This is a genomic window from Natronogracilivirga saccharolytica, from assembly GCF_017921895.1.
In the GTDB taxonomy this organism is placed as follows: Bacteria; Bacteroidota; Rhodothermia; order Balneolales; family Natronogracilivirgulaceae; genus Natronogracilivirga; species Natronogracilivirga saccharolytica.
Genome location: NZ_JAFIDN010000004.1, coordinates 57,672 through 115,342, shown reverse-complemented (window position 1 = coordinate 115,342; position 57,671 = coordinate 57,672). Strand labels below are relative to the sequence as shown.

General features: G+C 49.6%; 46 protein-coding genes (1 of these 46 only partly in view). 22 read left to right on the top strand and 24 right to left on the bottom strand.

The genetic code is table 11. The annotated features are described in order from the left end of the window. The 10 genes from atpA to guaB form a co-directional block, all read right to left on the bottom strand. On the bottom strand, nt 1-842 hold the 5' portion of the coding sequence (gene atpA / locus NATSA_RS06865; protein WP_210511274.1) for a F0F1 ATP synthase subunit alpha. It extends 784 nt beyond the left edge of the window; only the first 842 of its 1,626 coding nucleotides appear in the window; the start codon lies at nt 840-842; its stop codon lies off the left edge, out of view. Nucleotides 843-872: 30 nt separating this feature from the next. Then, the gene (gene atpH, locus NATSA_RS06860; protein ID WP_210511273.1) at nt 873-1,418 is read right to left on the bottom strand and encodes an ATP synthase F1 subunit delta; all 546 of its coding nucleotides are present in this window, start codon (nt 1,416-1,418) and stop codon (nt 873-875) included. 12 nt (nt 1,419-1,430) lie between these two features. Continuing rightward, a complete protein-coding gene (gene atpF, locus NATSA_RS06855) occupies nt 1,431-1,934 on the bottom strand; it encodes a F0F1 ATP synthase subunit B (RefSeq protein ID WP_210511272.1) in 504 nt (167 codons plus the stop codon). A 43-nt stretch (nt 1,935-1,977) separates the two neighbouring features. Continuing rightward, on the bottom strand, nt 1,978-2,196 hold the full coding sequence (gene atpE, locus NATSA_RS06850) for an ATP synthase F0 subunit C (RefSeq protein ID WP_210511271.1): 219 nt from the start codon (nt 2,194-2,196) through the stop codon (nt 1,978-1,980). 46 nt (nt 2,197-2,242) lie between these two features. Then, nucleotides 2,243-3,355, bottom strand: coding sequence for a F0F1 ATP synthase subunit A (gene atpB, locus NATSA_RS06845; RefSeq protein ID WP_210511270.1), 1,113 nt, complete (start codon nt 3,353-3,355; stop codon nt 2,243-2,245). After that, complete coding sequence (locus tag NATSA_RS06840) at nt 3,355-3,738, bottom strand: hypothetical protein (RefSeq protein ID WP_210511269.1); 384 nt, start codon at nt 3,736-3,738, stop codon at nt 3,355-3,357. The genes atpB and NATSA_RS06840 overlap by 1 nt, the downstream gene beginning before the upstream one ends. Then, on the bottom strand, nt 3,731-3,976 hold the full coding sequence (locus tag NATSA_RS06835; protein ID WP_210511268.1) for an AtpZ/AtpI family protein: 246 nt from the start codon (nt 3,974-3,976) through the stop codon (nt 3,731-3,733). The genes NATSA_RS06840 and NATSA_RS06835 overlap by 8 nt, the downstream gene beginning before the upstream one ends. A 49-nt stretch (nt 3,977-4,025) precedes the next feature. After that, nucleotides 4,026-4,439 (bottom strand): bactofilin family protein, encoded by a 414-nt coding sequence (locus tag NATSA_RS06830; RefSeq protein WP_246481729.1) that lies wholly within the window; start codon nt 4,437-4,439, stop codon nt 4,026-4,028. Between the two features lie 69 nt (nt 4,440-4,508). Next, nucleotides 4,509-5,375 (bottom strand): M23 family metallopeptidase, encoded by an 867-nt coding sequence (locus NATSA_RS15675; RefSeq protein ID WP_210511266.1) that lies wholly within the window; start codon nt 5,373-5,375, stop codon nt 4,509-4,511. Nucleotides 5,376-5,404: 29 nt separating this feature from the next. Further along, a complete protein-coding gene (guaB, locus tag NATSA_RS06820) occupies nt 5,405-6,883 on the bottom strand; it encodes an IMP dehydrogenase (protein WP_210511265.1) in 1,479 nt (492 codons plus the stop codon). 159 nt (nt 6,884-7,042) lie between these two features. Here guaB and rffA point away from each other — a divergent pair, with 159 nt between their 5' ends. The 5 genes from rffA to NATSA_RS06795 are packed head-to-tail and all read left to right on the top strand — an operon-like array spanning nt 7,043 to nt 14,593. Further along, complete coding sequence (rffA, locus tag NATSA_RS06815; RefSeq protein ID WP_210511264.1) at nt 7,043-8,224, top strand: dTDP-4-amino-4,6-dideoxygalactose transaminase; 1,182 nt, start codon at nt 7,043-7,045, stop codon at nt 8,222-8,224. Next, on the top strand, nt 8,221-9,462 hold the full coding sequence (locus NATSA_RS06810) for a GNAT family N-acetyltransferase (RefSeq protein ID WP_210511263.1): 1,242 nt from the start codon (nt 8,221-8,223) through the stop codon (nt 9,460-9,462). Before rffA ends, NATSA_RS06810 begins: the two co-directional genes overlap by 4 nt. Beyond that, nucleotides 9,462-11,024, top strand: coding sequence for an MOP flippase family protein (locus tag NATSA_RS06805; RefSeq protein WP_210511262.1), 1,563 nt, complete (start codon nt 9,462-9,464; stop codon nt 11,022-11,024). Before NATSA_RS06810 ends, NATSA_RS06805 begins: the two co-directional genes overlap by 1 nt. Before the next feature lie 14 nt (nt 11,025-11,038). After that, nucleotides 11,039-13,537 carry a glycosyltransferase gene (locus NATSA_RS06800; RefSeq protein WP_210511261.1) on the top strand — a complete coding sequence of 833 codons (2,499 nt, stop codon included), beginning with the start codon at nt 11,039-11,041 and terminating at the stop codon, nt 13,535-13,537. Between the two features lie 3 nt (nt 13,538-13,540). Beyond that, nucleotides 13,541-14,593 (top strand): glycosyltransferase family 2 protein, encoded by a 1,053-nt coding sequence (locus NATSA_RS06795; protein ID WP_210511260.1) that lies wholly within the window; start codon nt 13,541-13,543, stop codon nt 14,591-14,593. A 114-nt stretch (nt 14,594-14,707) separates the two neighbouring features. Here NATSA_RS06795 and NATSA_RS06790 read toward each other — a convergent pair whose 3' ends face one another. Next, entirely contained in the window at nt 14,708-15,070 is a 363-nt protein-coding gene (locus NATSA_RS06790; RefSeq protein ID WP_210511259.1) for a hypothetical protein, read from the bottom strand. 233 nt (nt 15,071-15,303) lie between these two features. On the opposite strand from NATSA_RS06790, the gene NATSA_RS06785 reads away from it, so the two are divergent. Continuing rightward, a complete protein-coding gene (locus tag NATSA_RS06785; protein ID WP_210511258.1) occupies nt 15,304-17,865 on the top strand; it encodes a cation:proton antiporter domain-containing protein in 2,562 nt (853 codons plus the stop codon). A gap of 94 nt (nt 17,866-17,959) precedes the next feature. Here the strand turns inward: NATSA_RS06785 and folD are convergent, their stop codons facing one another. Both folD and NATSA_RS06775 read right to left on the bottom strand, forming a co-directional pair. Beyond that, the gene (folD, locus tag NATSA_RS06780; RefSeq protein ID WP_210511257.1) at nt 17,960-18,856 is read right to left on the bottom strand and encodes a bifunctional methylenetetrahydrofolate dehydrogenase/methenyltetrahydrofolate cyclohydrolase FolD; all 897 of its coding nucleotides are present in this window, start codon (nt 18,854-18,856) and stop codon (nt 17,960-17,962) included. A 43-nt stretch (nt 18,857-18,899) separates the two neighbouring features. Next, entirely contained in the window at nt 18,900-19,370 is a 471-nt protein-coding gene (locus NATSA_RS06775) for a PTS sugar transporter subunit IIA (RefSeq protein WP_210511256.1), read from the bottom strand. A gap of 246 nt (nt 19,371-19,616) precedes the next feature. On the opposite strand from NATSA_RS06775, the gene NATSA_RS06770 reads away from it, so the two are divergent. From NATSA_RS06770 to NATSA_RS06755, 4 genes are all read left to right on the top strand, one after another. After that, complete coding sequence (locus NATSA_RS06770) at nt 19,617-20,285, top strand: heme exporter protein CcmB (RefSeq protein WP_210511255.1); 669 nt, start codon at nt 19,617-19,619, stop codon at nt 20,283-20,285. Nucleotides 20,286-20,337: 52 nt separating this feature from the next. After that, a complete protein-coding gene (locus NATSA_RS06765) occupies nt 20,338-21,549 on the top strand; it encodes a DNA polymerase III subunit (protein WP_210511254.1) in 1,212 nt (403 codons plus the stop codon). Nucleotides 21,550-21,631: 82 nt separating this feature from the next. Then, a complete protein-coding gene (dapF, locus tag NATSA_RS06760) occupies nt 21,632-22,495 on the top strand; it encodes a diaminopimelate epimerase (RefSeq protein WP_210511253.1) in 864 nt (287 codons plus the stop codon). Between the two features lie 28 nt (nt 22,496-22,523). After that, a complete protein-coding gene (locus NATSA_RS06755) occupies nt 22,524-23,792 on the top strand; it encodes a type IX secretion system plug protein (protein ID WP_210511252.1) in 1,269 nt (422 codons plus the stop codon). A gap of 85 nt (nt 23,793-23,877) precedes the next feature. Here the strand turns inward: NATSA_RS06755 and NATSA_RS06750 are convergent, their stop codons facing one another. The 6 genes from NATSA_RS06750 to NATSA_RS06725 form a co-directional block, all read right to left on the bottom strand. Beyond that, complete coding sequence (locus tag NATSA_RS06750; protein WP_210511251.1) at nt 23,878-27,219, bottom strand: peptidase MA family metallohydrolase; 3,342 nt, start codon at nt 27,217-27,219, stop codon at nt 23,878-23,880. Between the two features lie 120 nt (nt 27,220-27,339). Further along, nucleotides 27,340-29,538, bottom strand: a complete 2,199-nt coding sequence (rnr, locus tag NATSA_RS06745) for a ribonuclease R (protein WP_210511250.1) — start codon at nt 29,536-29,538, stop codon at nt 27,340-27,342. A gap of 60 nt (nt 29,539-29,598) precedes the next feature. Beyond that, nucleotides 29,599-34,242 carry a translocation/assembly module TamB domain-containing protein gene (locus tag NATSA_RS06740; protein ID WP_210511249.1) on the bottom strand — a complete coding sequence of 1,548 codons (4,644 nt, stop codon included), beginning with the start codon at nt 34,240-34,242 and terminating at the stop codon, nt 29,599-29,601. A 19-nt stretch (nt 34,243-34,261) separates the two neighbouring features. Then, nucleotides 34,262-35,365, bottom strand: a complete 1,104-nt coding sequence (gene aroB, locus NATSA_RS06735; RefSeq protein ID WP_210511248.1) for a 3-dehydroquinate synthase — start codon at nt 35,363-35,365, stop codon at nt 34,262-34,264. Further along, nucleotides 35,334-35,906 carry a shikimate kinase gene (locus NATSA_RS06730; RefSeq protein WP_210511247.1) on the bottom strand — a complete coding sequence of 191 codons (573 nt, stop codon included), beginning with the start codon at nt 35,904-35,906 and terminating at the stop codon, nt 35,334-35,336. The genes aroB and NATSA_RS06730 overlap by 32 nt, the downstream gene beginning before the upstream one ends. 121 nt (nt 35,907-36,027) lie before the next feature. After that, nucleotides 36,028-37,635, bottom strand: coding sequence for an NFACT RNA binding domain-containing protein (locus tag NATSA_RS06725; protein WP_210511246.1), 1,608 nt, complete (start codon nt 37,633-37,635; stop codon nt 36,028-36,030). Between the two features lie 51 nt (nt 37,636-37,686). Here NATSA_RS06725 and NATSA_RS06720 point away from each other — a divergent pair, with 51 nt between their 5' ends. Beyond that, nucleotides 37,687-38,334 (top strand): hypothetical protein, encoded by a 648-nt coding sequence (locus NATSA_RS06720; protein ID WP_210511245.1) that lies wholly within the window; start codon nt 37,687-37,689, stop codon nt 38,332-38,334. Between the two features lie 238 nt (nt 38,335-38,572). On the opposite strand, the gene NATSA_RS06715 is transcribed toward NATSA_RS06720, so the two are convergent. Together NATSA_RS06715 and NATSA_RS06710 are read right to left on the bottom strand one after the other, a co-directional pair. Continuing rightward, nucleotides 38,573-39,313, bottom strand: a complete 741-nt coding sequence (locus tag NATSA_RS06715; protein ID WP_210511244.1) for a tetratricopeptide repeat protein — start codon at nt 39,311-39,313, stop codon at nt 38,573-38,575. 120 nt (nt 39,314-39,433) lie between these two features. Then, nucleotides 39,434-39,772: an HU family DNA-binding protein gene (locus tag NATSA_RS06710; protein ID WP_272491753.1), complete on the bottom strand. Its 339-nt coding sequence runs from the start codon at nt 39,770-39,772 to the stop codon at nt 39,434-39,436. A 218-nt stretch (nt 39,773-39,990) separates the two neighbouring features. On the opposite strand from NATSA_RS06710, the gene NATSA_RS06705 reads away from it, so the two are divergent. The 4 genes from NATSA_RS06705 to NATSA_RS06690 all read left to right on the top strand — a co-directional run bounded on the left by NATSA_RS06705 (nt 39,991) and on the right by NATSA_RS06690 (nt 44,529). Then, nucleotides 39,991-41,631: an alanine/glycine:cation symporter family protein gene (locus NATSA_RS06705; protein ID WP_246481728.1), complete on the top strand. Its 1,641-nt coding sequence runs from the start codon at nt 39,991-39,993 to the stop codon at nt 41,629-41,631. Between the two features lie 67 nt (nt 41,632-41,698). After that, nucleotides 41,699-42,331: a uracil phosphoribosyltransferase gene (gene upp, locus NATSA_RS06700; RefSeq protein ID WP_210511242.1), complete on the top strand. Its 633-nt coding sequence runs from the start codon at nt 41,699-41,701 to the stop codon at nt 42,329-42,331. 50 nt (nt 42,332-42,381) lie between these two features. Next, nucleotides 42,382-43,014, top strand: a complete 633-nt coding sequence (gene lptC, locus NATSA_RS06695) for an LPS export ABC transporter periplasmic protein LptC (protein WP_210511241.1) — start codon at nt 42,382-42,384, stop codon at nt 43,012-43,014. Nucleotides 43,015-43,056: 42 nt separating this feature from the next. After that, nucleotides 43,057-44,529 (top strand): OstA-like protein, encoded by a 1,473-nt coding sequence (locus NATSA_RS06690; RefSeq protein ID WP_210511240.1) that lies wholly within the window; start codon nt 43,057-43,059, stop codon nt 44,527-44,529. Here NATSA_RS06690 and NATSA_RS06685 read toward each other — a convergent pair whose 3' ends face one another. Continuing rightward, the gene (locus NATSA_RS06685; RefSeq protein ID WP_210511239.1) at nt 44,530-46,659 is read right to left on the bottom strand and encodes an elongation factor G; all 2,130 of its coding nucleotides are present in this window, start codon (nt 46,657-46,659) and stop codon (nt 44,530-44,532) included. 173 nt (nt 46,660-46,832) lie between these two features. Here NATSA_RS06685 and NATSA_RS06680 point away from each other — a divergent pair, with 173 nt between their 5' ends. From NATSA_RS06680 to NATSA_RS06665, 4 genes are read left to right on the top strand one after another with little or no spacing between them, the layout of a single operon-like run. Further along, the gene (locus tag NATSA_RS06680) at nt 46,833-47,837 is read left to right on the top strand and encodes an asparaginase (RefSeq protein WP_210511238.1); all 1,005 of its coding nucleotides are present in this window, start codon (nt 46,833-46,835) and stop codon (nt 47,835-47,837) included. A gap of 44 nt (nt 47,838-47,881) precedes the next feature. Then, nucleotides 47,882-48,595 carry a ribonuclease H-like domain-containing protein gene (locus NATSA_RS06675; protein WP_210511237.1) on the top strand — a complete coding sequence of 238 codons (714 nt, stop codon included), beginning with the start codon at nt 47,882-47,884 and terminating at the stop codon, nt 48,593-48,595. A gap of 38 nt (nt 48,596-48,633) precedes the next feature. Further along, nucleotides 48,634-51,324: a S9 family peptidase gene (locus NATSA_RS06670; protein WP_210511236.1), complete on the top strand. Its 2,691-nt coding sequence runs from the start codon at nt 48,634-48,636 to the stop codon at nt 51,322-51,324. Between the two features lie 12 nt (nt 51,325-51,336). Beyond that, entirely contained in the window at nt 51,337-52,557 is a 1,221-nt protein-coding gene (locus tag NATSA_RS06665) for an SPOR domain-containing protein (protein WP_210511235.1), read from the top strand. A gap of 18 nt (nt 52,558-52,575) precedes the next feature. Here the strand turns inward: NATSA_RS06665 and NATSA_RS06660 are convergent, their stop codons facing one another. Beyond that, complete coding sequence (locus tag NATSA_RS06660) at nt 52,576-53,703, bottom strand: lipoate--protein ligase (protein ID WP_210511234.1); 1,128 nt, start codon at nt 53,701-53,703, stop codon at nt 52,576-52,578. Between the two features lie 159 nt (nt 53,704-53,862). On the opposite strand from NATSA_RS06660, the gene NATSA_RS06655 reads away from it, so the two are divergent. The 3 genes from NATSA_RS06655 (at nt 53,863) to NATSA_RS15575 (ending at nt 56,023) form a co-directional block, all read left to right on the top strand. Continuing rightward, complete coding sequence (locus NATSA_RS06655; RefSeq protein ID WP_210511233.1) at nt 53,863-54,726, top strand: UDP-2,3-diacylglucosamine diphosphatase; 864 nt, start codon at nt 53,863-53,865, stop codon at nt 54,724-54,726. Continuing rightward, nucleotides 54,723-55,763, top strand: coding sequence for a glycosyltransferase family protein (locus tag NATSA_RS06650; protein WP_210511232.1), 1,041 nt, complete (start codon nt 54,723-54,725; stop codon nt 55,761-55,763). Before NATSA_RS06655 ends, NATSA_RS06650 begins: the two co-directional genes overlap by 4 nt. A 128-nt stretch (nt 55,764-55,891) precedes the next feature. Beyond that, nucleotides 55,892-56,023: a hypothetical protein gene (locus NATSA_RS15575; RefSeq protein ID WP_272491752.1), complete on the top strand. Its 132-nt coding sequence runs from the start codon at nt 55,892-55,894 to the stop codon at nt 56,021-56,023. Between the two features lie 45 nt (nt 56,024-56,068). On the opposite strand, the gene NATSA_RS06645 is transcribed toward NATSA_RS15575, so the two are convergent. Further along, entirely contained in the window at nt 56,069-57,577 is a 1,509-nt protein-coding gene (locus NATSA_RS06645; RefSeq protein WP_210511231.1) for a M20 family peptidase, read from the bottom strand. Nucleotides 57,578-57,671: the final 94 nt, after the last annotated feature.

The following is a 57,671-nucleotide window of genomic DNA, read 5'->3' as shown; positions in this document are numbered from 1 at the left end:
GCCTGTTTGGAAAGGTCATCATAGATGACCAGCACATGACGGCCGGTATCACGGAAGTATTCTCCTATCGCAGCCCCGGCAAAAGGTGCAATGTACTGGAGCGGTGCGGCTACGGAAGACGGTGCTGAAACAATTACAGTATAATCCGAAGCGCCGTTTTCCTGGAGTGCCTGATTTACCTGGGCAACAGTCGATCCTTTCTGACCGATGGCTACGTAAACACAGTAGACCGGCTTATCTGTTTCCTGGGTACGTTTCTGATTGATTATCGTATCGATAGCAATAGCAGTTTTCCCGGTTTGGCGGTCGCCGATGATCAGCTCACGCTGCCCGCGGCCAATCGGAATAAGGGTGTCAATTGCCTTGAGTCCGGTCTGCACCGGTTCAGATACCGGTTCTCTGTAAATCACACCGGGCGCCTTGCGTTCCAGCGGAAGATTAAATGTCTCTCCGCTCAAGGGACCTTTTCCGTCAACGGGTCTGCCAAGCGGGTCAATGACGCGGCCAAGAACACCCTCGCCAACCGGAAGTGATGCAATTTCCTGGGTCCGCTGTACCTTGTCTCCTTCCTTGACAAACTTGGCGCCGCCAAAAAGTACGATACCTACATTGTCCTCTTCAAGGTTCTGGACCATCCCCCGGATGGGTTTGCCGTCTTCATCCCTGGAGTCGGGCAATTCAACCAATTCACCGGCCTGAACTTTGGAAAGGCCGTATACCCTTGCAATACCATCTCCTACTTCCAGTACGGTACCGACATCATAGACCTCTGTCTCGGTATCAAATCCGGCCAATTGCTTTCTGAGTATGGCAGAGACTTCTTCTGGTTTAACGTGACTCATAATAATGGTATGTCCATCCTTTAAAAAAACTTACATTCCGGCCTGCTGTAATGTAAGTTCAAGTTGTTGAAGTTTGTGTTTAATGGTTCCGTCAATTACGGTATCATTGATACGAACGGCCATTCCGCCCTTGAGTGAATGATCCTCGATGTAGGACAGGTTTACTTTGCTTCCGGTACGGCTTTCAAGTGCCTTTTTGAGCTGTTTTTCCAGGCCGGCATCCGGCTTTTTCACGACAAATACTTCTATTTCAAGCAATCCCTGTTCCTTGTTGAACAGAACTCCGAAATAGCCGCAAATACCGGACAGCTGATCCTCTCTTCTTTTCTCGAGAATCAGGCTTATGAACTGCCGGCTTAGCTCAGAAATATCTTTGGAAAAGAGCTCATCAAGTGTACTCTTTTTGTTCTGACGTGAAATGATATGGCTTTTCAGGAAGATCTGCAGCTCCCTGGAACCCAGTATGGTTTCGTTGATCCGCTGCATGTCTGCGGCCACATTTTCCAGCTCTTTCCTGTTTTTGGCTTCCAGGAAAAGCGCTGTGGCGTAGCGTTTTGCAACTTTTGAGATAATCATGAAACAGCGGAGTTAGTTGAGTTCCCTTATGTACTTTTCAACGATCTTTTTGTTTTTCTTCTCGTCAAGCTCTTCATCCAGAATGCGCGAAGCTGATTCAATGGCAATTCTGGAAACCTCTTCACGGAGCTCGAGAAGAGCTTTCTTTTTCTCCTGTTCTATGGTGGACCTGGCTTGTTCGAGAAGCTTTGATGCTTCGGCCTTTGCCTTTTCCACACGGTCTGCCCTGAGTGCTTCGGCTTCTTCGAGAGCTTCTTTTCTCATTTTCTGCGAGATGGCTTCGGCCTCTTTCAGGGCTTTTTCATTTTCCCTGGATATTTCCTCAGCATCGGCCTTGGCCTTTTCCGCTGCTTCCAGAGACTCTTTAATGGCATTCTCACGTTCTGAGAGTGCATTCAGAATCGGTTTCCATGCAAATTTTGTAAGCAGGAACAGAAACAGCAAAAATGTGATCAGGACCCAGAAAAACAGTCCGAAGTCTACATCAAGCAGACCTTGAGCAAAAACAGGATACATGGTTTTTTACCAATCGGTTAGGATCGTTGATAGCGCAATCTGGTTACTGCAGGGCCAGAATAATACAGACAACCTGACCAAAGAGTGCGACACCTTCGATGAAGGCAGCAGAGATAAGCATAGAAGTTCTGATATCGCCTGATGCTTCGGGCTGACGTGCAGATCCTTCCATCGCTCCTTTTCCAATCATACCAATACCTATAGCGGCACCAATAGTTGTGATTCCTGCTCCGAAACCGGCAGCCAAATATGCAAATTCCATTTTATTCCTCTGTTTAAATTATTGGGTTTTTATTGGTTAAAGCAGTTCAGTGCGCATGCTCTTCACTGTGGTCGTCAACAGCAAGACCTATGAAGAGTGCGGATAATATAGTGAAAACGTAAGCCTGTATGAAACTGACCAGGGCCTTGATCAGGTAAACAAAAAGCGTCAGAAATACCCAGACCCAGGATGTGCCGTATGCAATTCCGGGCCCGAAGAGGTCAGAAAATAAAAAGATGGTTCCCAACAAGGCAAAAATTAAAATTTTGCCTGACGCCATGTTGGCAAAAAGACGAATGCACAGGGCGAACGGCTTGGTAAAGAGTCCGATCAGCTCCACTGGCAGCAGAATGAACTTGATCGGAACAGGCACGCCGGGAAACCAGAATATGTGCTTCCAGTGCTCTTTTGACGCAAACAGCTGGGTTGCAAAAAAGGTGCAGATGGCCAGTACCGCTGTAACCGTTATATCAGCTGTTGAGGAAACGCCCCACGGCATCAGCCCGAAAAAATTCATGAAAAGAATAAAAAAGAAGACGGTCAGCAGGTATGGAGTAAATAACTGGTATTTTTTCGACCCGATATTTTGCAGCGCTATGTCATCACGAATGAAAAGGACGAGTGTCTCAAATATGTTTTGAAACGCTCCTTTGGGTTCTGACGAGCGGCCTACGCCCTGACGATATTTCTTTGAAAGCGGAATAAAGATTGCAAATGTAAGAAGAGCGGCAATCCAGAAGAATACGAGATGGGAAGTTATGGAAAAATCGAAATCGACCGGAGTGCCGTCGGTACGCACGATATTCCAGCTTGCCGGCTGAATTTCTCCGTTTTTTGTCACAGGATCAGCGTCGATATAATCCTCGTCGGTAAACAGATCCGGTTTGCTGTTGAGCAATGCCGTGGTGCTTCGATGAAAGTGAAAAGATCCGTCATCATAAAAAAACCTTGGAAGCTCAATAGTGACCAGGGGCTTGAAGTCCAGATAATGGTGATCCACGACTTTGTCGATGAGATCGATTCTGTTCTCTGCTGATTCCCCGGCACCTTCTTCGACGAGGTCAATATCATTCTCTTCTGATGACTCCGCGCTGGATTGAGCAGCGGTACCTGCTATAAAAACTATGATCAGGAAAAGTAGGCGGAGCTGATGTTTCATCACGATACCGACGGTTGCCCTCTATGTTTTTTGGTTAGTATATAGGTCTCAATAACAGATTTACAAATATATGAAAATAACAGTGCAACTGTAAAACTGATTTGATGTAATTCTGTAAAAACAAAGACAATGGCAACCGAAGTACCGATGAATATCATCCGGATGAACATTCCGATCAACATGGCGCTGAGGTATTTGTTCATATTTCCGCCCGACATTCTTGTAAACGGATAGAAGCTTGCAATGGCAAGAGCTGATGTGACAATAAATGCAATAATTCCCGGAAGCAGAACCGGCATTCCGGCCAGCAAGTATACCGGTATGCCGATGACCAGCAAGCAGGCGATATCAAACAGAAGAATCAGTCCGCTGAATTTACCCATGATCTGACTTTTTTCTTTTTTCCATATACTCATTTCTCCCTGTTTGTGCCGCCAGCCTGAGTACAATGGAGATCATGGCTCCGAACCCGACCAAAGCGCCGATTATCACTCCCCAGGGTGAGGATCCCCATCTGTTGTCGGCATAAATTCCGGCTAAAACCGGAATCATCATGGAAGCCGCAATATGGGTGCCGAGAGCAATGTACTGACCGTAGCGGGATAGTTCTTTCAGAGCCATGGATGTACCGGTGCGGACAAATCCGGCTGATGGTGCCGCTTAAATAATATCAGGAGGGACTGCCGGTTGTTTTTTTGAAGTCTTTATTATCGGTGGAAGCAGATTTTTTCGCTGGTTGTGCGGACGGGTCACCCATTTTGCAGGATCCGTCGATCTGGGCACCCTCCTCAACCATCAATGTTTTGGTGGCGATGTCACCTGCTACTTTAGCGGTTTTGCGGAGAATCAATTTGTTGCTTACGGACACTTCGCCTTCTACCGTCCCGGCAATATCAGCTTCCTTTGCCTGAAGGTCCCCTTTTACAAGTCCCGACTCCGAAACGATGCATTTTCCTTCCGCATTGACTTTTCCGTCAACGGTTCCTGAAACACGCAGATCGCTTTTGGTATGCAGTGTACCGGAAAGCGTGGATCCGGAGCTTATCATGTTGATATTTGGCTGTCCTGGGGTATCGTTCTTCATGGTATCGTTGGTTCTGGTGTTGTTTTTTCCAAACATATTATAAATTTTTAATAATTCAAACGTGCGTGCTTAATTTAAATTGAGATACTGCTCCGGGTCAAGGGAAGCTCCGTTTTTCCATATTTCAAAATGAATGTGGGGGCCTGAAGCAAGCAGACCGGTTTCTCCTACCTTTCCGATCACATCACCTTTTCTGACAACATTGCCAGCTGTATAGTTGACCTCGGAAAAGTGTTTGTAAACGGTTACGAATCCGTCGCCGTGCAGAATCTGAAGTACATATCCGTTATTCAGCGTCCATTCGCTGTTGATGACCACTCCGTCTGCCACCGACCGTACATCCGTTCCGGTTCTGGCAGCAATATCTATGCCAAAATGACCTTTATCAGGCTGATAGGAGTTGCTGACGGTGCCTCTCACAGGAGGTTCGGACGGAAACATTGTTCCGGATTTGAAAATATCGGAATTGATAATCTGATCACTGCTAAGGGATGATGAACCCCCGGTTTCACTCACCTGATAGGTCATGACCCCGGAAGGCTGTTCCTGTTCACCATACATTTCATTCCATTCGTCAGTTGAGGAAATAACAAACGAGGTATCTGCCTGATCCCTGATCACCCTCTGGATTTCCGAGAGTTGTTCATCGCGCACTTCAAGGGAGTCCTGAAGTGCAGAGATACGTTCTCTTACTTCAAGCACAGATGACCGGATGGCCCGGTTTTCTTTGTTGAACAGATAAGTTCCGATGGGTGTAGCATAAAGGATGATCATAACAATAAATACAATCAGAAGATTGACTACGACCAGTCCGAGGAACATTTTTCCGGGATGAATCCGGTAACTGTCCTGCTGATGCGGGTTATCATCATCGAACAGAAGAAGGGTCAGTTCTTCCCTCCTTCGCTCCATAAGTTTTTTAAGTAATGATATCACAATGGTTTAAATAGGGTTGTCATGTTATTTCATCTGCCGGAATAATTCGGTGCTTCCTGGGTGATATGCACGGAGTGCGGATGGCTTTCGTAGACACTTGCCGCAGATACATGCACGAATTCGGCTTTTTTCAGTTCTTTTATTGTCGCCGCTCCGCAATACCCCATTGCCGAGCGAAGTCCGCCAGTCATCTGATAGATAACCTCGGACAAATGCCCCTTGTAGGGAACCCTGCCTTCTATACCTTCCGGTACCAGTTTTTTTAAATCATCTTCAACATCCTGGAAGTAGCGGTCTTTGCTGCCCTGGTGCATGGCACTGAGACTCCCCATTCCGCGATAGGATTTGAACTTCCGGGATTCATAAATGATGGTTTCACCGGGGCTCTCCTCCACACCGGCGAAAAGCGAGCCTATCATTACGGCATCCGCACCGCCGGATATGGCTTTGGGGATATCACCGGTCTGTTTGATCCCGCCATCGGCTATAAGTCCCACGCCTGATTTGGAAGCATATTCCGCTATTTCCATAACGGCACTGAGCTGGGGCACGCCCACGCCGGTTACAATCCGGGTTGTGCAGATTGATCCGGGACCCACGCCGACCTTGACCACATCCGCTCCTGCCTGGTGCAGGGCGCGTGCGGCATCGGCAGTTGCAATATTTCCGGCAATAAGGTTCAGGTCCGGGTAAGACTTTCTCAGTTGCCGGACAGTATCGATAACGGCTGCCGAATGTCCGTGTGCGGTATCTACCGTGATGATATCGACACCGGCATCCACCAGCGCCGCAGCTCTTTCAGCAGTTTCCGGGGATATGCCGACGGCGGCACCGACTCTGAGCCTTCCCATGGCATCCTTGCACGCGTTGGGAAAGTTCTTTTTCTTTTCAATATCCTTGAATGTAATAAGTCCGACCAGCACACCCGACTTATCGACAATAGGCAGCTTTTCGATTTTATACTGCTGCAGCAGCTTTTCCGCTTCCTCAAGTGTTGTACCCTCTTTGGCAGTGACCAGTTTGCTGCTGGTCATGATGTCGCCGAGTTTTTTTGAGGGATCGGATTCAAACCGCAAGTCCCGGTTTGTGACGATGCCCTGAAGCTTTTTGTTTTGTGAAACAATCGGGATGCCTCCGATTTTGAGCCTGGCCATTATACTGCGGGCGTCGGCAACCGTTGCATTTTTCTGCAAAGTAACCGGATCAACGATCATTCCGCTTTCACTTCGCTTCACAAGCCGGACCTGCTCTGCCTGCGCATCAATCTCCATATTCTTGTGAAGCATGGCAATACCGCCTTCCCTGGCCAGAGCAATTGCAAGCTGGTATTCAGATACGGTATCCATGGCGGCGGCCATCACCGGAATATTCAGTGTCAGCCCCGGAGCCAGTTCGACGGCGGTGTCGACATCACGGGGAAGCACCTGTGACAATGCCGGTACCAGTAAAACGTCATCATAAGTTAGTCCCTGACGGGTAATTCGGTCTGCAGGCTTATCTGGAATCATGAAATAGCAATAATTTGATTGGGGTTTGCTTAAATTACGAAATTAGACCAAGGGATTGAACCATCATTTTCTCTTTTCGCAGCAAATGCAGTGCAGGTGGAAACCCGCATCTGTGATGCAAAAATGTTATACTTGCTCAAAAATTAAATCAGTCTGCGAATGACCGATTCCCGGAATTCAGATTATATTCCTTTCAACAGGATTTACAGAACAAACGAAGAGTACAAGGCCATAGTGCAGGCGCTCGACAGCGAGTGCTGGCATGGCGACGGGCCTGCGAGCCGGCGTGTGGAATCCCGGCTCAGAGACTGGACCGGATCGAAGCACGTTTTTTTGACCACATCCTGCACGCATGCGCTTGAAATGGCTATGATGGCGCTGGAGATAGAACGCGGGGATGAGGTGATCATGCCGTCATTCACCTTTGTATCAACAGCAAATGCCGTCCGGATGCGGGGCGGAACTCCGGTCTTTGCTGAAATCAGGGAGTCGGACCTTACACTGGATCCGGCGGATACAGCCGGGAAAATCACCTCCTCCACCAAAGCAATTATTCCGGTTCACTACGCAGGTGTTTCAGCTGATTTTGCAGCGTTGCGGGAGCTGATATCAGGAAGCACCATAAAAATTGTGGAAGATGCCGCACAGGGTGTTGATGCGTACTGGCAGGACAAGGCGCTGGGCACCATCGGGGATATCGGGTGTTACAGTTTCCATGACACCAAGAATATAACCTGCGGTGAAGGGGGCGCTTTTCTGACCCAGGATGAGGAGCTGGCCCGCAAGGCGGAATGGATCCGTGAAAAAGGTACAAACCGGACTGCTTTCCTGCGCGGTGAAACAGACAAGTATACATGGGTGAGTCCGGGAAGCAGCTACATCCCATCCGATCTCCTTGCCGCCCTGCTTGAGGCCCAGCTGAATAAAAAGGATATCATACGGAAACACCGGAGTACGGTCTGGAATGCCTACTTTTCTGAGCTTAAGGAGATTGAGGATAAGGGGATGATCCGGCTGCCCCGGATTCCGGACTATGCCAGAAGCAACTATCATATTTTTCACTTCATAACTTCGGAAACGGAGGACCAGTCCCCCTTGCTCAAAAAGCTAAGGGATGAAGGCATCGAAGCGTCGTTTCATTATATCCCGCTGCACAACGCCCCATATGCGCGCAAAGAACTGGGTTTGTCGGCCAGCCTTCCTGTCACAGAACGAGTGGCAGCATCACTGATCCGGCTTCCCGTTTATCCCGCTCTGGCATCTAAAGCTGAAAATATTGCAGGAAGAGTGCGTGATGTCATAAAAGATTATTACAAATCAAAAAAGAGCGTGAAGGCATGAGCCGTTCCGTCACAGACCGAGTTCGTTTTTCACCATCGGATACCCGTGAATGGAATGATTTTTTCAGAAGTACAAATGTGGCATCCTTTTCCCAGTCTCCGCAGTGGGCTGATATATGGACCAGGTACACCAACGGAGCATATCAGCCTGAACCCTGGATTGCGCAATTACCATCCGGCAAACGTGTGCTGTTTCCCATCAGCAGGCAGCGGTATGCCGCCGGAACAGGCAATATCATGCATGCCGCACCGGGCGGAACGTACGGAAGCTGGCTTGCAGGCGACGGAGAAGAGTTGAGCCGCAGTGAAGAAACTGTTCTGATCAGGAACACAGCCGAGCAATTCGGATCCCTGGTCATGCGATTATTTCCCTTTTATTCTGACGGGAGCATCAGGTCGCTTTCCGGAAAGGAATATCCGGATAAAAAACTGGGCTACGGTTCCGCTGCGGCTGATGCGTCATTTCCGGCTGAAAAGGAAATGGCAGGTCTGCAGATCCGGCCGGACCGGTCACATGTACTTGACTGTTCAGAAGGTTTTGATGTCATCCGCCAGTCGTGGATGCATGGACGCGGTGCCATGAAGCGAAAAATACAGAAGGCGGAGGAGGCCGGCGTAAGTATCCGACGGGCATCCGGGGAAAAAGACCTGGATACGTATTACCAATTATACCTGCAAACCATCAGGAACTGGGACCCCCCTCCCTCCCATGTATACGGGCGGGAAATGTTTTCCATATTGCTTGCAGATCAATTTTCCGGCAATGGAAACGTACAATCTGCCGCTGACACGTTTGATCCCGTTTTCTCAAATACCGGAAATAATGCTCGACGCGATAAAACCGGAAGTAATTCCGGGGCGGAAATGTGGCTTGCCGATTTTGAGGGTGATGTTGTTGCGGGTGTTATTGTTTTGCGCGGCAACCGGCACACGGCATACTGGCACGGTTGCTCGGGTCCGGAGGGGCGGAAATTGCGGGCAATGAATTTGCTGATGGCCAGGCTGATTGCACGGTCTTGCGAGACGGGTGATATGTGGTTTGATTTCAATCCCAGTCAGAACATTTCCGGTGTGGAGCAGTTTAAAAAAAGTTTTGGTGCCGTTGCCGCTGACTCACCTGTACTGGAAAAAACTTCTGGTTTGACAAGGTTGCTGGCTTATCCGGCAATCGGAGGATTGGCGTCAATAATGAAACGTGCCGTGCGAAGACTCACCTTCAGACCACGGAGGTCCGGGTAATGAGCCTGCAGCAAAAAGCTTACAGGGGTGCCGGATGGAGCGGTCTTTCGGGGATGATATCGAACGGGCTGGAGCTGCTGAAGTATATCGCCCTGGCGAGAATTCTGGAACCCGGTGATTTCGGACTGCTGGCCATGGCGATGGTCATTATCAGTATCGGCCGGATATTTGCGGATGGCGGGACAAGCAATGCCGTCATCCACTTTCGAAACCAGTCGTCTCGTCAGCTTTCTACCCTGTTCTGGATCAATATTCTTGCCGGTTCGGCACTCTATCTCATCGTACTTCTGACAGCTCCGTTCTTTGCCACATTTTACGGTGAGCCGGAAGTGCGGCAGCTGCTGCAGCTGGGCGGAATCATCCTTCCAATTTATGCCGCCGGCGCCCTTTTTGAAGTGCTGATACGCAAAAATCTTGACTTCAAAAAGATTACGATTGCCGAAACCACGGCTGCCGTTGCCGGATTTGCCACAGCCACGGGTCTGGCACTGGCCGGGTGGGGCGTGTATTCGCTTATCTGGTCGCATATTGTCACAGCCGGCATACTGACGGCGATCTATATGGCAGTTGAAATGCGCAAATGGAAACCGTCATTCTGCTTTTCACCCGGTGAGGTCTGGGAACATATCCGGTTCGGGCTTTACCAAATGGGAGAGCGTGGCCTGAACATCTACTCGATGCGGATCGATCATCTGATTATCGGCCGGTTTTTCGGTCCGGAAATTCTGGGTGCCTATCATATTGCCTACCAGGTGGTACTGTTTCCGATATCCCGGCTGAGTCCGTTGCTCAACAGGGTAGCACTGCCGGTATTTGCAGCCCGTCAGGAAGACCATTCCGTGCTTCGTAACGGATATATCAAACTCGTCAGCGGTATTGTGTCACTGATGATGCCGTTTTTTATCATTGTTTCGCTTTCGGCTCCCTGGCTGGTTCCGTTTCTTTTCGGGGATGGCTGGCTGCTCACCGCGCAGCTTATGCCTCTGATGGCGCTGGTTGGTGTACTCAGAATGATGGGGAATCCAAGCGGCAATATTCTGCTGAGCAAGGGCAAGGCGAAGCTGGCCTTTTACTGGAACCTGGCTGCCGCTGTAGTTACGACAGCAGTTTATCTCATTGGTGCGCAATACTCTGTATTTGTGCTGCTGACTCTTTATATTGCAGCGAACCTGCTGTACCTCGGGATCGGGCAATGGCTTCTGGTAAACCGGATTATCGGACTGACCTTCTCCCGGCTTTTTTCCGAAATGAAACTCTTTGTGCCTCTGCTGATCGTCCCCTTTTTGCTGACATTTATAATAAAAAATGTGATCAGTAACGTCTGGGATGTCACCGGATGGATGCGGGGTGATGTGCCTGTTTCGGCTGTCCTGACCCGGCTCTATGATGCCTGGCAATATGGTCTGTTCCGGGCGGATGGAAGTATGATGTATGATCTGGCAATGATATTGGCCATTGCCGCAGTATTCCTGATCACTTACATTCCGTTATTCTGGAGATATCAGTCCGGTTCAGTACGGGAGTTCTGGCAGGCTGTCCGGAAAGATGGTCATGGCTCTTAGCGTAATTCGAAAATATGACAATAACTGCAGCACACAGTTTTCCGGTATGGCTTCCCCAGACGCAGACCTGGTTGTATCAGCAGGTGCGTTCCCTTCCCGATGATATAACCAGCCACATTATCTGCAAGGAGACTCTGAACGAGGATCAATTCAACCTGCCGAATATCCATTCACTTTCCGGGCCGGCTTCAAAACGCTCAAAAATCACCACCCGGCTGTTCAGACATGCGGATTATCATCTCTATACATACCGGATGTGCCGCAAGCTTGGTCCGGGCATTCTGCACTCACATTTTGGTCCGGTCGGATGGAAAAACCATAAGGTGCTTCGCTTGTTTAATGCACATAACGTGAAGCAGATGAAACACATCGTCACATTTTACGGGCAGGATGTTGATCATCTTCCAAAGGTGAACCCGAAGTGGAGATCGCGTTACCGCGATATGTTCCGCCATATTGATCTTGTTTTGTGCGAAGGGCCGTTTATGGCCGAAAAGGTGGTTTCCCTTGGTTGTCCGGAAAACCGTGTTGCTGTTCACCGGCTTGGTGTTGATCTGGATGCGATTCCGTATCAGCCGAGGAGTCTTGAAGAAAATGAGCCAGTTAAAATTCTCATGGCGGCTGCGTTTCGGCCAAAAAAAGGATTTCAATACGGGCTTAAAGCGCTGGAAAAGCTGGCCGGACGGTTTGATTTCAGGATTACCCTGGTTGGTGATGAAACCGGAGATGAGGTTTCTGCTGAGGAGAAAAAGAAGATTCTGAAGTATACTGCTGATTCAAAACTGGCTGACAGAATTACGCTGAAAGGATTCATTACTGCCGGCGATCTTACCCGTCTTGCCCTTGATCATCACATTTATCTTGCTCCCAGTCTGACGGCTGACGATGGCGACAGTGAGGGCGGGGCTCCGGTTTCACTGATAGAAATGGCGGCATCCGGAATGCCCGCTGTTAGTTCAAATCATTGTGACATTCCACAAGTTATAAAGCATGGTACCAATGGTTTGCTTTCTGAAGAACGGGATGCTGACAGCCTCGCGCAGCACCTTGAATACCTGATCAGGCATCCTGAAAAATGGAAAGAGTTCGGCAGCAAATCACGCAGGCATATCGAGTCGCAATTCAATGCTTCGGTTCAGGGACAGCGGCTGGCAGAAATTTACCGAAATGTCATCCGGGGCGTGTCCGGCCCCGCTACAGTTAAGAAGCCTGGCGGCACGGCAAAGAAACCCCGCCTTCTGTTCATCTCGCACAGTGGAGGATTATATGGTGCTGAGCGCTCGCTTCTTGAGCTCCTTACAGGTCTTCAGCGGAGAAAAATGTATGATTTGCTTGTATTTCTGCCGGAGAAAAGCGGGCTGGCTGCAGAGCTGGAAAGCCGGGGCATCGGCTACCGGGTCATCCCCTACTCCCGCTGGATCGGCAGCAGATATGTCCGTCTTGCAGGTTTTGCAAGAAGCCTGAACAACCGGATTCAAAAAAAACAGATGGTGCGTGAAGCGGAAGCATGGGATCCGGACCTTGTCTACACCAACAGTCTGAGTACACCTGTGGGGGCAATGATGGCAGCAGAGTTGTCCGGATTACAAAAACGAACTATCCCGCACATCTGGCATGCCCGTGAACTGCCCGGCAACCCCGATTTTCGATTCGGCTTGTTTGATGCCGGAACAAGAAAAGCCATGAATTACATAAGAGCTTCGACCGGCCACATTATCAGTAATTCCCGTTTTCTTGCGGGGGAGCTTGATACCATGTTGAAATCAACAACTGGTGCTGCCAGGACTAATGATTCGCCCAAATCCGATCCAGAACTGCATTCCGGACCAGAACTTCATGTTGTATACAACGGTTTTGATTATCGCGAGTTTGAAGATGCTGCCGGAGTCAACTTTGACTGCATCAGCCAGAGAACAGCGGGAAGCTCCCGGGAAGCCGGAAGTCCGGCGGATAAATCCCAAAAGCGCCCATGGAAACTTGTAATGGCCGGCGGGATCAACGAAGCAAAGAATCATGCAGAGGCATTGGAAGCTGTCTCTATTTTGCACAAACAGGGATTGCAGATTGCACTGACCATTTACGGCAGCGGTGACCGTGCGACGGTAGCAAAACTGAAAAATCATATCCGGTCGATGAGTCTGGAGGAGTACGTAACACTGGCAGGACACAAAACCAGCGTTAATGATATTTATTCCGGGGCTGATATGCTGCTGGTCACCTCACGTATTGAGACATTTGGCCGCTCTGCTGTGGAAGCAATGCTGTCAGGCTGCGCAGTGGTCAGCTCCGATGCCGGAGCCATGCCTGAGGTGGTTTCGGATGGTGAAACAGGGCTGATTTACCGGAGCGGGGATGCGGCAAGCCTGGCGCAGCAAATCAAAAAACTTTCAGAAGATCCCGGGTATCATGAACGCGTGGTTACCAATGCCCGAAAATATGCACAACAGAAATTTACGGCTGAAGCCTATGTCCGGGATATTGAGCAGGTCATTACATCAGCTGTTAACGTTTGAATTATGCCTGCACACGCATCTACATCAAAGAATCATCCTGAAACCGGTCCGAAGGATGTGAAAATAGCCGTTCTTCTTTCTACATATAACGGAGAACAATATATCGAAGAACTTCTTGACAGTTTGCTGCACCAGGAGTTTGAAAGCTGGGACCTATGGGTCAGAGACGATGGGTCCCATGACAATACCGTATCCCTGATCAGAAAATTTAAAAAAAGGCTTGAAGATACAGACCGGAGAAACCGGATTTTTTTCATTCAGGGAGAGAATATCGGAGTAACGTCCAGCTTTTTTACCCTTGCCGATGCGGCAGAAAGCGGGTATGACGGATTTGCGTTCTGTGACCAGGATGATGTCTGGCATCCGGATAAGCTGACGCGTGCAGCCTCGGCGCTGAGTACACATCGTGCCTCCACTCAGAAGAATCAATCAAGCCGGGAAGATCTCACAAATGCAGAAGGACCATTTTTATACCACTGCAGGCAATGGATGACTCTGGCCGATGATCCGTCAGTGCGCGAACTGAGTCCGCTGCCAAAACGAACCGGTTTTGGCAATGCCCTGGTGCAAAATCAGGTTGTCGGCTGCTCCATGGTAATCAACGCGGAGCTGCGAAAGCTGATGACCATGGCCTTTTCCCGCTACGGAAACAACGTTTCAGAGCATATCATCATGCACGACTGGTGGTGCTATCTTGTTGCATCCGCCTTCGGTGACATTTACTATGACTCACATCCATCCATAACTTTCCGAAGGCACGACCGCAGTTCAAGCCCTGCAACTACCGGAATACTGCAGCAGATGAGCCGCCGTGCAATTGCACTGCAAAAAAGATCCTGGAGTGTAAAACATATACTGGACCAGGCTGCCAGCTTTCAGCAGGTTTATGGCAATGCCCTTTCAAATCCCAAAAAGAAGGACTTGCTTAATATGGCAGTAAAACTCAGAAAGTCCGGTCTGTTTTTCAGAACAGGCTATTTCTTTTCCGGCCGGCACTACAGATCCACACGATTTGAAACCCTGGTTTTCAGGTTGCTTGTGGTCGCCGGACACTGATTTGCGTCCGCACACTATTCAACCGTGTCACATAGAGCGTGTCCATAGAAGCTGGAAAAAAGACTGGAATGCAATATTACCAGGTATATCACAGCGGGTATCACAAAGGCGCAGTTACGACAGTGCCGATACAGCCGTCTGCAGCGAGCAGATCCCGTCTCTGTATGCTTTTACCCAGTACGATACGGACTTTCTTCTTCTTTGAACATTCCGGTCACAAGTGGAGTAAAGACCCAGAAGTTCATCCCGGTAAGCTTCCATATCAGTTCGAACAACCATTTTTAAAGAGTCAGGAAGGTCACTCCAGCCAATCAGGTCAAAGACATCGGCCTGCTGAGTGTGGCTTTCAAAAATGAGTGAAAGCCGCCGGCTGTTTCTTCCGTCTGACAGTGAAGCCATCCTTTCACCTTCCGGAATGACGTTTTGAGAGGCTGCGTTGTCTGGTTTCAATATGGAATGACTTAAAGCGGTATTCATGATATCCTCCGTATTCGGGTTGATTATGTTTGTTCAGTAATAATCTAACCCGGGGGTGTGACAGCATACTGTCACCCCTTTCAAAAAAAATAAAAATTCTGACAGTGCGGATATGCAACGATGTATATTCTTGTTATGTTTACCGCAAGTATTCACGTTAAGGCATCCGGGGATGCGGTCCGAAACGGATCGTGACAGTGGAATGACCTCCGCAATTACACATACACGATTCAATGAGTTTCCTTGATTTTCTTGACCTGCCTTTCAGTGATCCCGTTCTGATTTTTGCACTGGTAATGGTGATTATTCTGACGGTACCGATCGTCGCTGACAAGCTTCGCGTCCCGGCGATTGTAGGTTTGATTTTTGCCGGTGCTCTTGTAGGTCAGGGAGCTCTCGGCCTGCTGGAGCGGGACGATACGATCATTCTGCTCGGCACGGTGGGGCTTTTGTATCTGATGTTTATTGCCGGCATTTCGATCGACCTGGAAAAATTCAGCAAATTCCGGGAGCGAAGCCTGTCATTCGGTATCATCTCCTTCGGCCTGCCTCTTGCCGGCAGCATGCTGCTGGCGCCGGCTCTTCTGGACTATTCCACAAAAAGCGCGTTGCTGCTGGGTGCTATTGTGGGTTCCCACACCCTGCTTGCCTATCCTATTGCAAACAGGCTCGGTATCGGCAAAAACACCGCTGTAACCATGAGCCTTGGTGCGACCATTGTCACCGATGCGTTGTCACTGACCATACTTGCCATCGTAGCTGCTACGATGCACGGAGAACTTGATGCTTCGTTCTGGCTGACCTTTCTCGGGTTTGTTACGTTGTACCTGGTTGTGGTGGTCTTTACCCTACCCAGGCTGGGCCGCTGGTTTTTTCGCAATGTACGCGATCAGACAAATATTGAGTATGTTTTTCTGCTCACCGTTTTGTTTGTTACGGCCTATTTTGCACAGCTGGTCGGACTTGCCGCCATTATCGGAGCCTTTCTTGCCGGACTTACCATGAACCGTCTGGTGCCCGAAAACAGCACTCTGATGAGCCGCGTGCAATTTGTCGGGAATGCGCTGTTCATACCGTTTTTCCTGATTTCGGTCGGAATGCTTGTTGATTTCCGGGTTCTTGTATCAATCGAAGTCTGGCTCATCGCGTTACTTTTCTTCCTGCTGGTTATGATCGGAAAATATGCCGCTGCGAAAGCAGTTCAGCTGTATTTCCGGTTTTCCAGTGAAGAAGGATGGATCATGATGGGACTTACAAGTCCGCAGGCTGCTGCGACCCTTGCTGTGACGCTTATCGGATTTGATCTGGGACTTTTCGATGAAATGGCCGTAAATGCGGTTGTGCTTCTGATCATGAGCAGCTGCTTTGTCGGCCCTTATCTGGTTGATCTGTACGGCCGCCGGCTGGTTCTTCAGGAAGAAAAGGCCTCTTTTAGTGTTTCAGATGCACCAGAGCGTATCCTGGTGCCACTGTCCAACCCGGATACATCCGAAGCTCTGATGGACATTGCCATTATGATCCGCGGAAACAAGAGCACAGAGCCCATTTTCCCGCTTACCGTAGCCAGAGAGACCCGGAGTGTCGAGGCCGATGTTGCATCCGGAGAGAAGCTGCTGAGTCATGCTGTCGTCCATGCTGCTGCCGCCGATGTGCCGGTTATTCCCGTAACAAGGGTCGATTATAATATTGCCTCTGGCATTGTCAGAGCTACCAAGGAGTTGCGAATTTCGGACATCGTGATAGGCTGGAACGGAGTTATCACGGCACGGCAAAGGATTTTCGGATCGGTTCTGGATCAGCTGATGGATCAGTCTGATGAAACCATTCTCGTTTCAAAGATCGAACAGCCCATCAACACCTGCGAGCGGACGATTCTTGTATTACCGCCAATGGCACAGTATGAACCGGGATTCGGCAACAGTTTTCAGACAGTCAAAAAGCTTATAAATCAGCTTGGCACAAAAGTAGTTGTCCTGAGCATGGAGAGCAACCAGTCCATTCTGAAACCGTTTATTGAAAATCAGGAGCCGGAGCTAAAGGCCGAGTACAAGCTGGTTTCGAACTGGAATAATGTATACAACGATATAAGCAATATTTATGACGCTGACAGCGATCTTGTAATTTTGTTCAGTTCCCGGAGGGGGACGATTGCCTGGCAGCCCAGTTTTGAGCGCCTGCCCGGGCAGATCATCCGCAAGGTGACTCCGCAGAATCTGATTATTGTCTATCCTGCCGAGGTGGAGGATCACAGCAATCCGACGGCTATACTCCGGCTGGATGAGTCACCTTTGACACCGGATATGACTTCAAATCAGATTTACATTGCTACTGATGCCGATTCAAACCATGCTTCTGCCATAGAAAATCTGGTAAAGGGGTTATTCCCGGACCGATCTGATGTTGCATCTCAAATTGCACACCAGCTTAAAAGCATTGATCCTGACAATTTGCCCGGAGATCTGCCCGGCATGATGCTTCAGCACTTGAGCACTCATTTCGTTGACCGGCCCCGGCTATTGCTGGCAATTAATGAAAAAGGATTTCATGTAAAAAAATACGGCGAACCGGTGAAGGTAATGTTCATCCTTCTCAGCCCGACCCACATGAGTATGCAGCGCAATCTGCTTATTTTGAACCGGCTGGCCAGAATTGTGGGTGACAAGAAGACAAGAAACCTGCTGGCAAAGGCTAAAAACATCGACGATATAAGAAAAACGCTGTCGGCCAGGCTGACCATATTACCGCCAAACGGAGAAAATATTACCGAAGAAGAGGAAGGAAAAAACGGTGAATAGTCCCGGGGCTTATTTCCCGGTTCCGGTTTTAAGTACGGTTTTCAAAACAGCAGGCGGAAGATAACCGGTGGCGTACAACTGCTGAAACTACTGGTCAGTCCTCTTTCGGATAGATGGATTTCTTTGCAGCAAGCAGCGTGTTTTTCATCAGCATAGCCACTGTCATCGGGCCGACACCGCCCGGAACAGGGGTGATGAGACTTGCTTTTTCGGAGACGGTCTCGAAATCGCAATCACCGACAAGGCGGTAGCCCTTCTCCGTTGTGGAGTCAGAAACGCGGTTAATTCCGACATCAACCACGACGACACCTTCCTTCACCATTTGTCCGGTAATCATGCCCGGAGAGCCGACGGCAACTACAAGGATATCGGCCTGGATGGTGTGCTGGGTAAGATCGCGTGTGTATTTATGGCAAATCGTTGTGGTTGCCTTTCCGGAATCATTCTCCCGGGACAGCATGATTGCCATGGGGGAGCCGACGATATTGCTGGCCCCTACTACCACTGCCCTTTTTCCTTTGGTCATGACACTGTAATACCGGAACAGCTCAAGTATACCCGCCGGGGTGCAGGAGCGGAAGGTTGGTTGTCCGACAGCAAGCCTGCCGACGTTCATGGGATGAAATCCGTCTACATCCTTTCTGTGGTCGATGGTTTCAATAATTTGTGAGGGATGCAAATGCGAGGGAAGCGGCAGCTGCAGCAGAATACCGTCAATACTGTCATCCTTGTTATATGATCTTATGGCTTCCTTGAGTTCTCTGATGGAAATCGTGTCGGGAAAGACTGATGTTTCCGATTCGATTCCCACTTCCTTGCAGGCGCGAGTTTTTGCGGCCACATAGGTTCGTGAGGCCGGATCGTCACCAATCAGGATGGCCTGGAGCATCGGTGACCGGTTGCCTCTTCCTACCCATTCCTGCACATCTTCGCGGACTTGCTGTCTGAGAATGGATGCTACTTTTTTTCCGTCGATGATGTTTTTTGCCATGAAATACGTTTGACCTAAGTGTTAAGGCGCAGGCACAACAGCGTCAGATTCTTACGAAGTGCTCTTCTTCTGACCTGAACAGGTCGATGATTGTATTGACATCATTGCTGGCCACAAGTTTTTCCCTGAAAGCCGAACTGTTGAGCAACCGGGAAATGCGGCTGAGCATTTTGATGTGGACGCTGTTTTGTGATTCCGGTCCGACAAGCAGGAAGAGAATATGTACGGGTTCTCCGTCGATGGCATTGTACTCGACCGGCTCTTCCAGCTTTCCGAATGCTGCGTATGTCTGACTGAGCTGCTTTGATTTTCCGTGAGGAATGGCCAGTCCCTTGCCTACGCCGGTTGACATAATATTTTCTCGTTCCAAAACGGCTTTGCGCACGGACTTGATGGTCTCCCCGTCAAGCTTGTCCGAAAGGGTATCTACAAGTTTGTCAATCGCCTCGTTCTTGGTCCGGGCCGACAAACCGGGAATAACATTTGACTCGTCTAAAAGATCGCTGATTTTCATGAAAACGCCCTGTTTACTACCTGTAAAAAAACTTTCCAAATATACTGATCATAATTCTTATCTCACAAGAGAATCGGCGAATGATCTGTTTCCGGTATATTTTGCGGTATGTTGTATTTTGCTGAAATCAATATAGGTATCACGACCTGCAAATATACAATATTGTTCGGGTTTTTCCTTCTCTGAAGGGTGGAATAAGAACGTTCAGTATCTTAGTTTAAAAGCTTATTCATTTATTGATAACCCATGCCCTTCAAAAATCAGTTTGTTGCCGTTTTCATGAAGGACTTTCGTCTGGAGTGGCGATCCCGGTTCGGTGTAAGTTCCGTGCTGGCGTTTATTGCTTCAACCATGCTGATCGTCCTGTTTTCACTTCGGGCCGACCAGCTGTCTGCTGAAATACAAAGCGGACTTATCTGGATCATTGTGCTTTTTGCATCTCTAACAACCCTGTCACGTGTTTTTGTGAGTGAAAGCGAGCGCGGCACGCTGGATCTGCTCCGGCTCAATGCGCCGGCGCTGTCTGTATTGTCGGGTAAACTTCTTTACAATGTGATTTTCACCCTTTTGATTGCCGTAACCACCATGCTGCTTTTTCTGATTATGCTTGGCATGGAGGTGGTCAGACCCTGGCTGCTGGTTGTTGTTATACTGCTGGGCTCTACCGGGCTGGCGGGTGTCACTACGATGCTTGCCGCCCTGGTATCACAGGCATCACGAAAAGGAGCGGTCTTCCCGGTACTGTCATTACCCCTTCTTATTCCATTGATGCTTATTCTGGTCCGGATTACCCAGTTTGTATTTACCAGAATGCCGGATGATGCCTATCTTAATGATCTGGCAGCTCTGATCGGTTTTACAGGAGTCACTTTTACGGCATCATTTATGTTATTTGACAATCTGTGGGAAGACTGACGGGCATGATTAATCGTTATAATAGTTAAATCCGAAGTAAAAGGAACCAAACATGTCTGACGGCAACGAAACTGGTGTAAAAGAAATCATAGGCGGCAATCGTCTGATTGGTCAGGAACGGCTCCGGGAGCAGATGTGGCGGATTGCAGCAGAAGACCGTATCAGCCATGCCTATCTGATCAGCGGTCAGCCGGGCTCCGGGAAAAAGCCCCTGGCCCTGGCATTTGCAGAAGCAATAAATGGAATACAAAATCTTGGCATGCCGGCATCCGACAGTAAGTCACACCGGCGTTCATGGTTTTTTCATCCTGACATTCATGTTTTTATACCCATGCCCGGCAATGCGGGAAGGGATGAGTTGCGGGCCAGGCTGGAGTTGCTTGCAGAGGATCCCTATGAAATCATCGACTTTTCCGTACGACCGTCCCTGACCGGACAGGAAGATGCCAAAAACAGAAGAGCGTTTTACTCGGTAGAATACTTCAACAGCGAAGTCAGGCGGGCGGCTTATCTTCGTGCGAGCGAAGGCAGAAAAAACGTCGTGATTATTACCAATGTCGAGAAAATGCGCAAAGAGGTAAGCAACTCCTTTTTGAAAATGCTTGAAGAGCCTGGCAAAGATGTAACCTTTCTGCTTACCACGGATAATATCAACTCCCTGCTGCCGACTGTGATATCCCGATGCCAGCATCTTCCCTGCCAGCCGCTTGATTCAGAACAGATTTATGAAGGACTGCGACGGTTTGACGGCTATCCGGAAAGTGATGCCCGGTTTTTATCCCGCATTTCGGGAGGCAATTACAGTTTTACCCGTTTTTATGATACAAAAACCCTTCAGGAGAACCGCGAGGAGATCATCCGCTTCCTGCGCATGTCCTACACTGTTGATGTTGCCGGAATACTTGACTTGAGCACACAATGGCAAAGCAATTACAACAAAGAGGGTCACATTGCCATTATAAATATGATCGAAATGTTTCTAAGAGACATTGCTCTTTATTCAGCAGGTGCCGATGAATCACTGATTACCAATTCGGACAAACTTGATGTGATTAGCAACTTCTGCACCAGGCTGACAGATGCCAAAATCGACAACATGATTGAAACCTTGCAGGAAGCACATTCCCTGCTGAATCAGAATGTGCAACCCCGGCTGCTGTTTACGGTCATTGCAAACCGATATGCGGCGTGGATGCGCGGTGCCGGGGCGCCGGTGCCATCCGGTCAGGCCTGGAAGCATATGCCTGCTGTCAGTGAGCCGTGATGCCGGTCCTGCAGTATCAGTGATGGCAGGACAAATTGATCTTGCCGGACGGCCCGGATATTCTTAACAGAAAAAACGATTTATGTCACGTACAATAAAGTTTGAAAAAATGCATGGTGCCGGCAATGATTTTGTAGTCATTGATGCCCGCACCACAGAAATGCCGCTGAACGACATCAGGAAAAAAACACCTGCATTGTGTCACCGGAGAACCGGTATAGGGGCCGACGGTGTACTTCTGCTTGGCGATTCCGACGACTCGGATTTCAGCATGCATTATTACAATGCGGACGGATCTCTTGCGGGTATGTGCGGCAACGGTGCCCGTTGTCTGGCCCGATATGCCAGCAGACTGGGTTTCCATGAAAAGCTGACCTTCCGGATGGGTGACAATACTTACCGCGCGGAAGTCCATGATGCCTATATTTCTATTCACTTTCCTGTCTCACCCAGGCCTGCTGTGAAAGTAATTGATGATATAACATGGTGTGAACTTAAGCCGGGAACCGAACATATCGTTGCCATAGACCAGGAGTTCAGTCAAAGTTCAGAAGAATCTCTGCGGGCTGCGGGGCGGCAACTCCGCAATCGTAACGACCTGTTCCCCAACGGTACCAATGTCAATTTTGCTTCCCCGATCAATCAGAATCATCTGAAACTGGTTACCTACGAACGTGGTGTCGAAGATATTACCCTGGCTTGCGGCACGGGGGCCATTGCCACAGCCATCAGCTGGGATTATCTGAAACATGGCCACGATGGTCCGCCATTTGAAGGAGAGAAACCAGAAAGCGGCATTACCGATCATCATATCCAGCTGGATTCACCCGGAGGACCACTTGAAGTAACATTCCGGGCCAACCAAAAGGATTCACATCGTACATATTCAAACATACAATTACATGGTCCGGCTGTTTCGGTATTTAGCGGGGAAATTGAGATGTAACCTGCAGTTTCTGCGATCTCTCAGTTTTTTGTTTTTTATCTCCCTGTTTGCGGTCTCCTGCTCATTCGATCAGATTCAGGACATGGGTGCGTCGGATTCTGATTCGACCGGGATTAAAAACTCGCCCATGGTTGAGGGGCAGGTGCTTCCACCGGACAATATCAAAAGTATCCAGGTGTACCGCGGGTCGCGTAAGACGGCTATTCCCGCAATAGAACTGGGAACCGATGAGTTCATTACCCTTAGATTTGACGAGATTGATGAGAGCAGCCGGATGTTTCGCGTGCGGGTGCGCCACCGGGATGCCGACTGGAGTTCCAGTGCTGTAATGAGGGATTTTTACCTGAGCGGATACCGGGAGGATATCATTACCAGGGGCAGCCCCAGCGGCGTGCAGGACCCGGACTACGTGCATTACAGGTACCGGTTTCCCAATGAAAATATGCGTGTCACCATGAGCGGCAACTATCTGCTGGAAATACGCGATTACGAAAGCTCTGATGTTTTGTTTTCTGTACCGTTTTTTGTCCATGAAGATGCGGGAAGCACCAGATTCAGCTATGAAGAGCTTTTCGGACTTGATGACCGCTATCGTGTGCATCATCAGCCGTTTGTCAGATATCGTTACCCCGACATCGTTCAGCTTCCGACGTCGGATCTGCGCCTGTTTTTTGTACAGAACAGGTTCTGGGGCCGTGCGAGAGAAGCTGATCAGGAGGATATGTCGGAATCGGGTGTATACCGCACTTATTTGTCGCGCCGCGAGGCTTTTGTCGGCACTTATGAGTTTCGGCCGCTGGACTTGAGGAGGTACGATTCGCCCAGGCCGGAAGCAGTCGAGATCCGGACGGAAACCGTCCCCCCTCGTGTCGTTTTGTTCCGGGATGTCGTCAATCTGGATGTGAACCCGCCGCGCCGGACCCCGTCACCCCATGGTTTTCCAAGAGATGATGAACGTGCCCGTTATGTGGATGTGCGCTTTGAGCTGGAAATACCGGACAGAGAAAAGACCGACCTTCCTGTTTATGTATATGGTCCGTTCAACAACTGGACGATTAACGAAGAAAACAGGATGGAGTACCGGGAGTCAACCGATTCATGGGTTGGCAGAGCTGTCATGAAAGAGGGACGTTATGACTACAAATATGCGGTGGTTGAGGACGGCCGCATCGATGATTTGCGTCTTGATGACAGCTTTGCCTCAACCGAGCAGGAGTACACATCCCTTATCTATTTCCGGGATCCGCGCTATCAGGCAGACCGACTGCTGAATATTCAGACCGGTGCCAGCCGGTAAGCCGGAAAACCATCTGGTCAGATCACCGATCAGCGGTGGATCACAGACTAATTAGCCAACGGATCAAAGACGGGTCATGGATTGATCAGAAGTCAAGTCCGATACTGAAGTAATGCACTCTCCTGCCAAAACCGTCACCTGACTCCATATCATAGGGCCATGCAATGTCATATCGGAACGGCAATCCCAGAAGTATGGTCCGCAGTCCGAATCCGGCGCCAGCAAGTGCCGCATCACGCGTCGATCCGTCCCAGGCCGCACCGACATCGACAAATGCCGCACCCTGAATGTTATAAAGGGGTATTATCGGGATGGGACCCGGAAGCATGGCTGCTATGAGCGGAAAACGGAACTCGGCATTAAACAATCCGAACCGGTTTCCAAGAGCGGAGTTGAAGAAATGTCCGCGCATTGGCAGGGCCGGAAGTGTGAAGAAAACATCCTCCAGGCGATCGGTCTGCAATCCGCCTTCAGCCCAGCGAAAGTTGATCCAGTTCTGCATGCCGCCCATGTAGAAATTCTGGGAGTCAGGCCCGAATGAGGCGGCACCCGAACCCCGGAAAGCAAACACATAGCCGCTACCGAGATGGAAGTACCTGCGGAAATCACCGAGAACGGAAGCAAAACCAATGACATCGGAGGCAATCGGGGGGCTTCCGCTTACACTCAGAGCATACCGATAGCCGGACAGAGGCGAAAGAAAGCCCGGACGGGTCAGGTCTCTGGTAAAGGTAACTTCCGGGTTAAAGAAGTAGGTATCCTCACTGTCGCGGACCGCACCACTCATCCGGCTGAAGTCGCGGGAAATGTTGATCATGTTGATTCCGTAATCAATCCGTGTAAACTTGTTGAGAGGATACTGCATACGGATACCGCCGCCATAATAGCGGAACCGGACCTGTTCGGTATCCAGGGCTCCGGTTTGCTGATCCTGAACAAGAACCCGGAAATTTCTGGCTGTGTGGAAATAATTCGCAATATAGTTGGTACGGTTGGCAAAATAACCGTAACTGATCTGATAATCGCTGTTGCGAAGGTCGAACTGCAGGTTGGTAATCAGTTCGATGCGATGGTCACCCAGCAGGTCGGAGAATGAGAAGGCGGCCATGGCATAGGTGCCGTAAAAGGTTGATACTCCTCCGGCTCCGTAGGAAATGTCAGGTGAAAAGTCCAGCCGGTAGCGCCGCGGGATAAAACGGCCGTCTTCGGTTATGGTCTGACGCTCACTTTCTCTTTCTTCGACATGACTGATACGGATAAAATCGTCAACATCATCGCCGAACACATAATTCCGGAAATCGACAACATCCTCATCCTCATCTTCTTCCGGCTCTTCTGTATCAGGTGCTGCCGGTTCCGCATCGGGGTCGTCGGCATCATCCGGAGGCAGCATATCTGCAAGATCGCCTGAAACCTCCTGGTCCGGGACGGCTTCTTCCTGCCTGCGCTGAACCAGATCAACGATAGCCGAAGTCTGATCGATAAACTCAGCGGTTCTCATTCGCTCCCAGTCATCCTGAAACATATTGAATGCCAGGCCTACAGCAGGCACGCGCTCCTGCTTAGACTCCTGGAGTCTGCGTTCTGCCCAGTTGTTGTTTTCAAGCGGCTCATCCTTTCTTCTGTCCATCGGATTCTCAATTGTGAAAATATGTACAAAGCCTCTGTTGTAGGAGTTGATGGCCAGCAGGCGACCGTCTGCGCTGACAGACATCTGCATGACTCCTGTAATGAGGTCAGTCAGCGGATAACTGGCGCGGGTCTCCAGATCCATTTCGTACACATTGGGAATACCGTTCTGATCGGATATGTAAAGAAGCCGGCCTTCACGGGTCATTATGGGACGGGACTCATTCCAGTTTGGCGTGCTGGTAAGCCTTTCAGCTCTGCTGGAACCAATTCTCAGACGGTAAATATCACTTTGTCCGATGTTTGGGTTAAGCAGCACATTGTAGTTTGAACGAAACGTATTGACCCTCGTGTGAGAACCGCGGTCGGATGCGAACAGAAGGTACTCGGAGTCCGGCGACCAGGACGGGCCCCAGTCACTGAAGACATCATTTGTGGCACTGAAAAAGTCATCCTCTTCGAGGTCGTAAACATAGATATTGGTCAACGGTCCGTTGTTGCCCTGGAAGGCGATTTTCTTGCCGTCAGGCGACCAGGAAACGGATCCGATATCATCCAGTTGCGGAAACAGGATTTTCTGCACATCACCGGTCTGGTAATCAACGATGGCCAGATCCACAGAACCGCCTGAACGGGTAGAAAGGGTTATTTTACGTCCGTCAGGCGACCAGCTGAGGTTCGGCCGGAGGATATTCAACTCTTCAAAATCTACGTTGTCTTCTCCCTTTATGAGCGTTTTGATCTTGCTTCCGTCACGGGCATTGAGCACAACAACGTCGAAATAGCCCCTGGCGTTGGATATCATGGCAATGCGGTCTCCGTTCGGAGAAACAGCGGGGCTTGTATTGTAGGCACGTCGGAAGTTGCCGTCGGTCATAAGCCGGCCGATATCACGCAAATCTTCACGCACGGCAATTTCCGGGAAATACATTTTCCTCAGCCAGTCGTGGAAACGATCGTTCAGATCCGACATGCTGATCCCCAGCGACTGGCGCAACCCAGATTCAACACTGCGGGTTTGCCGCACCCTGTGAAGTATTTCACCGATTTTTTCTCTGCCGTACTCTTCAACGATAAAGTTCCAGAAAGCCTGACCGCCCCGGTAAGCCATGAAACCCCTCATCATGGGTATCGGGGGCATATTGTTGTTCATGACGGCATCCCTTATGAACATGTCGGTATCGGTATCCCAGCCAAGCGAAACATATTCGGCCAGTCCCTCTTCGAACCAGAGCGGAATCCGCAGCTGAATGTTGTTCTGGATGATGGACTGGATGGTGCCTCCGTAAAATTTGTCGTTGAACATGGCATGTACCAGCTCGTGGTGCAGCACCTGCCGGTAATCCCCGTAGTGTCCCATGAAAGGAATGGTTATACGGTTTTTGATCTTGTCGGTAACACCACCGATGCCTTGAGCGTCAACGGGGAGCGGAACCACGTTTGTCTGACTGAAGTCGGTGTGGGAGTCATAGATAATCACGGCAATCCGGTCATTCAGCTGATGCCGGAAATCACTGGAGAGCTGAGCGTAGGCAGCTTCAAGGCTTTTTGCGGTAAATTCCGCAAGGTAGTAGTTTTTTGAGTCATAATAGTAGACATCGAAATGGTCTGACTGTATGAATCGCCAGTCGAACTGGGAATATTGAACCCGGTTTTTTCCGAATCCGAAATACTGGGCATGGGTTTCGGAAATCAGTGCGGATCCGGCCAGGATTCCGGCAAGAAGCATGATGGACAACCGGGCAGCTGCAACGAAAAAGAAGCTACCTTCATTGGAGGCAGTAGAATTTGTAAGCATGATAAACCGGAGGTACGTGTGTTAGGTGGACAATCTTATATATCCGAATCAGCATATAAAAAGTTCCTGAATGTATATGATTTACGTCTGAATGTCCCGTGAATTATGTGCCTGTGAAAATTAACTTTTTTTCTGATCAGTTTTTTTTCTTTCAGGCAGAAAATCGATTTGGCGCTGGTCGATATCTGTACGGGCAACGGTTACAGTGATGTCGTCTCCAAGGCGGAATACATTGCCGCGGCTTCTGCCACGGAGCTGGTGAAGCGACTGATCATATACATAATAATCATCATCCAGATCGCGGATGGCAATCATTCCTTCGCAGTAGCTTTCATTCAGAATCACAAACAGGCCCTTGTCACTGACCCCGCTGATGACTCCATCAAACGTCTCGCCGATGTGAGCCGACATGTACTCCACCTGTTTGAGTTTAATAGAGTCTCTTTCAGCAGTTACGGCATCCCGTTCTTTTTCACTGCAGTGATCGCCCAGGGCAATCAGTTCGTTGAAACTGTAAGCGGGAACACCGGCTTCGTATTGTTTCAAAAGTCTGTGGACTATCAGATCAGGATAACGCCGGATGGGGCTCGTAAAGTGCGTATACTCCTTAAAACCGAGTCCATAGTGTCCGATATTCTTGGGACTGTATACCGCTTTTGCCATTGACCTGAGGATGAGTTCATTGATGGCGTATTTTAGTTTTGTTTCATTGGCATCGCGGATAAGACTGTTGATTTTGGATGCCGATATTTTTCCGTCCTTAACCGGGAACTCAATACCAAGCGGCCGAACGTTTTCGGCTATATTCTTCAGCTTTTCCGGGTCGGGCCGGTCGTGGACGCGATACAGAAACGGATAGTTCTGCTTTCCGTAAGTATCACTTTTACCGGAGGTCTCATTCTGCTTTCTCCGGCTTTTGTTCTGCTCACGAAGTTTTGAGATGTGGCGGGATACGGTTTTGTTAGCCAATAACATACATTCCTCGACAAGCCGGTGGGCCTGCAGCCGGTCCTTCACAAAAACACCGAGAGGTTTTCCTGCATCATCAAGCCGGAAGCGCGGCTCCGGGGTATCCAGATCGATGGAACCTTCCCTGAAGCGCTTGTCTGTAAGCATGGATGTCATTTTTGCAAGAATGCGGACAGACTCGGCGTGCTTGTGTTCTTTTCCGTCGATGATTTCCTGGACCTCTTCGTATACAAACCGTTGTGAGGAATTAATAACCGTTTCCTCTATTTCGTAATTGACTACATTGCCGTCCGGTGCTACTTCCATAAAGCAGCTGTGAGACAGTTTATCTTCATTTGGACGCAGGCTGCACACACCGTTGCTGAGGCTTTCGGGAAGCATGGGAATAACACGGTCCACCAGATATACACTTGTTCCCCTGTCTTTTGCTTCATCATCGAGCGCGGTTCCCTGCTGTACGTAGTAACTGACATCGGCGATATGCACACCAAGATAAAAATTGCCGTTATCCAGAATCTGAATGCTGAGTGCATCGTCGAAATCTTTGGCATCTGCCGGATCGATTGTAAACACCTCCATCTCTCGAATATCCTTTCTGCGCCGGTACTCTTTCGCAGGGATTTCGGTTGCCACACTTTCGGCCTGTTCTTCAACGGCACGGGGAAAGGCAGCTTTCAGCTCATTTTCAGCCAGAATCGACAGGATGGCAGCATTGTTTGTGCCTTTTTTCCCAAGGACTTCGAGCACCTCTGCTTCCGGCAGCGACCTCGGGTGCAGCCAGTCCACAAGCCGGAATGTGACCTTGTCATTATGCTTAGCCCCGTTTGTGTTGTCGGGATGGACAAAAAACTCTGTGCTGGCCGATTTTTCATCCGGAATAATGAGGTAGGTATTTTTGCTTTCTTTCTGAAACGTGCCGACAAAAAATGATTTTCCGCGTTCGAGCACCTCCACAACCTTGCCCTCGGTCCGGTCGCTACGGGATTTGTTCTGTACGGCTACCCTGACGCGGTCTTTATCCAGGGCCGTATGGGTATGCTTTGAGGGTATCCGTATGTCTCTCTCCAATCCTTCAACCTTTACGTAACCGCTGCCATGGCGGGTTTCTGAGTAGATGCCTTCAACTGTTCCGGGCGATTTTCCACTGGTGTTGCGTTTTACGCTGCCGTTTTTACGGACAATCTGATTTTTAGATGCAAGCTTTTCAAGGGCATTCTGGAACCGCTGAAAACCTTTTTTCCGGGGCAGTTTGAACGCTCCCATAAGGGTTCCTTCTTCAACCCAGCTTTCCGGATATCTTTCAAGGATTTCAAGTATTAGGTCCTCAAGACGTACTTTTTTCTTCTTCATTTGTATTAATGCAATTTTTGTTCATTCTCAATTTGTAATCCGGCCCGGCATCCGGTTTGTTTACGGCTCGGTTGCAGCCACTCCGGGTTCAAGTTCTTCTTCATCCTCCTCATCATCACTGCTGCCGAACAAGCCAAAGACGGTTGTGACATTTCTCCATATCCTGTTCCCGAAATCACGCCATGAGTTAAAGCTGTATTGTGCCTCCAGACCCACACCGTTGACGTTTTCCACATCAGCCTGGGTTCCGAGGATAGACATCAGCATGGGGTCTTTCCGGTGGAACACTTCAACCGAAAGATTAGGATTAATACGGTAAGTTGCACCCAGGTCTCCGATATTGGTTTCTTCTCCGCCAACCTCACCTTCCCTGCGCAGTACAAGCCGGTCATCAAACAGTCTGAGGGCGATACCGAGATCAGCCTGGTCGAAGCCCAGAAGGTTCAGATCCACATCCAGATTGAGCATATTATCACTAAGAAGTGTATTAATCTGGGTGGACAGCAGCTGACTTAATCCGACCTGGCCGGCGCGTGCCTGAAGCGTGGTGCCGAGCTCCTGTGTCTGCGTGTCACCGACGAGAGCACCGGAGATAAACCCCCCGGTGAACAACAGGCTTGTAGCCTGAAGCAGTTTTTGCTCTTCACTGTTAAGAACGTTAAGTACGGCGGCATTTTGAGTAGCATCTATGGCATTGGGGAAGTCGAAATAGAAGTCGTTTTCGATGTTGTCAATCGGACCGGTAATTTCGAGCAGCAGTTCAACGGGGATACGGTTCGTTTCCTCAGGGCCTCCTCCCATCAGAGGCGCAATATTGGCCCTGGAACGATAAACGGCGGTAATATCAAGCAGAGCATTGGAAGGATCACCGTCCCAGCGGATGGTCCCTCCTTCCCGGAGTGTGAACCGGCGGGTCAGAATGTCTCCGCCGACAAACAGGTAATCCCCGTCATCGATGTTGAAATTCCCGAAGATTTCCAGGCTTTCATCTTCAAGGCTGATCCGGATTCGTCCACTGCCCTGTGCATTTACAATTTCACCGGTTACCGGATCGAAAATAAGCTGTACGGTAGAATTATCACCGGCTACAAACTGCAGGTCCAGCCGGAATACTTCCATAAAGGAGCGGTCAATCTGCCGAAGCACGGCAGGGTCGTCAGACAGTCTGCGGCTGAGGTCATATTCAGAAAAATCGTTGACAAACCGGATGAACCGCCCCTGATCTTCATCAAGTCCCTGATCAACCAGGGGGATGGCCAGGCGGGACGGGGATGTCGTGTGTATGGGATCGATCGTCCGGACATACGGGGACACGTTGCTGCCGCTGATGTTCACCTTTCCTGTACCCGCCACGCTGCCGAAAAATGGCACATCGGGACCGTCAGAATTGTTCAGGAATATGAGATTGTCCATCTCCAGGGTGATATCCATGAACTTCTCAGGTTCGAAATCATTGAAGTCATATTTTCCTGAAAGCACTCCGGTACCCCTGGCACGATCTCTGACGTCGAGATCATGGAATGTAACCCCCTCGCTGCGAGTCATACTGACAGGTCCGCGGGCGACGTATTCCGTTTCAAAGAAAACGGGTTTAAGCACAACTTCGTTGACTTCGAAATCACCGCTGAAGTCAATATGGTCAAAATCACCTGTTATGTATCCGGTACCTTTACCGCTTCCTTCAACAGATTCAAAAATGCTGTCCATGAAATAGATCAGAAACCAGGCATCAATCTCTTCGGCATTGACATCAAAATAGTATAGTGAATCAGCGGTGCGGTTGTCACCCGGTGCCCTGAACCATCCCTCTGCGGTCAGATTCTGCCGCACACCGTTATTCTGCTCAATATAATCACTGTATTTCTCCTCGTCTGTCAGCACAGTAAGCCTGGTGTCAAACCGATCTTCGGAGGCATTAAAGGTACTTGTGAGTTCGGCATCTCCAATGATTCTGCCGCCAAAGGCAAGCCTGTCGGCATTTAGCCTGCCCTGAAAAATCGGATTATTTAACAGGTCTTTGGTGACAAAGTCTCCGTTCAGTTCACCCTGAAAGTCTATTCTGCCGTCAATCATTCTGGAAATCCGGTCAAGATTGACACCATCAAACTGGTAAATCACGGAATCTTCCTCCGAGCTGCTGAAAACTCCGTCAATGAAGACACGGTCACTGCCGCTGGCCAGACTGAACTGGTCCACTTTCAGTTTTCCCTTATTGTCCAGTGTAATAACCGGATGATTTTCGGCCTGCCAGAGATACCGGTCATTTCCGATGATGAATTCATCAATACCGAGATGTACCAGGTCATCTGTTATAGAACCGGAGACATACGATGAAAAGCGGACTTCATCAAAAAAGCTTTCAATTCTGGTTCTGCTGGTGAACTTGTCATCCCGGAAGTCAAGATCCCAGTAAAGAGTGTCCATTTTTTGATCCTGGTAGACAAGCTGGTCCAGCCGGAAGTTGACATCCAGGTTCATTTTTTCCCGGAGCTGTTGTTTGTGGCTGAATGATCCGTTCAGGATGATATCACTTCGGGTGAGAGAGAGTTCGTTCCAGTCGGTCTGTTCATCCTGCCACCGCGCCTGAAGGTCAAGACTGTCGCTTCCCGCGCTGACATCCATATTAAGTGAACCGCGGGAGGAAATCAGCGGAATATCCGGGATGTAGGACTGCAGGAGCTCCAGGTCCTTGAATTCCAGGAAAACGCTAGCTTCGAGATGTTCGTCCGGAAAGATCTTGTCTGCTTCCGTGGTACCGGGTTCTTCAAACTCTTCGAAAAGAAATTCTCTGCGGATGCTGGTGGCGAAATAATCGTGCCAGTGATTGACTATGCTACCGACGGAAGAAAAGGTTAGATCCCCTTCCAGCAAGAGGTCCAATACGCTGCTGGTCAGTCTGAGCGAGCGCTTGTCACTATCAGGGTGGTTTAGATCGAAATAAAGCTGGTGGGCTCTCAAATCACTGCCGTTAACGCTGGAAGGCATGATATCGAAGACCATTCTGCCGAAGGCATTGTCGGGATTCAATCCATGCCAGTTGATATCATAAGACATATTCCAGCTGGATTCCGGCAGGTTTACCCGGTCGGTTATATCACGGAGATTCAAACCTTCAGAACGCCCCTGTAGCATGACATGGGGACGGTCACCGGTGAAGTCCGCCTGCCCCTCTCCGCTGATAAATGCATCCTCCTGATAGTAGGCGAACTCATGAGCGGCAATCCGGCCGGAATAGGTAACGTCCAGATGAAAGTCCGGAATACTGATGTGATCATACCGGGAGTCAAAGATATCCAGATTGACAAGGAACTCAGGCTTTTCGTCCCGTGTGTTGCCGGAAGCGAGGAGAATTTCCGCATTCAACTTGGATGGGTGGCTTTCCAGGCCTTTTAATGAAGCGAGGTTGATTTCCTTTCCTGAGGCTGTCATCTCTATGGGATACGGGTGTTTGAGCAGCATGCCGCCGGCAAGAGACACCTCACCTTCCGGCAGGCGTAGCTGCATATCGGTTTCGAGCGTGTCCCGGGTTCCGGCAACCGTTCCGCCGGCCGAAATTGCAGACAAATCGGAAACCGGCCAGTCGCGGGCCTGCGGGTAAATGAGATACAGCTCCTGGTCACCCACTGTCATTTCTTCCAGTTCGATGTTGTATGCAAGAATCTCCGGCTGCCTTGCATTATCCAGCGTGCCGCTGAAGCGGAGGTGGCTTGTGCCGATATCCGCAAAGGCGTCATCGAACCGGATTATATCAGAGTCACCTTCAAAACCGGCACCAAACCGCGCTCCGGTAAAGTTTTCCGGCAGATCCTGATAGAAAAGCCCGAGTTCATCTGCTGAGAAAAATGAGTTGTGGATTCTTCCTGAAACTGGTGCCTGTTTAAACTGCCCGGCGATATTTCCGGCGAGCAGGTCGATACCTGACAGGTCGCTTTCCCATCGTACAAAAGATTCGCCAAGTCCGATATTTATCGCATTAAACTCAAGGAAGCGGCTGTCATTGTAAATCTGGCCCGAAAATGTGAGCTCTTTCTGCCCCAGATCGTCCAGGAGCATGGAAATACGGCTGATGTCGAGATAGCGCTGATCTTCAGAAATCTCGAGAAACATTTCCATACTTATGTCCTGCACGTGGAAGGGTTCGTTGAGATATCCGGCTGTCTGCTCATCGGGCCAGTCTCTTACAGTTACGCTGCCATCGCTGACCCGCAGAAACGGGGCGTAGATATCAATGGTCCGGAAGGTGCGTCTGTGGATAGTTTCGGGGTCAGGGACATCCGGATCTTCATCCGCATGGCGCTCCAGCGCACGGGCAAGAGTGTAAATGCCTGTTTCGTCTTTTTGGAATATGACATCGGGGTGTGACAGGTCGATGTCATTGACGGTTAGATGGTTTCTGAGCAGTGCGATCAGATCGACACTGATTTTCAACCGTTCAAAAGAAGCGACCTTTTCCTCATCATATTTGAGTGCGACGTCGTGAAGCTCGGCGTGTATCGGCAGAATGCCGCCAATTTCTCCGACAGTTACGGTTCCTTTGTAGTTATCGTTAAACCAGGTTTCAACGCGGTCCGCGAGATACCCTTTTACCGGATCCGTCTGAAGCAGCAGGAAAATCATTCCTGCGAACAGCATAATTGTAGCCGCAAGGACCAGTATACTGCTCCAGAAAATTTTCCAGGCGATATGGAGTATGCGGTAGATCAATCTTTCAGTTTATCGGGATTTATTTTAAAACATCAAATGTATACTGCCAGGCATCCCTCAGGATAACGGGGTCGTCCACCGCTTTCACGTCGGGCTGACCGGATCCGTCCAGAAGAACAAGTCGTATGCTGTGATCCCGGTTTTTCTTGTCGTGGCTCATCAGGGTAACGAGTCTGCCGCTTTCCGTGGTGTAATCTGACAGGTCCAGATTGTAAATATTTTTCAAAGTCAGCAGGGGCTGATCGGATAATTCGGATTTTTTATCCGGATTGAAAAGTCTGGATACGAAAAGTGCAGCAATCATACCGACATATACGGCTTCACCGTGATTGGTATTGCGATAGTTATCCAGTGTTTCCAGAGCATGGGCGAACGTATGCCCGAAGTTGAGCCAGGCACGCCTGCCTGCCTCCCTGGCATCACCGGCTACAATACCGGATTTGATCCGGACTGAGTTTTCGACAACACGTTCCAGCAGGTCAGTGCTTCGGGTGCCGGGATCGGCGAGATCAGAAGCGTCGCCAAGCAGTTCCGGCCGGCTGATATAGCCGTATTTAAGGATTTCGCTGATTCCGCAGAGCCATTCCCGCCGGGGAAGGGTTTCCAGGAACCGGGTGTCAAAAAGTACGGCCTGCGGGTGGTAAAAGGCGCCGATAGTGTTTTTCCCGAAAGCGTGATTGATTCCGGTTTTGCCCCCGATGGCGCTGTCTACCATGGAAAGCAGCGTTGTCGGTACATGAAAAAGCGGCAATCCTCTCATCAGACAGGCGGCTGCGAATCCGGCAAGATCACCAGTCACTCCGCCTCCGATGGCAACAAGCGGTGTATTTCGCCTGAGCGGTCCGGAAAAGGCGAAATCAATGATTTCTTCCCACTTTTCGGTGCTTTTCGATGATTCTCCGGATGGAACCGTGAACCAGCGGGACGAACCGGCAGGAAAGGTTTTGCTGATCAGGTCTTCGTGCAGCCTGCGCACGTTCTCGTCAATAATTATGAGCGGACGTGAATCTGCTGCGGCGGCGTGCTCAGCCCCTGCCTCAGCCCAAAGTGCGGAGAGGTTATCAAAAAGCAAAAAGCGGCAATGATGCTTGTCATTGATGCTGAGACCGGGCAGTTCTTTCATATTCTGACAGGTGTTTCAGGATTTCTTCGGTTGTTTGTTCGTGGGTCCATCCGGGCTTCACCGTAACGGTAATGTCAGCTTTCCGGTAGACCGGTTCTCTTTGTGCCAAGAGTTCGCGTATGCGTTTCATCAGGCGGTCATCATCCGGCATTTGACCATCATCATCAAGCAGCAACGGTCTGTTGGTGTTTCTTTTCAGCCGCTCAAAAAGTGTTTGCACGGGTACATCAAGAAATACAGTTACTCCGTCATGGGCAGTGATCCGGCTTCTGATTTCAGGCTGGGCGAATGCTCCGCCGCCCAGTGCAAGTACAAGCGGTTTGACACTGAGCAGCTGGTTAAGGCAGGTTCTTTCCAACTGCCGGAAGTAATCCTCCCCGTCTTCACGGAAGATGTCACGGATCTTTTTGCCTTCCAGTTTTTCGATTTCGTCATCAAGATCGCGGAAAGCCGCCCCGGTCCTCGATGCAACTTTGCTTCCAAGAGCACTTTTTCCCGAACCCATGAACCCGGTAAGCACGATCAAACGATGATAATTCATGTGTTAAAATATTTGATTACTAAGATCACATCATCACCAAAACCGTGTCAGATGAAGAAAAGGTGTATCCGGATTTTCGCTATGTCACGGGCACTATATAAAAATGTAAGATACGCAAAATTCAGGAGCCGGCCATCTCCGGTTTGGACGGTGTAACCAGCTCCACACGTTCATTGGTGACGGTTGCCGCTCCGGGCTGTGCACCCTTTGGCTTGCGGACATGCTTGCGCTTTGCCATCATTACGGGTACCAGGGATGAGCCGGACTGCCGGGAGTAGGCCGCTGCAAATGAGGCAGCCTGCAATAATGTCCGTTCATCCGGCCAGCCTTGATCCCCGCCATTGCGTACAATGACATGTGACCCTGCCGCACCGCGGACATGCATCCATATGTCCTCCTTGTGTGCCATTCTGAGCATTTCGTCGTTGCTTTTTGCGCTTTTGCCAATCCAAACCTCGTAATTGCCGGCCCGGACAGTGCGATAAGGCCGGGCTTCCTGTTTCTTCCCAGTCGCGGCGAGTCCAAGCTGCTGAAGGCGGTCCGTGTTTTTTTTGAGCCATTTTTCAAGAGCCGACGGATGATCCAGCTGCTCAAGTTCTTCGAGACGGTCGGAAATCTCTTTTTTTTGTGTTTCAAGCTGCTTCTTCTTTGTTGCGGACATGGCGATCTCTTTCCGGATGGAAGCAGCCTTGTCATAATACCGCTGCGCCTGATCGATCAGAGTCATCCCGGGGATCACCGCCACATCGATTTCATTTCCGTTATCCGCCCAGTCAGCAATGGTGATTTTTTCTTCGGAGGCCGGTACTGCGGCATCAGGCCTGCTCATCAGCAAATGTCCGTAATGCTCAAGCGTATCCGCCTTTTTCCGCCGCTCCGGCTCTTTACTGAATTGTTCCTCCTGTTTCTGCAGGCCTTGCAGCCGTTTCCGGAGTTTTTTCACCAGCTCGTTTTTCCGTGGAAGCAGGCGCCAGTCCCGGTTTCGGGCGATATGAAGTGCCCTGACGGCATCATTGACTGAGTCAAATGTTTTTTCCGGCGGATGCGACAAGCATGAAGGTGGCAGCAGGCTGATGTTTCCTTCCGCGGTAATGGACACCTGGCCGGGACTGTAAAGTTTTTTCTGAAGATCCCGGATGTGATTTATCAGCTGTTCATCACTGCATTCATCCAGGCGAAACACATCGCTCACATCAGTGATGATTCCGCGCGGAAACCGTTTGTCAACAGTAATAATTTTTTCTTTGACTGACCGGGCCGGTTTAAGAGCATCAGGTTGTGATTCAGATACCGGAGGGTGCGGTTTTGGTGCGGGTTTTCCGGACATGCCTGCATCATCTTTGAACGAGGATATGATGATATCGTCCTTGACGAGAAAAACATTGGGGCGGCTGCTGAATGGTTTGAAAATCAGATGGTACGGGCCTGATTTGAATGAAACAGATATCAGCCGGTCGGCATCCGACATCATTTCGATCGTTTTGACAGTCAGTCCGCTGATTTCCGGGAAAAAAGATGCGGCATTGCGCATGGGTTTGCCGGTTCTTGAATCCAGAAAAAGAGCAGTACCCGGTGAAGAAGCGACAAAAGAGAGTTTGCCCGTTTCTTCCGGCGAAAGAAAGAAATCGATACGGTCTTTCTGAAATGAAATAACTTCGGTAATTTCCTTGTCCGAAATTTTGTATCTTAGTTCTGCAGCTAATGAATTAAGTGTATAAAAATTATTCATAGTTATTTATAAAGGCGTAGAAGCGTTTTCAACCTAAAAGAGGGCGTAAATATGAATTATCCTATTTTCAGTTCACTTGTCAACCAGATTGAAACCCGTCTGGCCAGTCGTTCTGTGCATGTGGACCAGTTTCGGTTATGGAATGAAGAGAAAATCAATGCGACCGGACTTGAGATAGGAATGGATTTATCAGACAGCTCACGGACAGTCAAGCGTGTAGTTGTGAATCTGGACTGGGACAAGTTCCGCGAGGCCAATCTGGCGAAAAACTTACCCGGCATGGAGAAGCATCCTTTGCTGAAAACGGATACATTCACGAAAAGCAACGTTTCCCCTTATATTGATGTTGAAACTATCTGGCACATTGACGAGCAGGTTTTGTATGACCGTCTGGACTCTGCAGTCGGGAACCGTCGGATTGAAGCGGCCAGTCAATGGATGGAGTTTATTAACAAGGAGTTATCAATAGTTCTGAATGACGGCAACCTGATTACCCGCTGGCATGTCGACATAGAAGGTGATATTCACGGAAGGTATGTCACCGATATGAGCCTCATATCCTACATGCAATACCATCTAGATCAGTTTTCATCACTGAATGACATTCATGCGTATCTGGAGCAGAATATACAGCTGATATTTCAGCGAACAGGCAAAATCATCAGGATTGCTTCCAGAACGGTAGAGAAAGCCGCCTGACCGCCGGAATTTTGTTAAGCTGAAAGATACAAGCGGTTTTAGTCTCAGAGTCAGTTATTAAAAAAGCAGGATTATCCTCACTGCACGGATAATCCTGCCTGATTGAAATAACGTCCGGGTATTATCTACCGCTTTTTGTGACGGTTTTTTCTGAGTCTCTTCTTTCTTTTGTGCTTTGCGATCTTAGCGCGTTTTCGTTTTTTTCCGCTTGGCATACGTATTCCTTTTTTGTTTCTGATTAATGAAAAAGTTCGTCATGATACCGGTCAAGATAACCCTGAACCACGCCTTCCCACTCTGATCCTTCTGCAAGAGCATGTGACCTGTTGAGAAAACCGACACTTTGATCGGTTTCGCCCATCTGGTGAAGCAGAACCCCGAGATTAAAATTGGCACGAATGTGATCGGGATGATCATCCAGCGCCTTCTGCAGAAGACGATACGATGATTCGGGTTCCAGCAGGGTCATATAGACCACAGATAAATCTGTCAGAATATCGGGATTATCGGGATCATTTTCACGGGCATTTTGGTACATTGTGCGGGCATTTGATGCAAGATGCTTTACTTTTTCGTCATCCTGTGCAGCCCGTGAGCTTTGAAGAAAAAACGTGCCGGCTTCTTTCCAGTCATCAGACTCACCGGTGAGTGAAGCCCGCTGATGAGCCCATTCCGCAGCCCGGTCATATTTTCCGGCTTCAGAGTAAATTCGGATAAGCTCTCCCATATAGGGCAACCGTGTTCTCTCCGATTCAAGAGTGTCCAGTGCACTGGTAACGTAAGCTACCCTCTCCTGATCCTCCTGGCCAAGTTCGGGGTTTGCCGGTGCCTCTTCATAACCGGAAGCACCTGCAAGTCCGGTATCCCTGGCGGGAGCATCATACCCGGAATCTGCCTCTCTGGAGTCCAGCCAGATAACAAAGGCCAAACCCCCGGCAGTTGCCAGGGCCACACTTAATAAGAACCAGCGATTGAACATGATCAGACTGCGTATTTATTATTCCCGAAAACCCGGCCATCTGCTGCAAGCATAAACCGGACATCTGCAAAAGATAAGGGAAAATGTCCAAAATACGTAACTGTCGTAAGCCTGATGCCGCTATTTGTTCAAGCTGTTGTTTACGGCCTGTTTGAAATCCCTGGAGACTTTGAGGACAGGAACATGCTGTTCAGGAACAGTTACCTCTTCATTGGTTTTCGGATTCCTGGCAATTCGTTTGGCACGCTTAACCACCTTGAAGCTGCCAAAACCGCGTAGCTCGATATTCTCGCCACGTTTCATTGATTCAATTACCGTATTAAGAAAACCGTTGACTACCGCTTCGGTCTCGATTTTAGTGATTCCCGTGTTGGCCGAAATTACTTCGACGATATCTGCCTTGGTCATATCTTTGTCTGTTTGGTTGGGTATATGGAATGTAATTAACTCGTGTTGCAAGACTTACGATAATTGTAACAAATTTTGCGGATGAGGGTTCCCGTTCCGCACAAATCTTTGAAAAAAAATTGGATAACCCTGGCCCAACCTTTTTAACTGTGAAGAAAAAGCCCTATAATTTTGTCATTGTCCGTCCATGCTAACCTGCAGTCCCTCTGAAAAACGAGTGCGGGTCCGGCCTTTTCTTTCATGTCCACGCACATAAATAACAAGGCATTATGGAGATTTTTGAAAAAATCATATACACCTTAGACGAACTGGTATGGAACACTCCGGAAATCATGCCGGTAATGGTCATTGCCCTTCTCAGTTTCGGATTATTCATCACCATCAGACTCGGTTTTATACAGGTCCGGAAATTCCGCCACGGATTGCGGGTCCTCTCCGGGCGGTATCACGATCCCAATGACACCGGAGATGTCAATCATTTTCAGGCACTGAGTACGGCGCTTTCAGCAACGGTTGGCATTGGCAATATCGCCGGAGTTGCCCTTGCCATCCACTTCGGAGGGCCGGGAGCGCTGTTCTGGATGTGGCTGACTGCGGTTTTCGGGATGGCCATCAAGTATGCCGAATGTACACTGGGTACCATTTACAGGCGGACCAATCCAGACGGTTCTGTTTCAGGCGGGCCGATGTATTATATTGAGCGTGGACTGGGTAAAAAATGGAAGTGGCTCGCGGTCTGTTTTGCCACTTTTGCCGTGATCTGCTCCTTTCTCACCGGTAATGGAGTTCAGGCCAATACCGTCGCTGACACTATGGACAGCGCCTTCGGAATTCCAAAGGTATTTACCGGCCTGTTCACGGCAACGATGGTAGGACTGGTCATCATCGGCGGAATCAAACGGATTGGCACTGTCACCGCCCGGCTTGTGCCTGTAATGGCCCTGCTCTACATCATGGGTGCCATCATCATTCTGATTATTCACCATGCGCAGCTCATTCCTTCCATAGTGCTCATTTTCACATCCGCCTTTTCTCCGGAGGCCGGCGCTTTTGGCATTGGCTCAGGTGCTTTCATGATGACTTTTGTCTGGGGAATCAGGAGAGGATTGTTTTCCAACGAAGCGGGTCAGGGCTCCGCTCCGATTGCCCATTCGGCGTCCAAGACAGACCAGCCGGTGCGGGTCGGTGTTGTGGCTTTGATGGAGCCATTTATTGATACTCTGGTCATTTGCACGATGACAGGACTTGTCATTATCACCACCGGTTCATGGGATTCGCATCATCCGGCCCATCTCAATCTGAATCATCAGGAGATTACCTACATCAACCCGGATGATCAGGATACGGAGCCGGAATATCTGGAGATCACCATTGAATCCGGGCTTCCGGTAGATGGCGAAATGCATTACTACGGTTTCCCTGTCGACACCATATTCACCGATGAATCACGGACGCGCCTGTTTTACGGCCGGATTGAAGTGCAGGAAGGCATAGCCGTGGCCTATGATGCTGATGACGTGCCGCAAAGCCATGTGCACAGCGGTGTTATAGAAAATGGGGCACCGCTGACTGCCGCTGCGTTTGAGCGCGGACTGGCTCCGCTTTTCCCCGGCGGACAATATCTTGTTACGCTTGCCGTCCTGCTTTTTGCCATCTCCACTTCCATCAGCTGGAGTTATTACGGAGACCGCTCCATTCAGTATCTTTTCGGGGACCGCTCCATTTTTTATTATCGTGTGATGTATCTGATAATGCACTTTGCCGGAGCGATGGTAACCCTTGGTCTGGTGTGGACATTCGGAGACATCATGTTAGGTCTGATGACATTCCCCAACCTTATCGCACTTTTCGCATTATCGGGGGTAGTCTACAAGGCGACAAAAACCTATTTTGATAATCCGGAGATGTAGCCTGCCTCCGGTTTTTCCATCAATAACTCATTCATTCACTTTTGTACCAAAATCATTCCAATTATTTATGACGTTCAAAAACGTAACACTGGTTGATCATCCGGTGGTTGCCCGGGATCTGACTGTACTTCGAAACTGTGAAACCCCTCCCCCCGTTTTCCGGTCAGCCTTGAGCAGAATTGCCATCATACTGGCCTACAACTCTTTAAAAGGGCTCCCCTTGAAAAAAGTTGAAGTCGAAACGCCCATCCAGAAAACCGACGGATATGAAATTGACACTGATGTTGTCGTGGTGTCGATACTGAGGGCCGGACTGGGCCTGGTCGATGCCGTCATGCAGTTTATCCCTGAGGCAAAAATCGGACATCTGGGTATGTATCGTGACGAAATCACGCATCAGCCGGTCGATTACTACTCCAAGATTCCTGAAAATATCAAACAGGCCCAGGTGCTGCTGGTTGATCCGATGCTCGCAACCGGAGGCAGTGCAACCGATTCCATCACCTTTCTCAAGCGCAAGGGAGCCAAAAATATCCGCTTCATGTGCCTCATCTCTGCCCCGGAAGGAATAAAGCGGGTTCAGGATGAGCATCCCGATATTTCCATAATTACGGCCGCCATTGATGAGCGGCTGAATGATGATGCATTTATCGTTCCGGGACTCGGGGATGCCGGTGACAGAATATTTGGTACCATCTGACCCGTTATGGTAGTAAATGTTCACTCCACTTTTGTGTTAAATCCCGCAGCGTGACTACCAATTACAGACATATTGTGCCGGTTCTGCTTATTTCCGTGCTGGCAGGATGGGCGGCCGGGTGTACCGATCTTTCCGATTATGACCGTGAACGGATGGAAGATGCCATCTCAGACTCGCTGTTGTCTGTTACCGAATCACGTACGATCAACATGGATCTGATTGAAGACGGACACCGGATAGTATCGGTACACTCCCCCTATGCGCTTACATTCACACGTGACGGCGAAACCGAGACCGAACTGCAGGATTCTGTCCACGTAACCGTCCTGGATACACTTGGGGGCGTGAAAACTACCGTTGTCAGCAAATCGGCACGATATCTCGGAAGAAAATCCGAATTTCATTTCAAAGATGATGTTGTTGTTGAAACTGACGAAGGGAGGCGGCTTTTCACCGATTACCTGGAATGGTCTCAGCGCGATCAGACGATCCACAGTCCCGATTTTGTAATCATTGTGACCCGGTCAGACAGCATAACCGGATACGGACTGGACGGCACCGATGACCTGCAGGATTACCGGCTTTCAGAAGTCACCGGTGAATTTGAACTGGAATCCAGCCCTGCCTCTGCCTCTGACTCTGATGCCGATTCCGATTCCGAATCTGCCTATGAAACTGACTGAGAATGATGGCCATTACTTAACACTGAATTTCTGCAATTATTCATGAATACATTTTCCGCACATCGAATTTCCGGCCTCATACCGGCACTGCTGCTGGCGGTGATGATCGCTTTGCTGCCCGGCCCGCATGCCGAAACGGCAGAAGCCCAGAACCGGGTCCGTATTCTGCAATCAGACCAGCTGGAAGGAGTTACCACAGAAGATGGCAGGATCAGAAAACTCACGGGAAATGTTAAGCTCCAAACCGACGACTTCACCATAGTCTGTGACAGTGCCATGCAGTATCTGGATCTCGATGAGCTCCGCGCTTTCGGCAATATTGAAATCGAGTCCGACCGTGAGCGCATCTGGTCTGACAAGGCCACGTACGATCTGGATTCTGAAATCACTCATTTCGAGGGCCGTGTCATAATGCAGTCGGAAAACGCCTTGCTGTTCAGTCAGGAAGTTTTCTACAGCTTCGCCACTGAAATCGCCCTTTTCCCGGAATATCTGCGCCTGGAGGATGAACGCGGGGTACTTGTGGCCGACTCAGGCTACTACTACAATGCTCTGGACAGTGCCATTTTCAGGGGAAACGTGCAGGTGGCCGATTCGCTGCAATACATTGAAGCAGACAGCATGTTCACCAACCGGGCGGACGAGTATTACGAGCTGCATGGCCGGGTATTTCTGGATGACCTGGAACACCGGACACGACTCATGGGTCAGTTTGTGCTTTCCGACTCTACCGGTTACCGCCGCGTTGAGGGCGGAAGCAGGATGCGGCGGATCAATGAAGAGCAGACCGACACCACCTTCCAGTGGTCAGAGTGGATGGAGGTCCACCAGAAAGATACGATCAACACCTTCACAGCCTATGAAAATGTCCATATATGGTCAGATTCATACAGCAGCCTGTCAGACACGGCTGATTATGATGACCTGACTGAAAAGTTCATCCTGACAGGCAATCCCAGGCTTTGGTACGATGAAATGCAGTTGTCCGGCCCTTACATTCTGATTCAGGTGGAGGATGACAGTGTGCGATATCTGAGGGGCCACGACCGGCCCTTTGCCGTACAGCGTGATACAGCCATTGACCGCCTCAATCAGATTACCGGGGATACACTCTACATTGAGTTTCAGGAGGGAACGGTATCGTTTATGGATGTCTTTCCCCAGGGAAATGTCCTGTACTTTGTCAAGGACTCAGACGGCAATCCTGACGGTGCCATCGAGATGACGGCTGATTTTATAAAACTGCTTTTCGGAGGCGGCGAGCTTGACGATGTTATTGCAAGGCGCAATGTAGACGGCACATTCCATCCGGAAAACCCCGATGTGGAAAACAAGAGGATAGACGGTTTTGTGTGGGAACCGGAGCTGCGTCCGCAGCGTCCCGATGAACCCATGGAGCCCCGTCTCCCTCCCATCCCGGGTGGGCGGCCATTTGAGCTGCCTGACCGCTATCCCGGAGAGAATGGAGTTAGAAACAATGCTGCAGAGCGCGAAACTGAACCGGCGTCCCGATAATCAGGCCGACTCTTCCATCTCTGCGGTTTCTTTCATAATGCGTTCCTGGATTTCGTGCGGAACCGGTCCGTACTCATGGAACGTCCGGGTATGAGTCGCCCGGCCCTGTGTCATGGAGCGCAGATGGGTGGCGTAACGATACAGTTCCGCAAGCGGTACCAGGGCTTTCACCTTCTGAAATGTTCCTTCCGAGTCCATGCCCTGGACCTGGCCGCGGCGAGTTGAAAGATCACTCATCACATCGCCCATAAACTCTGCCGGTACAGTCACTTCCACTTCATATACCGGCTCCAGCAGCTGCGGTTTCGCTTCCAGGAATCCTTTTTTGAAAGCCATCAGGGAAGCTGTTTTGAATGCCGCCTCGTTGGAGTCTACCGTGTGCATGGATCCGTCATAAACAGAAACCCTTACATCACGGGCGCGGCATCCCGAAAGCGGTCCGTTTTCCATTTTTTCCATAACTCCCTTCAGGATGGCCGGCATAAAACGGGCATCGATCACACCTCCGACGATACAGTTCTGGAAAATCAGCTTTCCGCCCCATTCGAGGTCAATTTCCTGGGTGTCCCTGACCGATACATCGGGAGTCGGCGGCATGCCCTCTTCGTAGGGTTCCAGATAGAGATATACTTCACCGTACTGACCTGCACCACCGGACTGTTTTTTGTGGCGGTATTGCGCCTTAACCGGTTTTGTGATGGTTTCACGATACGGAATCCCCGGTTCATAGAATTCAGGATTCAGCTTGAAGCGGTTTTCAAGCATGTTCTTGACAACATTCAGGTGCTCTTCTCCTTGTCCGCTCAGAATAATCTGATTAAGCTCCATGCTGTTTTCAACATGCAGTGAAGGATCCTCGCGCTGAATCTGGTTCAGTGCGGATCCAATCTTCTCCTCTTCTCCTTTTTCTTTGGAACGGACGGCCATTCTCTCGGTAGGCTCAGGATAGTTGACTTTTGAAATTCCGATATCAAGACTTTTGTCACGCAGAGTATCTCCGACATTGCCATCTTTAAGCTTCACAACAGCGCCAATATCACCGGCTTGTACTTCCTGAATGTCCACCCGTTTACCGCCCTGTGTCAGAAACAGGTTACCCAGACGGTTGGTCGAGCCTTTGGAGTGGTTGATCATGTCTGTGCCGGCCTTAAGCGTACCGCCATACACCTTGAAAAACGTCAGGTCACCGACATGCTCCTCTGAAATGGTTTTAAAAAGAAATGCCAGCGGCTTTTGTTCGGTATCGATGGTGAGCTCATTTCCGCTGTCATCGGTGTCGGGATTGGCTTCAAGAGGATTCGGAAGGACATTGTCGATGAATCCCATCACACGGCCGGAGCCCATATTTTGTTCGGCTGACAGGCAGAACATCGGAAATATCTGGCGGTTCATGATGGACTTTTTAAGTCCTTCCACCATTTCGTCTTCATCGAGGTGTCCTTTTTCAAAATAGAGATCCATGAGCGATTCGTCGTTTTCGGCGATGGACTCTACAAGATCGTTGTGCTGAAGATCGGCCTGGCTTTTCTGTGAATCTGCGATGGGCAGCTTGTCCGGTTTCCCGCCGCCTTCGGCAAATTCGTACATCTGCATTTTCAGGACATCAATGATGGTGTTAAAGCTTTCGCCCTCTTCGTACGGATACTGAACCGGTACCACTTCCCTTCCGAACCGCTCCTTGCAGAGATCCAGTACAGCCTGATAGTTGGAATTCGGATGGTCTATTTTATTTACTATGAAAAACGCCGGTTTGTTCATATCGGCGACGATGTTCCAGAGCACTTCGGTTCCTACTTCCACCCCGTGTTCGGCATCCAGTACGAAGACGGCTGCGTCGGCTACTTTGAGTGCATTGACAACTTCACCGACATAATCGGCGGTACCCGGTGTGTCAATCAGATTGATTTTGGTTCCTCTCCAGTCGAGGTGCATGAATGAGCTGAATACCGACTTCTGTTTTTCCTTTTCGATGGGGTGATAATCAGAGACCGTATTGCCTTCCTCTACACTCCCTCGCCTTTTCGTGGTACCTGATTCAAAAAGCATGGTCTCTGCGAGGGTGGTTTTGCCGGAACCGGAATGCCCCAGCAGAGCGATATTTCTGATTTTGTTTGGCTTATACACATTCATGGGCTATACTCCATTTGAGTTAACGTCGCTTGTTCATCATTTCAGACGAATTGTCAATAATTTCATTTTAATCTGATCGCCTGGTATAATTATTTTAAGTAATCACAGACATGTAACATGTCAAAGTAACTTTTTGGGAACCTTTTGGCAATAAGAAGCAGCAAGCAAATGCAATGAAACGGATACTAATTCTTCACACCGGCGGCACCATAACGATGCAACTCCATGAAAGTAAAAAAGATGGAGAAAGCGGTGAGTCATCCTTCAACCTGAATTATTTTGACGAACAGGTGCCCGGTTTGCAGGAAATTGCCCATGTGGAGTCACAAACGCTGTTTCTGGAAGACAGTGCAAATATGACTCCGTCGATGTGGGTCCAGCTGGCACAGGCCATTGCCAAAAGGTACGATGAGTTTGACGGGTTCGTCGTTCTTCACGGGACCGACACCATGGCCTGGACGGCGTCGGCCCTCTCTTTCTGCTTCCGCAATCTGACAAAACCTGTCGTATTTACAGGCAGTCAGGTTCCGTTGAGCAACCGGCGGACAGATGCCCGGCGAAATCTGATCAATTCCGTGGAACTGGCCACACTGTATATGCCTGAGGTCTGTATCTGCTTTAATGACCGTGTGTACCGCGGCAACCGTGCTACAAAACTGAGCATTGGTGATTTCGATGCCTTTGCAACACCCAACTATCCGACCCTGGCAGAGTTTGGTGTCAGACTGAGCATCACAGAACAATACCGCCCTGCATCGGGTACTTTCTGGGCCGGTCCGGGCTTTAATCCATCCCTCCGTCTGATTACCATGTATCCCGGAATGAACAGCAGGGATGTCGTGCCAAAGAATTCAGATAGTGCACGTGCCCTTGTTATCGAGGCTTATGGCAGCGGCAATCTTCCGTCCGGCAAAAACCATACGTTTATTCAGGATATTGACCGCTACATTTCCGCGGGTGGTATAGTTGTCATTACCTCCCAGTCAATTTATGATGATGTGGATCTGGACAAATACGAGGGCGGACGCAGGGTGCGTGATATAGGCGCGCTGGGTGCCGGTGACATGACAACCGAAGCATGCGTCACGAAAATGATGTATCTTCTTGATCATTACCATGATATTCATGTGATCCGCGAGCAGTTTCGTGAAAACCTTGCCGGAGAGCGCACACACTGACATACTGACATCAGAATTTCAACCGCCGACCCAAACAACCGACCATGTATTTTGTTTTTGATATTGAATCCATTCCGGATATACCGCTTCTGAGATCGTTGATCGACAATCCGCCGGAGGATGACAAAACGCTGCTTGAACTGGCCGGCGAAGAGTTTGGCCGGGGGAAATCCGGATTTCTGCCCCCCATGTATCACCAAATGGTCTCCTGGGTCGGGCTCTGGGTTACATCCGGCGGTGAGCCAAAGCAAAAAGTGGCATGGAGCGGGAAAAATGAGCGGGAAGGGTTGCTTTCACTTGTTGACTCGCTCACCACCTACAAGGATTTTGGTGTGATTCACCACAACGGCAAGGGATTTGACCTGCCCCTGATCAATTACCGGGCACTGAAACACGGACTTCAGCTACCGTCGCGGCTGAACGCCCATGACATCCGTTACCGGTTCAGCAAGCAGAACGTGGATCTTATGGATGAGTTCAGCAACTTCGGAGCCAGCAGCTATCCCAGGCTCAAGCATATAGGTGCGCTGGTCGGCATACCTCTGAAAGTGACAGGGGAAGGCGATGAGGTGCTCGAAATGTATCAAAATGGTGAACTTGACCGGATCGAACACTACTGTTATGAAGATGTGATGGCAACCTATCTGATTTGGCTCCATCTTCAATATACATGCAATTCTCTCAATGAAAGTGACTTTCAGAATCTGCGAAGGCGCGCTCTGAGCAAACTGGAAGAAATCCAGAATGAAGCAACCTGACCCACCCTGCAACTATTATCAATGATATAAACAGATCTATGAACAGAAACATCATACCATTTTACTCATCCTTGCTGCATGTTATTTCTGTAATAGTGATTGCGGTTTTGACTTTCGGCCCGATGACGGCGGTGTCCGCAATCTTGCCGGATACAAGCGAACAGGACCAGGAGCGTCCGCTCATCAAAGAGATGCTGCATCTGGGACCGGTTAATTATTTCAGCCCGGTCTTCCATGATGATCCTGCCATTGACGGAAGCAAATGGGATGCAACTGAAATACTGTTATCCGATCTGATGGATTACGATGAGTGGCAGCCCCGGGAAGGGTTGCCCGTAGCCTGGTCGGATGGCCAGCATCCCGAATGGACAGCACATACACTTGCAGACAGTATTCTTGTTCTGCCGGGTGCTACAAAAGAGCATCACAACATCAGCTGGTCTGCAGTGTATTTGTCCAACGACCGTTTCATGCCCGCATCCATCACGCTCAAAAGTGAAGGCATGATCCGTGCTTTCTTAAACGGAGAAGAGATTGCAGTAAAAAATCATACTGATACAGAAGACGGCGCCGAAGCCGGATCGGTGAACGCAAATGTCAACTTGCGTCAGGGAACTCAGCTGCTTCTGGTGAAAACCATGCATCCGGCCGCTGAAAACAGTTCCGGTTCCGAAGAAGAGCTGCCGGACTGGACGCTTGAGGTTCAAGTGGATGCCGGTGAGCATCAGCATCGTATTGCATCCGTTATAGTTCCGGAACGCCATGTAATGCAGCGGGACCTGTCGAACGCACCGCGTCCGGCCGGAGTTTCGGTCAGCCCGGATGGTGACCTTGCCGCTGTTCATGTCCGGCGCGACCTCCCTCCTGACGGCACACCCGAGACGCATATCGACATCCGGAATATTCCTGAAGGCACCATCAGGCACCGGTTTGCCGGCGGTATGGATATCACGGGAATGCAATGGCTCCCGGAGGGGCTCAGGTTCAGCTATACCGAAGCAGGAAATGATGGTACCAATTTGTGGGTGATCGATCTTGAAACCGGTGAAAAAGAGCGCATACTTAAAGATGTTGAAGATTTTGCCGGTTACCGCTGGTCTCCTGATGCTTCCTATGTCATATACAGCGTCACTGAAAAACATGACCCTGGACGGGATGGCGTCATTCACTACCGGGGGTTGCAGGACCGGCGCCCGGGCTACCACGACCGCAGCTTTCTCTACAAGCTGAATGTCGAACAGGGATCTACAAGGCGTCTCACCGCCGGACTTCTTTCCACTACCCTCAACAGCATCCATCCTGACGGGAAAAAAATCCTCTTTTCGCGCAATCACGAGGTGTATGATGAACGTCCTTACGGTGAGACTGAATATATCATCCTTGATCTGCAAACGATGCAGACCGACTCCCTTTTCACTGTAAAATTTGCCGGATCAGGCCAGTTTTCACCGGATGGTGACCGGATCCTGATTACCGGCGGGCCAGGCACTTTTGGCGATGAAGGTGTGAACATTCCTGACACCCTCCTGCCCAACGATTATGACACCCAGGCCTATCTGTATGATCTGGAAAGTCGCGAAATTACATCCATAACACGGGATTTTGATCCGGAAATCACAGGTGCTTCCTGGGATGAGACCGGTCGGTATATCTATTTCACGGTAACCGAAAAATCGTACAGAAATCTGTATCGTTACGATACAAGACGCGAGCGGTTCCGTCTGTATGATACCGGTCCGGATGTGGCCGGATCTCTGGACCTGGCCGAAAACAAGGCTGTCGGAGTGTTTACCGGTTCGGGTGCTTCGGACACTCCGAAAGCATGGACCATTGACTTTACAGACCGGAGTCCGTCAGCCACGGTTCTGTACGATCCCGGAGCAGAGGCCTATCAGCATGTGGCATTCGGTGATGTCCGGGAGTGGACCTTTACCAACAAGTGGGATGAAGAAATCGACGGGCATGTTTATTATCCGCCGGATTTTGACGAAGACAAGGAATATCCCGTCATCGTTTACTACTATGGCGGAACTACGCCGGTTACCCGGGCATTTGCCGGACGCTATCCCAAGGAGCTCTACGCTGCCAAAGGATATCTGGTGTATGTCCTGCAGCCCAGCGGGGCAACCGGGTTCGGCCAGGAGTTTTCGGCGCGGCATGTCAATGACTGGGGTGAAATTGCAGGAGAGGAGATTATCACAGGCGTTGCGGCATTCCTGGATGATCATGCCTATGCCGACCGTGAGCGTGTCGGCGCCATGGGCGCTTCTTACGGCGGTTTTATGACCATGTATCTTCTGACACAAACCGACCTTTTTGCCGCGGCCGTTTCGCATGCCGGAATCAGTAATCTGGCCAGCTACTGGGGCGAAGGATTCTGGGGTTACCAATACAGTGGTGTAGCCACTGCCAACAGCTTCCCCTGGAACCGGCAGGATATATATGTCAACCGAAGTCCGGTCTTCCAGGCTGATGACATACATACTCCGCTGATGCTGGTAACCGGGATGTCAGACACTAATGTCCCGCCCGGTGAAAGCCTTCAGATGTTCACAGCGCTGAAGCTGCTCGATCGGGACGTTGCATTCATAGCCGTCAAGGATCAGGATCACCACATACTCGATTACAAAAAGTTTATCCGGTGGAAAGAGGCCATTATTTCATGGTTCGACAAATGGCTCAAGGATGAACCGGAGTGGTGGAAAGAAAATAAAAGCGATTTTGAGTAAACCGTAACAAAAATGACCAGGTTCGATATGAAAAAATGGATTACTGCTGCCATTGTTTTGATACTGTTTGTTCCATTCAGCCAAAGTAAGGCGCAGATCGGAGAAAACCTCACCGACTGGAGTATCGACCTTTCCGGAGGTCCCACATTTGGTCAGTTTACCTTTGATTCCAGGGTCACTGCCCAGGGCGCACTGGGCGTCCGTTATGCGGTTAATCCTGTGTTTTCCCTCTATGGGCATGCCGGCATCGGACGTTTCAAGGCCGATGATGCAATTATGGATGAATCCGGTTTCACCAATAATTACTACACCGTCGGACTGGGCGGCCGGGCCAATCTGCTGCGCATGGTCACCGGGGTGAACAGAGTCACAGAGCAGTTTGGTGTGTACGGACTGGCGGGATTGGGACTGATCCGAAACAGTGTCGATGTGGCCGACACAGACATCCCCGGTTTCCCGGGCAGAAACTTTTCAGGCAATGCCATGCTTTACCGTCTCGGAGGCGGGCTGACATACCGCATCAGTCGCAGAGTGGATGTTTTTATGCAGGTGGATCTTAACCATTCCGACAGTGACCTTCTTGACGGGTATGAGCGCGCTCCCGGCAGCGGATCTACAGGCCTGCTGAGCGGCGGCGATTCCTATATAAACACAAGCGCCGGAATTTCACTTAAACTTGGCAGAAGCTCGGTCCGGCATACGGAATGGCAGCGACAGGATCACCGGACTACGCACTTGACTTATGACATGGATGACCGTCTTCAGCAGCTGGAGCAGGAACAGGAGCTTGCTGACGTTGCCATGGAAACCATAAACGAGCGGCTGCTGTCGCTGAGTTCATCCCTTAACGACATCACCAATCAGTTGAACACCGTTTACAACCAGCAGTTCATGAGACAGTACGACCAGATCGACAGCCTGGCAATCCGCATCAATGTGCTGGAAGAAAAACTTGAGGATTTGTCAGATGAAATACCTGAAGCGCAAGCCAATACAGGTGATGAAACAACATTTTTCATTGTGGCCGGTGTGTTTGAAAGCCGGCAAAACGCGGAGCTTCTTCTGGAAGATGTGCGTGCCGAGGGATTTGGAAATGCGCAGATTGTTCAGGATCAGGTAAACAATTTCAATGTAGTTACTTACAGTCAGCATTCCACGCGCAGCAGCGCGAATGAAGAGCTTAACCGAATCCGAAGCAATGTCAATCCGGATTCATGGATTTATGTGAAGTGACCGGTTGATTCGGGTTGGTCAGGTTTGACGTGGCGTTTCGGTGAAATCTGTCTCAAGACGGTAAATGAGACCGGAAATCTGTCGGGCAATTTGCGAAGCTGATGCGCAGCGCCCTTTCTCCGGGTTTTGTGCTGTTGATGCAAGCGTTTCACTCACACATGTCTGAACGGTATTCATTATAGTTACCGGTTCATATCGTTTATTTACGAGAAGTGATGAAATACCGGCAAGAGTGCGTTGCAACTGATTTCTGCTGATTTCCGGCTGGCCAGTTTCACCATTCAGGTTTTTTTTAAGGTCATGAACAGCGAATTCTGTTTCTGAAATACTGCCTTTTTCTGCACAGAGCTGCATGGAAACGGTATAACCGCTGATTTCTTCGGACCGGTCAATGTAAAATCGGGGTGATCTGCCATAATTCCACTCCCAGCTGGTGTAACGGTTCCTGCGAAGTGATTCCACCTCCCTGTTGTCCGCTTCTCCCGGCGTCCATGCGTCTTGCAGTCCGGACCTGCCTGTCAGTCCTTCCGTCAGATAAGTACGGAATTCAGAAATATCCATCTGCTGATCAAGAAAACCGCTGATATTTGCTACCCGGCTTCGCACAGATTTATGACTTCGGGAATGCACATCTTTATTTTGCACGGTCAGCAGCTCATCCAGCTGATCAAGCGGGGCATCAAAAAGCAGGGTGCCGTGGCTGATCATTCTTCCCCTGGAAGAAAACTGGGCACTGCCGGAAATTTTACGTCCGTCCGCGAGGATATCATTACGGTCGTTCATTTCTGCCGGCACTCCAAGCTGCCGGAGCAGCTGCACAACCGGTTCGTTGAAAAAACGAAAGTTATGGAGGCGATCCGTTTTATAGTCGGTAATAAAGCTGAAGTTCAGATTGCCGGGATGGTGAAATACGGTTCCTCCGCCGGAAATTCTTCTGAGCACAGGGATATTATTTCGGTAAGCGAAGCCAAGATTAATCTCTTCCAGCGGATTCTGATTTCTGCCCAGGACGACAGAGGCCTCGTTGCAATAGAGCATCATGTAGTTCCTGTCCGCCAGATTGCGAAGCGCGTATTCCTCAAGAGCCAGATTGGCATCCGGGGCGGTCTGATGGTTATTAAAAATATAAGTCCAGTCGTGAATCATTAAAATGATCAAAGGTCAGGGTGACGCAAGGCAAGTATATCCAGCAGATGTGGTATGTGTAAAGATAACAAACTGCTGAATTACACTGATAGCAACACAAAGATAATTTTTTTGTAACAGTAGCATCATATTAGAATTGTTTCTTTCAGAAAAAACATTATGAAAGTGAATAATCAAAAGAAACGACGGGAAGCAGATCTGATTATCATATCTGATGTTCACCTTGGTTCATACGGATGCCATTCTGAAGAACTGGTAAAATACCTGAAAAGTGTCCGACCCAAAACACTGGTACTAAACGGGGATCTGCTGGATATCTGGCAATTCAAGAAATACTACTGGCCGGAAACTCACATGGAGGTTCTCAAGTGTATACTGGGCATGCTGAGCAACGGGACATCGGTTTATTATCTGACCGGCAATCATGATGAAATGCTCAGGAAGTTTTCACCTTTCGGCCTGGGCAATTTTCAGCTGCTTGACAAACTGGTGCTGAATATTGACGGTAAGAAAGCCTGGATTTTTCACGGCGATGTTTTTGATGTGACCATGCACTATTCAAAATTCGTAGCCAAACTCGGAGGCAAGGGCTATAATTTTCTGATTTTACTTAATAAGTGGGTCAATGCCGTATGGATGCGAATGGGACACGAACGCATGTCATTCTCACGCCGTATCAAGAACGGAGTAAAATCGGCCGTGAAATTTGTAAGCAATTTTGAGATGACTGCTTCTGACCTGGCCATAGAAAAGGGTTACGACTATGTGATATGCGGCCATATCCACAGACCCAACATCAAAAAAATAACCAACAGCAATGGCTCTGTTATCTATATGAACTCAGGAGACTGGGTTGAACATTTGAGTGCGCTTGAGTACAAAGATGGTAAATGGTCTGTTTATCAGCACATGTCGGATGTGGTGTTTGATGATATACCGGACAGTTTTGGCATTTTTGATGATTCGTTGGTAAGTGAAACGCTGCATACTTCCAACGGGCAAGTATATCAGGAGCTGCAATGAAGTTGCTTTACGGAATTCAGGGCACGGGAAATGGCCATATCAGCAGAGCCCGCACTTTTTTACCGGAGTTCAGAAAACATGCGGAAGTTGATATTCTGATCAGCGGTCATTCGTATGATTGTATTCCAGGTGAACAGCCTGATTACAATCTGAAGGGTCTGAGTTACGCTTTCGGTAAAAACGGAGGAATTGATTTTCTGAAAAGCATTTACAGATTGCGGCCGTTGCGGTTCCTGCAAGACATACACTCGCTGGATACCCAGAAATATGATTTGGTGATAAGTGATTTTGAACCAATCAGTGCCTGGTCAGCACGCCGGGCTGGTATACCGAGTGTTGGTCTGAGCCATCAGGCCTCGTTCTTATCAGACCTGACTCCCCGGCCAAAGAAGCGAAGCATTGCAGGAGAAGCCATTTTTTCCTGGTATGCTCCGTGTGATTACCCGGCAGGTTTTCATTACCTCAGTTATGAAGATTTCATATACCCTCCTGTAATACGTGAAGAGATACGCAATCTGCGACTCAACTTGCATTCTGTACCCCAAAAAAAATTGTATGAAAGAGAGCATGCCACGGTTTATTTACCGGCGTATCACGAATCTGTTCTGATGAAATACCTGAAAAATATCACTGATATTGACTGGCACGTTTTTTCGAAAACCGCTGATCAACCGGGTACGTATGGGCACATTCATGTGTATCCGGTCTCAGAGGATGGGTATCTGAATAGTTTAAGTTCAGCATCATATGTACTTTGCGGTGCCGGGTTTGAAGCACCATCAGAAGCGATCTATCTCGGTATCCCATTGCTGGTTATACCTATGCGCGGACAATACGAGCAATGGTGCAATGCAGCAGCCCTGCAAAAAATGGGAGTGCCCGTAATAGAATATATCGGCGACAGGTTTTGTCGTCAGCTTTCAAACTGGTTGTCAACTGCACTGTCTTTGCGGATTCGCTTTCCTGATCTGACCGGGGAAATTGCAGAAAACGTATTAGACCGGTATGGTTCGGTCAAACACGTGCGTCCTGCCTGACAACCCGAATTTCCGCTTCCGGCAGTCCTGGGTAATCTTAATTCAAACTGGCGAATAATCCCGTGTCTGCGTACATTCGAGATATGTTTGGCAGCAGAAACAAAACAAAAGAATGCCCCTCGTGCGCAATGGAGGTTTCACGGGATGAGGAGGAGTGCCGCTATTGCCACTATGAGTTTCCGCCTGAACAGAAAGGAACCATGGCCATGGCATGGGCATTTATCATTCTGATCATTATCTGGCTGATTACCCGTTTCTGATGCCGGTTCGGTGATGAGCAGCCGCCCATCATCTGACAGCAAGGATCACTCCGAAAACTGACCCGTATTGAACTCCTGTCCGGAAGTCGTGTTTTTCATCATCCGTATGTAGAATGCGATCATTTCGCCAAAGTTCTCGATGCCGATTCGCTCGTCGGTGCCGTGAATGCGCCCCGCATCGTCCGGACGGGCACGGATCGGGCGGAAACGAAGCAGGTTTTCAGTCACTTCCGGGAAGTGCCGTGCATCTGTGGCTGCAAGGAACATGGATGGCGCTACAGGGATTCCGGGGAAAATCTCGTGGATCGTATGTTTCATGGCCTGAAATGATTCCGAAGATGTCGGTGTGATGGGAGACGGCTCCCGGGCACCTTCCATCACCCGAATCTCAATATCATCATTGACAATGGTTTCCCTGACGTAATCCAGCACATCCTGAACGCTGTCATCCGGATGAATCCGGAAATTAACCACAGCGCGTGCTGTCTGCGGAAGGACATTTTCCTTGACTCCCGCGTGGAACATGGTCGGGGCCGTTGTGGTTCGCAGTGCGGCGTTGGTATGCGGGATATAACCAAGCCTCTCCTCGACCATCCCGCCGAACAGCCACAAATTAGCCAGGGCAAGTCTGTAGGCTAACGGAAGATCCGGTGCCAGAGGCTCAAACGTTTCCCGCAGCAGTCCGGCAAAACGCCCGGTCATGGGATTTTCCTTGAGATTTTTAATAGCCGAGCTCAAAACGCCGATGGTTGTCAGTCTGGGAGGCATGGAAGAGTGACCTCCTTCCTTTTGAATATTCAGCTCAACACTGACATATCCTTTTTCGGCAACACCGATCATGGCTATTGGGTGTTCCAGTCCTTCCATAATCTCCTGGGCAACCGGCATTCCTTCATCGGCAACAAATGCGATGTCGGTTTCGCGCTCGAGCATGAGGTCAGCCACTTTTCTTGCTCCCATGCGGCCACCGATTTCCTCGTCATGGTTGAGGGCAACGTACATGGTCCGCCCGGGCTGATATCCCTTCGCTATCAGGTAGTCCAGCGCTTCGAGGTAGGAAAAAATGCCGCTTTTGTCGTCAATGGCCCCGCGTCCCCAGACAAATCCGTCAGAAATGTTTCCGCTGAAGGGCGGATGGGTCCAGTCGTCTTCCGTCCCGGGTTCCACCGGAACCACATCATAATGTCCCTGAAACATGGCGGCGGGCAGGTCCGGGTCGGTACCTTCCCATTTAAAGAGAAGCGTGTAGCCGTTTACCCGTTCGCGCTCAAGGGTGTTGTGCACTTCCGGATATTCATCCTCGAGGAAATCAATGAACCTGTCGAACTCCGGCCGGTACAAAAATGTGAGCTCCTGTGTTGATACTGTCCTGAATTGCAATGCCTGTGATAAACGTTCAACTGCTCTGTCCAGGTCAATGTCATCATATGTAACCTGATCGACTTCCGGAATATCGTGGCTCAGCTGCATTGCCCGGTAAAATACAATTGCAGCAACGGCAATAAGTACGATCAGGATACCTGTAACTGAACGAACCAGAATGCGTTTTGTCATGACAACATCATTTAAATATGCAGGAGTCTGTCTTAAGTGCATGTTCAACGGAACTGGTCATCTTCGACTGAATAATTTTGACGCAGTACCGGTA

Bases quoted from the DNA above. Each gene is read 5' to 3' on its own strand.
- atpH (WP_210511273.1), bottom strand. From the start codon at position 1,418: ATGATTATCTCAAAAGTTGCAAAACGCTACGCCACAGCGCTTTTCCTG.
- atpF (WP_210511272.1), bottom strand. From the start codon at position 1,934: ATGTATCCTGTTTTTGCTCAAGGTCTGCTTGATGTAGACTTCGGACTG.
- atpE (WP_210511271.1), bottom strand. From the start codon at position 2,196: ATGGAATTTGCATATTTGGCTGCCGGTTTCGGAGCAGGAATCACAACT.
- atpB (WP_210511270.1), bottom strand. From the start codon at position 3,355: ATGAAACATCAGCTCCGCCTACTTTTCCTGATCATAGTTTTTATAGCA.
- NATSA_RS06840 (WP_210511269.1), bottom strand. From the start codon at position 3,738: ATGGGTAAATTCAGCGGACTGATTCTTCTGTTTGATATCGCCTGCTTG.
- NATSA_RS06835 (WP_210511268.1), bottom strand. From the start codon at position 3,976: ATGGCTCTGAAAGAACTATCCCGCTACGGTCAGTACATTGCTCTCGGC.
- NATSA_RS06830 (WP_246481729.1), bottom strand. From the start codon at position 4,439: ATGAAGAACGATACCCCAGGACAGCCAAATATCAACATGATAAGCTCC.
- guaB (WP_210511265.1), bottom strand. From the start codon at position 6,883: ATGATTCCAGATAAGCCTGCAGACCGAATTACCCGTCAGGGACTAACT.
- rffA (WP_210511264.1), top strand. From the start codon at position 7,043: ATGACCGATTCCCGGAATTCAGATTATATTCCTTTCAACAGGATTTAC.
- NATSA_RS06810 (WP_210511263.1), top strand. From the start codon at position 8,221: ATGAGCCGTTCCGTCACAGACCGAGTTCGTTTTTCACCATCGGATACC.
- NATSA_RS06805 (WP_210511262.1), top strand. From the start codon at position 9,462: ATGAGCCTGCAGCAAAAAGCTTACAGGGGTGCCGGATGGAGCGGTCTT.
- NATSA_RS06800 (WP_210511261.1), top strand. From the start codon at position 11,039: ATGACAATAACTGCAGCACACAGTTTTCCGGTATGGCTTCCCCAGACG.
- NATSA_RS06795 (WP_210511260.1), top strand. From the start codon at position 13,541: ATGCCTGCACACGCATCTACATCAAAGAATCATCCTGAAACCGGTCCG.
- NATSA_RS06790 (WP_210511259.1), bottom strand. From the start codon at position 15,070: ATGAATACCGCTTTAAGTCATTCCATATTGAAACCAGACAACGCAGCC.
- NATSA_RS06785 (WP_210511258.1), top strand. From the start codon at position 15,304: ATGAGTTTCCTTGATTTTCTTGACCTGCCTTTCAGTGATCCCGTTCTG.
- folD (WP_210511257.1), bottom strand. From the start codon at position 18,856: ATGGCAAAAAACATCATCGACGGAAAAAAAGTAGCATCCATTCTCAGA.
- NATSA_RS06775 (WP_210511256.1), bottom strand. From the start codon at position 19,370: ATGAAAATCAGCGATCTTTTAGACGAGTCAAATGTTATTCCCGGTTTG.
- NATSA_RS06770 (WP_210511255.1), top strand. From the start codon at position 19,617: ATGCCCTTCAAAAATCAGTTTGTTGCCGTTTTCATGAAGGACTTTCGT.
- NATSA_RS06765 (WP_210511254.1), top strand. From the start codon at position 20,338: ATGTCTGACGGCAACGAAACTGGTGTAAAAGAAATCATAGGCGGCAAT.
- dapF (WP_210511253.1), top strand. From the start codon at position 21,632: ATGTCACGTACAATAAAGTTTGAAAAAATGCATGGTGCCGGCAATGAT.
- NATSA_RS06750 (WP_210511251.1), bottom strand. From the start codon at position 27,219: ATGCTTACAAATTCTACTGCCTCCAATGAAGGTAGCTTCTTTTTCGTT.
- rnr (WP_210511250.1), bottom strand. From the start codon at position 29,538: ATGAAGAAGAAAAAAGTACGTCTTGAGGACCTAATACTTGAAATCCTT.
- aroB (WP_210511248.1), bottom strand. From the start codon at position 35,365: ATGAAAGAACTGCCCGGTCTCAGCATCAATGACAAGCATCATTGCCGC.
- NATSA_RS06730 (WP_210511247.1), bottom strand. From the start codon at position 35,906: ATGAATTATCATCGTTTGATCGTGCTTACCGGGTTCATGGGTTCGGGA.
- NATSA_RS06725 (WP_210511246.1), bottom strand. From the start codon at position 37,635: ATGAATAATTTTTATACACTTAATTCATTAGCTGCAGAACTAAGATAC.
- NATSA_RS06720 (WP_210511245.1), top strand. From the start codon at position 37,687: ATGAATTATCCTATTTTCAGTTCACTTGTCAACCAGATTGAAACCCGT.
- NATSA_RS06715 (WP_210511244.1), bottom strand. From the start codon at position 39,313: ATGTTCAATCGCTGGTTCTTATTAAGTGTGGCCCTGGCAACTGCCGGG.
- NATSA_RS06705 (WP_246481728.1), top strand. From the start codon at position 39,991: ATGGAGATTTTTGAAAAAATCATATACACCTTAGACGAACTGGTATGG.
- upp (WP_210511242.1), top strand. From the start codon at position 41,699: ATGACGTTCAAAAACGTAACACTGGTTGATCATCCGGTGGTTGCCCGG.
- NATSA_RS06690 (WP_210511240.1), top strand. From the start codon at position 43,057: ATGAATACATTTTCCGCACATCGAATTTCCGGCCTCATACCGGCACTG.
- NATSA_RS06685 (WP_210511239.1), bottom strand. From the start codon at position 46,659: ATGAATGTGTATAAGCCAAACAAAATCAGAAATATCGCTCTGCTGGGG.
- NATSA_RS06680 (WP_210511238.1), top strand. From the start codon at position 46,833: ATGAAACGGATACTAATTCTTCACACCGGCGGCACCATAACGATGCAA.
- NATSA_RS06675 (WP_210511237.1), top strand. From the start codon at position 47,882: ATGTATTTTGTTTTTGATATTGAATCCATTCCGGATATACCGCTTCTG.
- NATSA_RS06670 (WP_210511236.1), top strand. From the start codon at position 48,634: ATGAACAGAAACATCATACCATTTTACTCATCCTTGCTGCATGTTATT.
- NATSA_RS06665 (WP_210511235.1), top strand. From the start codon at position 51,337: ATGACCAGGTTCGATATGAAAAAATGGATTACTGCTGCCATTGTTTTG.
- NATSA_RS06660 (WP_210511234.1), bottom strand. From the start codon at position 53,703: ATGATTCACGACTGGACTTATATTTTTAATAACCATCAGACCGCCCCG.
- NATSA_RS06655 (WP_210511233.1), top strand. From the start codon at position 53,863: ATGAAAGTGAATAATCAAAAGAAACGACGGGAAGCAGATCTGATTATC.
- NATSA_RS06650 (WP_210511232.1), top strand. From the start codon at position 54,723: ATGAAGTTGCTTTACGGAATTCAGGGCACGGGAAATGGCCATATCAGC.
- NATSA_RS15575 (WP_272491752.1), top strand. From the start codon at position 55,892: ATGGAGGTTTCACGGGATGAGGAGGAGTGCCGCTATTGCCACTATGAG.
- NATSA_RS06645 (WP_210511231.1), bottom strand. From the start codon at position 57,577: ATGACAAAACGCATTCTGGTTCGTTCAGTTACAGGTATCCTGATCGTA.